This is a genomic window from Proteocatella sp. QWL-06 (assembly GCF_058684135.1).
This window is the reverse complement of record NZ_CM178755.1, coordinates 173014-230684: the sequence shown is the minus strand read 5'-3', so window position 1 is coordinate 230684 and position 57671 is coordinate 173014. Positions and strand designations below refer to the sequence as shown.

The window sequence follows — 57671 nt, the reverse complement described above, 5'->3', positions numbered from 1 at the left end:
GGTGCGGAGATTCTATTCCATCCTCTATCTCGAAGTACGGTATATAATATCTGAGCATCCTTGTCATGGCATCAAGCGTAAGCGTTCTTCCATTAGCATTTTTAAGTGCGGACTCTGTGAAGTCCCCCATGAGCACGGATTCGATATCTGTAAGCGGGTACTGAAGCACTATCGCAGAAGGAATAACGCCTCTTTTCTTTCTTCGAAGACACATCTCCATCACTCCGAGGGCAATGTTGCCGCCGGCACTGGTTCCTCCGATAGCTATGTCCGACCTGTCTATCCTGAGCGCCTCTGAGTTTTTGCAGAGATAATAGTAAACGCAGTAGCTGTCTCTTATCGCGGAAGGATAGATATGCTTTGGCGCCAGTCTGTAGGCAGCCGAAACTACAATTCTTCCTGTTTTTTCGGCAAGCTTTTTACATATGCCGTCATGCGTTCCTATGCTTCCCATTACAAATCCGCCTCCATGAAGAAACATGAGCGCGCTGTGTAGATTTCCGTCAGTTCTGGTGCGGCCAGGATAATATATCCTTGCCGGGATATTCCCTACAGGAGATTTTATCCTGAAATCAACTATTTCCATGCTGTCAGAGTTAATCCTGACAAACTTCTTAAGTCCGTCATATATGTTCTGTGTATATCTTATGAGCCTCAGATTTCTGTCATTTATTTCTGGTATTTCAGGTATTGTTTTAATCTTATAATTCTCTTTCATAAAAATCCTCTTAATTTTAGTTTTTAAATATCATATTTATTATGATATTCTTTTATATTCTGTCTCTGGAGATGCTTTGGCCCTGTCAGCAAGCGCAGTCTTCAAGAGCGACTCATCCTGCCCTCTTTTTGGTATTACTTCCGCTGTTCCATGATCAGAAATCAGATATATGTACTTCGGGCTCTCTACAAAAATACGGATATCTTTCCAGGTATATTTTGTCTTTTCCTTTTTTCCTTTGATTACTATTCCGGCATCGCTCACCACTGCGGTCATGCCTGTGTCATTAAGCTGAAGGTTTCCGCTGGCGATTGATTTTTTTACTCTTTTTTTCACGGAATATTTATAATACTTGTCGAATCCAAATGAGTAAATACCGGCAAGCAGGAGTCCAAAAACCACGCCCTGAAGGCTCCTCATGAATAACATTATCATAAGTGCTACAATGATTACAAACCCATATTTAATTATTCTCATCTGTTTTGCAAAATTAGGTGATATCTTGACATAGTCAAGATTAGACTGTATAAAATCTTCTTCAAGCAGTTCATACTTAAATTCTGTATTCATATTTGCCTCCCTTTTCCCGTATGGAATATTTGCATATTTGCATAATATATCAGAAAATCACTGCATCTGATGCTATGACGCAGTGATCCCCCTGATTATCTCACAGAAATCTCAAACTATTTTCTGTTAAGTCCCATTATTTCTCTTGCTTCCTGAGGCGTAGCTATATCACGGCCAAGTTCCTTAGCTATTCTTACTACCTTCTCAACAAGCTCTCCATTACTCTTTGCAAGAACTCCCTTTTCTACATAAAGGTTGTCTTCGAATCCAACTCTTACGTTTCCTCCCATAGCTATTGCTACGGCAGCAAGCGTGAATTCATTTCTTCCTATTCCTGTTGCAACCCATGTAGATCCCGGAGGAATAGATCCCACCATGAATACGAGGTCTCTTGCAGTTGCAGTCATAGCTCCGTTAACTCCAAGCACGAAGTTGAAGTGGAGTGGATAGTCTATAAGGCCTTTGTTGGCTACTGCGATTGCAGTGTCTATCATTCCCTTTTCAAATACTTCACACTCAGGCTTTACGTTGTACTCCTTCATGGTCGTTGCGAATTCCTTAACCATGTTTACAGTGTTTGTGAAGACATCGTCTCCTCCAAAGTTGCATGTTCCACAGTCAAGTGTAGCAATCTCCGGGCTCAGAAACACTGGCTGAAGTCTTTCTTTTGCAGTCATTCCAACAGCTCCACCTGTACTTGGAAGTATTATTATCTCTGGAAGCTCTTTTCTTATCGCTGCTATTGCTTCTTCATATCTGTCCTTGCTCTGAGTAGGCGTTCCATCATCTTCTCTTACGTGAAGGTGGATTACTGCCGCTCCTGCTTCAGATGCACTCTTAGCTTCTCTTACGATTTCTTCGATTGTGTATGGTACTGCCGGGTTTTGTTCCTTTGTAACTTCTGCTCCGCATATCGCTGCTGTTATTATTAACTTTTCCATTATATCCTCCATTTTTGTCTGAAGGCCTCATGATCAGTAGAATATGTGTTCAGAATCCTGAAGACTGTATTATCTTTAAAAATTCTCGAGGATTTTCTCTTCAATATATTCAATCAGATTTTTGCCTTCTATAGTTGTTTTTTCTTCGTCCATAAGATCAGGAGTCACCTTGAAGAAGTTTATAACGAGCTTATTGCCCTTTATTATGTATTCTTCCTTGTTCGCAGGGATGAATACCACTTCTATTTCTTCCTGTGCTATGTCCTTCTTGCTGTTTATGCTGTCGACAATCGTGTCGAGGCTCAGTTTTTTAAGAGGATTTACCATCATTCTCATGTAGTCCATGTCTTCCATCATCCACATGTTGTTATTCCAGAACTGTCTCTCCTTCTGTGTCCCTCCGTTGAGCATTTCCCTGTTGGAAATCGCGCTCAGGGATTTTCTCACTGACTCCGCGTCAAAATCGTCGTTGTACAGCAGTTTCATCTCATTGTACTCGCTGAGTGTAACCAGATAATTCTCGCCTACTTTTTCTTTTTCCTTGGTTGCCTGCCAGAAATAGAGCATAGACTCGATTACATTAAGGTTCTTATTTATAGTTTTAATCATTTTACATCCTCCCCAGAATGTGTTTATTAAATTGCACCTTTATTATAACACTAATTTCCGTATTTGATAACAGTATTAGTAAATTTGATATTTTAATTTATCCATTCTTTATTATCTGCTTTACATTGGCCTTGTATTTTTCCACGCCAGGCTGATCAAACGGGTCTATGTCTCTCAGGTAGCAGCACATAGCGCATGCTTTTTCAAAGAAATAAACCATGAATCCAAAGGTGTGCGCCGTAAGGTCCTTGATAGTTATCTGAATCGTAGGAGTCGAATTTTCTTCCCTGTGCGCCTGGATGACGCCTTCAGTTACTATTCTGTTGAGCTTTTCCATGGTCCATGAGCTGTCATATCCGAGTTCCTGAGGTATAGGAAGATATGCCCCTGTGTTTTCGACATTAAGCACCGTCTCTGCAAAAATCTGCTGTCCTTCCTGAAGATACTGACCCATTGAGTGAAGCTCAGTGGTCATCTCTACAGTAACCGGGAAGAGTCCCTGTCCCTGCTTTCCTTCGCTCTCTCCAAAAAGCTGCTTCATCCACTCCGTAAGGTTTTTCAGCTTAGTCTCATAAAACTCATAGCATTCGATATCCTTGCCCAGCTCTGCATTGAGCAGATATCTTGCTACTCCGTATCTGTATGCTTCATTTTCCTTGAGATCTGTATTTTTATAAAGCTCGTATGCATCCCGGCTTCCTTTTACAAGCTCTCTTATATCCACTCCTGCAACCGCCACGGGAAGAAGGCCCACAGGGGTTATCACTGAGTATCTTCCACCGACTGAATCAGGAACTTCAAACGTCCTGTAGCCGGCTTCCTGCGCCTCAGGTCTTAGGATTCCTTTTTCTTTGTCTGTGATTGCGATTATTCTCTTTGCATAGGATTCACCGTATTTTTCTCTAAGGAATTCTTTGAATATGGCAAACGCAACGCTTGTCTCTATAGTGGTTCCGGATTTTGAAATAACGCAGACTGTCACTTCTTCTCCTTCAAGCACTTTAAGCAGCTCAAGATAATATGCACTGCTCATGTTGTGACCTGCATAGTAGATTTTTGGGATGTCCGATTTCACCTGATTGTGAAAAGTGTTTCCAAGCATGTCTATGCAGGCTCTCGCTCCAAGGTATGAACCTCCTATGCCCAGGATAACGAATGCAGTGCATTCCTTTCTTACATCGGCTGCCACAGACTCTATCTCTGATATGAGCTCTTCGCTGAGCTCCATAGCATAATCCACCCACCCCGTATATGCTTCTTTTCCAGAGTGAAGCTTCGCATGGATATGATCTGCTCTTTCCTGAAACTTAAGTATGCTCTCTTCATTTATCTGGCTCTTGCTAAGATCCAGTGATATTTTCTTCTCCATTTCCATTCTCCTCTTCTAATAATGACTTATATTGAATTTAAATGTAATCGCCAAGCCTCGCTGCGCCTATTATCCCTGCATCGTTACCCTTTGAGGCCACTCTTATATCACAGAGCTTTACCTGCCTGCAGAATGCATTGTCCCTTGCATATTCGATGAGCTTTGGAAGGAAATAATCCGATGATCTTGATATCCCGCCACCTATTACGATCATCTGCGGGTCGAGTATGTTTATTATGTTTACGACTCCCGCACCGATATATTCGATAAAGGTTTCAGTCAGCTTCCTTGCGTCAGGATATCCTGCGATAGCGGCTTCAAATATCGACTTGCCGTCAATAGTCCCATCTCTTTTGATTATTTCCGCTATGCGGCCGTCAGGATTGTCTTCGGCAAGTTTAAAAGCATCTCTTATTAGAGCCGTAAATGAAGCATATGCCTCAATGCAGCCTTTCTTGCCGCATGTGCACTTCTCTCCTGCGAAAACCAGAGTGGTATGACCAAACTCCCCTCCCCCGTATGTAGCCCCGCTGTACATATGGCCTCCGAGTATCAGTCCAAACCCGACTCCTGTCCCTACTGTCATCATGGCCATCGAATCAATGCTCTTATCCTCAAGGCACAAAAATTCTCCAAGCGCGGCGCACGATGCATCATTTCCCACATACACATCTTTCCCGAGCCTGTTTTTCAAATACTTGCCAAGCTCTGCATTTTCCCATCCAAGGTTTCCCGAAAAAAACACTTTTCCGGTTTTTACATCTACCGCCCCCGGAGATCCTACCCCAAGGTATTCAACAGACTCCATAGTCAGGCCGCTACTCTTCACAAGCTCCTCAAAAAGCACTGCGATATCCTCAGCTACGGCTTCAAAGCCTCTTTCCGGAAGTGTCCTGATGCTCTTTGAGCATATTATTCTGTTTTCGGCGTCGACAATCCCGCCCTTTATGGTTGTTCCCCCCAGATCAATTCCTGCAAAATATTTCATAAACATCTCCTTTACGTGAAGATTTTTGTATTTCTGTTTTTGATTATTATAACACAAAGCCCTGCCAGATAGCTATACTATGCTGTCCGGCAGGGCCTCGAAAATTCAGTTTTTTATTTTTTTATGCCATCGCAGCTTTAAGCTGCCCTGTAACAAACTGCTTTGATGACATGAATACTTCTTCATTCTTTGTGAGGCAGTAATCATTCAGTATGCTGTATACGAGATGGATCAGCATAGTAAGGTTTTTTGCATCCTTTCCATGTTGCTCCGCATACTCCTCAATGTCAGCCTCAAGCTTTCTGCTCATCTCTTTTACAAGCGGAAGCACGCTCTTTGAGTATACCGGATGTGATATTACTTCCATAATGAATCTCTGCTCAGCGGATGTCTTTTTGGTATAGGTGAACAGCTTATCCATCATTTTTTCCGGGTCTGCAAGATTTTTTCTTATCAGATCAAAGCTTGCATTTCTGTTTTTTTCGTACTGTCTGTTTACGCAGGCTACGATTGCCTCGTTCTTATCAGAAAAATAATAGTAAAGAAGCGCCTCGTTCACTCCTGCCTTTGATGTCAGTTTTTTTGTTGATGATTTATCTAAGCCAAACTCCATGAATGCCTGCATGAACGCATCTAACATTTCTTCTCTTTTTATATCCGCTTTCATTCTGTTTACCTCTTTTCTTTAATAGTATTAAGTAATAATAAATTTTATTTGAATTTGTCCTGCAGGACAAACAAACAAACTGAGCTTTTGCGGCGGTCACTTTCAGGTTAGGACTTCTGCCTATCTGAAAACATAGCCTTGAGCCTTGAGAAAAAACCATTAATCCCACGATTTTCTCTGAACCCTGTGTCTTCACCCAAAATCTCCACTACTCCGGCCTTTGCTTCTTCGATGAATATATCCTGAGCATTTATGCGCTTTCCTGTGCCTGCTGTGACCCTTATATAATTTCCGTCATTTTTAAGCTCCCTGAGCTTCACATTGTCTGAAAGTATTACCTCTGCTGTGTGCTCTATCCTGCTTTTAAGCTCAGGATCAAGTACCGGACACGCTATCTCTACGCGCCTTGCAAGGTTCCTGGTCATAATATCTGCCGAAGATATATATATCTTTCTTTCATCTTTCTGACCAAACATGTATACCCTGTGGTGCTCAAGAAAACGTCCTACCAGGCTGAATACTCTTATATTCTCTGTATACCCCTCTATGCCCGGTAATATACAGCATATTCCTCTGATTATTAAATTAATTTCTACTCCTGCACATGATGCCTCGCTTAATTTGTCGATTATACTGCGCTCAGTAAGGGAATTGGCCTTCATAAGGATATAGCCGGAGCTTCCTGACTTAACCTTTTCTATCTCGCTGTCTATCGCATCTATTATGTTTCTTTTGAGCGAATCCGGAGCTACCCACAGCCTGTTGTATGAGCCGTACAGATTTGATATCATCATGTTTCTGAAAAACTCGTTTGCATCTTTTCCAGTTTCGCGGTCTGCTGTCATAAGGCTGAAGTCGGAATAAAGAGTGGCCGTCTTCTCATTGTAATTTCCTGTACCTATCTGCGTGACATAGTTTATAGTCCCGCCGTCATTTCTTGTTATCAGGCATATCTTGGAATGTACCTTGAAATCTTCCAGGCCATATATAACATTGCATCCTGATTCCTCAAGTCTTTCCGCCCAGGCAATATTGTTCTTCTCGTCAAATCTTGCCTTGAGCTCCATGAGCACATGGACCTCCTTGCCATTTTCCGCAGCCTCGCACAGCTGCTCTGCTATCCTTGACCTGAGAGCCAGCCTGTAGACAGTGATCTTTATGCTAAGCACATTTGGATCTGACGCGCTTTCTTTAAGGAGTGTTATAAAAGGCTCCATCTGCTCATAAGGATAATGCAGAAGCACATCTCGTTTTTTTATCTGATCCGTTATCCTCAAATTCCTGCTGAAGCATGAGGGATACTGAGATTCAAACCCTCTGTCGCAAAGCAGCAGCTTTTTTTCCGAAGACAGCTTTTCAGTCAGTTCGAATACGTGGCCCAGCTTTACAGGCATATCGCTCTGAAAAATCTGTTTTTCTGTTATATCAAGCTTTTTCGCCATGAAGCGGGCCTGCTCCGGCGATAGCTCTCCCATGACCTCAAGCCTGACAGGAAGCAGCCTTCCTCTTTTTTTCAGGAGCTTTTTCATGAAGTGCCGGTAATCTTCTCCATCATCTTCTTCAATTTCCTCGCTGATATTGAGGTCTGCATTTCTTGTAACTGAAATGACGGTCTTTTCTTCTGCCTTATACTGTCCGAACATGCTCTGCGAATATTCCCTTATTATCTCCTCGACTCTTATGAACCTTATCTCATCCAGCTTTATCGTAGTTTCCCGGTCCTCGAGATAGATTACAGGGGAAAGATTCAGCGGAACAGGGATTATTCCTATCTTCATGTTTTTTGAGCCAGATTCATTCCTCAGCGTGGCCAGAACATAAAGCTGCTTATTCGCAAGATGTGGAAATGGATGCTGGTTGTCAATTATCATGGGTGACAGCACAGGCTGTATCCTGTTCTTGAAATAATTTTCTACATGCTTCCTTTCATTCTTGTCAAGTTCATCAAATTTGAGGTCGTAGATTCCATATTCTCTAAGCTGGCTTGTTATTTCGCTGTATACAGAGTCTCTCTCTCTGATGAGCTTTCTCGTCTTTTCAAATATGAGCTCCAGCTGTTCTCCCGGGGTGAGGCCGGACTTGTCGTTTCTTATCTCCACCTTGATCTTGTTGAGATCGTTGAGCCTGCCTACCCTTATCATGTAGAACTCGTCTAGATTAGTCATGAATATAGATACGAATTTCAGCCTTTCAAGAAGAGGTACCGCTTTGTCATCTGCCTCTTCAAGGACTCTCTTGTTGAATTTAAGCCAGGAAAGCTCTCTGTCCTGAGTATAAATCTTGTTATGTGGCTTTCCTGCCGTCTCTTTTTCCATCAGATTCTCCCCTTTGTCTTACTTGCTGAGTACATTTTTGTAAAGATAGCCTTCCCTTGCTCCATAGCTGCTTACATATATCTGCTCTGCCTCAAAATGCTTTATAATGGCGCTCAGTATTATCATGCCCGGGAGTATCGTATGGACCCTTTCAGGAACTACCCTCAGTATCCTGTCTATAGTCTCTTTTTCTTCCCCTTCCAGAACTTTCATGACCTTCTTTACGTCGCTGGCGTCCACTTCTCTGTCAGCATTTTCCCTTCCGGTAATTTCGATGCCGAGCTTTCTTGCCGCTCTTAGAGTTCCCCCTACTCCACACATTTTCTGCTGTTTTTCGCTGCATTCAATGTTCAGTTTCTCAATTTCTTTCTTTACGTCTTTTGTGATAGCTCTTTTTTCCTCTTTGGAAGGAAGCAGTCTCTTTACATGTTTCTTGTACATATTGAGCGATCCCACGGGTATACTGTGAGCACATTCTATGTTTCCGTCTTTGAAAAGCACTATTTCCGTAGAACCTCCGCCAATGTCCACCAGCATTCCCCTGTCAATATTCACGACCTTGGTAGCTCCTATGAAATCAAGTACAGCTTCTTCTTCTCCGCTTATTATGTCTACTTCAAATCCAGTTTCTGATTTTATCCTGTCAAGCACTTCCCTGGCATTTCCTATGTTTCTGAGTGAGGCAGTCGCAAAAGGATAAATATTTTCTATTGCAAGGTTGCCAAGCACCTTTCTGTATATCTTCAGCGCATCACAAGCTTTTCTGATGCCTTTTTCACTGAGGTCGCCATCTTCCACATATCCGGCCAGCCCCGCCATAACCTTGTCCTTGAACTGAATATATACCTGTCCATCTTCTTCATCGTGCCTGTAGACAGTGAGCCTTATGCTGTTTGAGCCAATATCTATTATTGCATATTTCATGTTGCACCTCTTGTCTGTTTGACAAATAAGAAAATTAGTTTCCTACTTAATTTAATATTATACCCAATTATTTAATTTTTATATAGCATTTTAGAAATTTTTTTGAATATTTTCAATTTTGTCTTTTCTGCAAACAAAAAAGCATCTGATCGAATCAGATACTTTCTGTTATCTACCTTGCGGCATTTATTCTATTTATTGCCTTTTTAAGTCTGTATTCAGCTATCTTCAGTTCATTGAGATTGTCTCTGTGCATCTGCATCCTTTTCTCTGATTCAGCTCTTGCTCTTTCAGCTCTTTGAAGGTCAATCTTGTCGGACCACTCTGCCGCTGTTGAAATTATGGTTGTAACTCCTTTGTCATTCTGGAGTATCCCACCTGCAATGGCAGCTTTTCTGATCTTCCCTTTCTGTTTTACTCCTGCTACATGAATCTTAAGATTTGAAACAAAATCTATATGATCCTTCAGTATAGTGAGTTCTCCTTCTGTAGTTCTTACGATGAGAGCTTCGACTTCTTCATCCATGAAAAGCTGATCCGGGGTTACTATCTGTAAACGAAATGTGCTCATCAGTCTACTCCCCTTTCTTTGCCTTCTCCACTGCCTCTTCTATTCCTCCAACGAAAAGGAACGCTGACTCAGGAAGCGCATCGTGCTTTCCTTCCATGATTTCTCTGAATCCTCTTATCGTCTCCTTAAGCGGAACATACTTGCCCTGCATTCCCGTGAACTGTTCTGCAACTGTAAACGGCTGCGAAAGGAAGTTCTGAATCTTTCTCGCTCTTGATACCGTAGTCTTGTCTTCATCTGAAAGCTCGTCCATTCCAAGTATCGCTATTATATCCTGGAGCTCCTTGTATCTCTGAAGCGTTCTCTGAACATCTCTTGCTACATCATAATGCTCTTTTCCTACTATATCAGGAGAAAGTATTCTGGATGTAGAGTCAAGCGGGTCTACCGCAGGATATATACCAAGCGAAGCTATGTTTCTTGAAAGAACCGTAGTCGCATCAAGATGGGCAAATGTAGTAGCCGGAGCCGGGTCAGTAAGGTCGTCCGCAGGAACATATACCGCCTGTACAGACGTTATGGATCCCTTCTTTGTAGAAGTTATTCTTTCCTGAAGCGCACCCATCTCAGTTGCCAGCGTAGGCTGGTATCCAACTGCAGAAGGCATACGTCCCAGAAGCGCAGAAACCTCAGATCCCGCCTGAGTGAATCTGAATATATTATCTATGAACAGAAGCACGTCCTGTTCTTCCTTGTCTCTGAAGTATTCAGCCATTGTAAGGCCAGTAAGTCCTACTCTCATCCTCGCTCCAGGCGGTTCGTTCATCTGTCCGTAAACAAGCGCTGTCTTTTTAAGAACTCCTGACTCGGTCATCTCATTGTAAAGGTCATTACCTTCTCTTGTTCTTTCTCCAACTCCAGTAAATACGGATATTCCACCATGCTGCTTGGCAATGTTGTTGATAAGCTCCATTATTATTACGGTCTTTCCAACTCCGGCACCTCCGAACAGGCCTATTTTACCGCCCTTAAGATATGGCGCTATCAGGTCAACGACCTTTATGCCTGTCTCAAGGATTTCAGTTCCTGTCTCCTGCTCTTCGTACGGAGGAGCAGACCTGTGTATAGGCCAGGTTTCATCTGTATTTGGAACCTCCATGTTGTCAACTGGCTCTCCAAGTACATTGAATATTCTTCCAAGAGTCTTGTTTCCAACCGGTACAGATATTGGTCTGCCTGTATCCACTGCGTCAACGCCTCTGATGAGTCCGTCAGTAGAGCTCATAGCGATGCATCTTACCGTATCGTCCCCTATATGCTGCGAAACCTCAACTACCAGCTTGTTGCCTTCGTGGTTTATTTCTACAGCGTTCAAAAGGTTTGGCAGCTTTCCTGCAGGAAACTTTATGTCCAGTACCGCACCGATGATCTGCACTACCTTCCCTGTATTTTTTTCCATCGTTCGTCCTCCTCATCCTTATGACAGGATTATTTTTACTTTATTGCTTCTGCACCACCCACAATTTCTGTGATTTCCTGTGTGATGCTCGCCTGTCTTGCTCTGTTATAAAGCAGACTGAGCGAATCTATCATCTCGCCTGCATTGTCACTGGCTGATTCCATTGCAGTTCTTCTTGCACCCTGCTCTGAAGCAAAGGCATCTACTATCGTCGAGTATACAATTCCTTCCAAGTATCTTGGTATCATTCTGTCGAATACTTCTTCAGGAGATGGTTCAAACTCAAGTGAAGATATTATGTCCGCAGGGCTCTTCTGCATCTGCAGAGGCAGCAGTTTTATAGTTCTTGGCGTCTGTGTCAGGGCAGAAACGAATTCGGTATAGCATACGTATACTTCATCAACCTTTCCGTTTCTGTACATTTCATCCGCTACTGATGTGATGAGCGCGGCATCGATGAAATCGAGTGATTCCGCTACATTCACATAGTCTCCGACTACTTCATAATTTCTCTTTCCAAAATACTCCGATGCTTTTCTTCCGATCGGAATGATCTTAGGGTTTTTACCTTCCATCTCAGCTACAGCAGCCTTTATGATGTTTGCATTATAGCCTCCTGCAAGCCCTCTGTCACCTGCTATGACAATGAAGAGTGAGTTTTTTATCTCTCTTTCCTTTGTATACACAGATTTGAGCGACTTGGTATTGTCCAGAACCTTTTGAATCGTTTCCTGTAGAATGTTGAAATATGGTCTGGATTTCTCAACTTTTTCTTTTGCTCGTCTTAGCTTTGAAGATGAAACCAGCTCCATGGCTTTTGTTATCTGCATTGTACTTTCGACACTCTTGATTCTTCGCTTTATGTCCTTCATACCTGCTCCGGCCATGTGCTTACCTCCCTCTGAGTTTATCTTGTCTCGTTAAATTTCTTTACGCATTCAACGATGGCATCTTTAAGTTTTTCTTCATTCTCTTTTGTAAGGTCTTTAGTCTCTAGTATGCTCTTTGCTATTTCAGGCCTTACTTCGTCCATGTAGCTGTAGAGCTCCATTTCAAACTCGCGTATGTCTGATTTTGCTATATCCTTCAGATAATTGTTGTTTACCGCATACATTATCATAACCTGTTTTTCAACCGGTACCGGAGATGAGTTAGGCTGCTTTAGCACCTCAACTATTCGCTCTCCTTTTGCAAGCCTTGATTTCGTATCCTCATCAAGGTCTGATCCGAACTGCGCAAAAGACTGAAGCTCCTTGTACTGTGAGTATGCGAGCTTCAGAGTTCCTGCAACTTTCTTTATGGCTTTTATCTGAGCATTTCCTCCAACCCTTGAAACCGATATACCCGGGTTAACCGCCGGTCTTACTCCGGAGTTAAACAGGTCACTCTCAAGGAATATCTGTCCATCTGTTATTGAGATTACGTTCGTAGGAATATATGCAGAAACGTCTCCCGCCTGCGTCTCTATGATAGGAAGCGCTGTAAGTGAACCCGCTCCTTTGTCATCAGACAGCTTTGCCGCTCTTTCAAGCAGTCTTGAGTGAAGATAGAAAACGTCTCCCGGATAAGCCTCACGGCCCGGTGGTCTTCTCAGAAGCAGTGACATCGATCTGTATGCTACCGCGTGCTTTGAAAGGTCATCATATATGCACAGTACGTGTTTTCCCTGATGCATGAAATGCTCTCCCATAGCGCATCCTGCATATGGCGCAAGATACTGAAGCGGCGCAAGCTCAGAAGCAGTTGCCGCTACTACTATAGTGTAGTCCATGGCACCATTCTTCTCAAGCGTGTCAACAAGCTGTACAACCGTAGATCTCTTCTGTCCGATTGCAACATATATACAGATTACGTCTCCACCCTTCTGGTTAAGTATCGTATCTATAGCGATTGTGGTTTTTCCTGTCTGTTTGTCTCCTATTATTAGCTCTCTCTGTCCTCTTCCTATAGGTATCATAGAGTCTATGGACTTGATACCCGTCTGAAGCGGCTGATGCACTGATTTTCTTTCTATGATACCAGGAGCCTGTGTCTCAACCGGTCTGAATTCAGTGGTCTTTATGTCTCCTTTTCCGTCAATAGGCTGTCCCAGAGCATTCACTACTCTTCCGAGCATAGCTTCTCCAACTGGAACCTGAACAACAGTACCTGTTCTCTTTACAGTATCGCCTTCTTTTATTTCTTCGTCAGTTCCCAGAATAACCGCTCCAACAGTTTCGGCTTCAAGGTTGAGCGCCATCGCATACTCGCCGTTTGCAAATTGAAGAAGCTCACCCGCCATACATTTTTCAAGTCCGTGGATTCTTGCAATACCATCTCCTACGAGTATAACAGTGCCTACATCCGAAACTTGAAGCTTCTGACTGTAATTCTTTATCTGTTCTTTTATAATAGAACTTATTTCTTCAGGTCTAAGATTCATCTATTTTCACATCCCTTGCTACTAGTTTATTTGCTTATTGCCGCCTCCAGGTTTCTGAGACGATTAAGCACTGTTCCATCGATTTCCTTCTCACCAATCTTTATCAGCATTCCCCCAAGGAGGTCCTGATTTATTTCATTCTTGAATATAACTTTTTTGCCAGTTTCTTTTTCGAGCTTTTCGACAAGCTTCTGCTTCTGAATATCTGTCATAGGTATAACAGTAAAGGCCGTCGCTTCTACCATGTTGAAGTGCTCAAGCCTGAGCTTCTGATAAAACGAGCTCACTGCCTCTACCACACCTGTCCTTCCGTTCTCAATCAGAACCTTCAGGAAGTTTTCAGATATGCCTGACACTCTGCCTCCAAAAGCTTTTTCTACGAGATCTATCTTTTCCTGCTTTGAAACAAGCGGAGTGATAAAAAATTCATAGAAATTCTTTTCAGATTTCAGTATGCTGACAATAGCTTTGATTTCATCGCCTGTCTCATCAACACGCTCTTCTTCAACTGCAAGATCAAAAAGGGCTCTGGCGTAATTTTTAGATACTAGCTCGACCATCTCTCATCACCTATTTCGTTTATGACTTCATCTATAAGATTTCTGTTTGTATCTGCATCGATTGTCTTATTGATTATTTTACCAGCTGCCATTACGGCTATGCTCGCAACCTCGCCTTTTATCGATTTTGAAGCATTTGCTTTTTCAAGTTCAATGTCCTTGTGAGCCTTAACCTTCATTCTCTGTGCATCTTCTCTGGCTGCATTTACAATCTCCTCAGCCTTTCTCTCCGCATGTCTGGTTGAGTTTCTTACGATTTCTCTTCCTTCTTCATGCGCAAGTTCAAGCTTTCTGTTGTATTCCGCGCTGAGTCTTTCCGCTTCTCTGTTCTTCTCCTCTGCGGTATCTATCGATTCCTGAATGCTGTTTGTCCTCTCATCCATGAATGCCTTTACAGGTTTGAACAGAAAGTGTCTAAGTGCAATAAAAAGAATAATTGTATTCGTTATATTGAAGATAATCTGCCAAACATTTAACTCTATCAATCCTGCCATAAATACGCCTCCTTCCTTTTAATGGCTTTTCATCCAAATTCCGCCGTATTTATTATCCCAGTAATTTTACAAGTGGGTTTGCAAATAAAAGGATAAGCGCTATAACAAGTCCGTAGATACCTGTTGTCTCCGCTACTGCTGCTCCAAGAAGCATAGTCTTGATTATATCTCCCTGAGCCTCAGGCTGTCTTCCAACTGCCTCAGCTCCCTTACCTGCTGCATATCCCTGTCCTATACCAGGTCCTATACCTGCGATCATCGCAAGACCCGCTCCAATTGCTGAACATGCTAATACTAATGCTTTTCCTGTGATAGGTTCCATAATTATTTTCCTCCTGAATTTTGAATATTGTTATATTGTAAATTCCAATTTTTCATACAAAATATATTTTTAATCATAAACTACAAAAGATTCATTAACGGGTTTGCAAAAAGCAGCACAAGCGATATTACAAGAGCATATATTCCTGTAGTCTGCGCTACCGCCTGACCAACGAACATAGCTTTCATTATAGAGGACTGAAATTCCGGTCTTTTTCCGACCCCTTCAGCTCCCTTGCCTGCTGCATATCCCTGTCCTATACCAGGTCCTATGCCGGCTATCATGGAAAAACCTGCTCCTATGACTGACGCGGCCAGAACAAGCACGGCGCCGTCCTGTGAGACTACGGGATTTCCAAAGAGCAGTATCAGCGCTACAACAAGAGATAATATCCCTGATGTTTCGGCAACTGCAGCTCCAAGAAGCATTATCATGGTTGTTTGCTTTGCAGTTTTTGGATTTTTTCCTACTGCCTCAGCTCCTTTTCCAGCTGCAAATCCCTGTCCAACTCCCGGACCAATACCTGCAATCATTGCAAGCCCGGCCGCAATGGCAGATGCTCCAAGTATAAGCGCCTTCCTGTCAAAAGAAACCAGCCAGTATAAAAATCTGCTTATAAAATCCATTTCTTGCATCAAAACACCCCTTTCTTCATAAATTTTGTCTCATCCATCTTAATCCATAGCACCAGAAACAAATACCATTGTAAGCATCGCAAAGATAAATGTCTGAAGCAATCCGGAAAACATATCAAAGTATACATGCAGTACAGCAGGTATTCCCACCTGGAATATTGGAATATCTATGCCAAGCAAAGCTGTCGTAAGCGATGCAAGAGCAGAATATACCAAAGCCATTATTATGGACCCGCCGACTAAGTTTCCGAATAGACGAAATGACAAAGATATTGGGGTTGCAATCTCTCCAATAAGATTAATTGGCATAAGCAGAATAAACGGCTCCGTGAATCCCTTAAGATATGAGAAAAGTCCTTTTCTGCGTATTCCATTGAAGTGAATCAGGAAAAACGTTATAAGCGCCAGTGCAAGCGTCATATTAAGATCTGCTGTTGGCGGCCTGACTCCAAGAAGTCCAACGAGGTTCGCAAAGGCCAGATAAAGCATCAGAGTACCAATATAAGGTGCAAATCCGACTTTGTCTTTTCCCATAGTATCCTCAGTAAGCCCATACACAAGTCCAACAAGCAATTCTACGACATTCTGCATACCTTTGGGAATCCTGTCAAGGTTTCTGGTAAGAATAATTGACCCTATTATAAGCACCGCCATGATTATCCAAGTTGTAGTTATAGTTTCGGTTACAGGCACTCCGCCAATAAAAGGGATATTTTCACTTATCGTAAATTTAATTTTTGCTCCAAATCCTCCATCACCCATTAGTAATCCTCCTTTCCCAGTTAATTCATAAATTCTTTATATTAATACTCTGCTGTTAACGAGTAATAATAACTTACTTCAGCCCGTCAAGTATTCCGGAAATGACAATCGAAAGCTTTATGCTCGAAAGTCCGAGGATAGTTCCCACCACGTTTATGTAATCTGCCTTGATTGATATGAAGATCACAGCGGCATATATGACAAGCCTTATTATATATCTGGTACCTGCATATACCTGCGCCTTCTCAGGCGGAAGATTTACAGCTCTTATGACCGCAGATGACAGAAGCTCAAAGCAGAGTACCGCTATCAGCAGTCCAAACACTATTCCAGTTACAAATGCTGTCCATCCGTCATATAAAACCACTGACAGCGCTGCTACTGTTGCCATTAGAAATATGGCATTTCTGACTATTTTAAGTTTCGTTGCAAATAATTCATCCATAATATCTTTCCAATTCATTGTCTATTTTTTATCAAAAATGAGGTCATATCATAATTAACTAAATTTAATTTATATTTAAATAACAGCTATTTTTTACCATTGTTGCCACTTTCGAAGTAATTTCTTAGAATTTTGTAAATATTCAAAAAACCAGCTGAAATACCCAGTAAAATGGCAATTATCATTACCCAGTCACCAAGACCATACTTCTCGATGAGAGCGTTTGCCGCAAACATGCAAAGTCCGACAGGAGCGAGAATCATTATGCCCATCTGCGTTACTAATGCAAGATTCTTTCCAATATCAACAGTTTTTCTAGGATCTCGCTTCACAAATTTTCCCCCGGTCTCTTAATTACTGATCACGTTCGCATTTTGAATGAACGACCTAATCTATTATCATTTTTTATAAATTCTTAAATTTTTCGCTATGAAATAATATTACTATATACGATTTAAAAAGTCAATTTAAAATATCTCCATTTCAGAATATTCTAAACTATTTTTAACTAATAGTTACTTTATTGGTGATATTTTCAAATTATATACACTTTGCATATGGAATTTTATCACACATTTTGTTATTTTTTTATCTATCATTAAGAATAATATAATAAAATCCACATTTAGGCAATCCTTATGTTGACAATTCCTGATTTTTTGGTTAAAATCTATTATGCACGAACAAACACGCACCTATAGCTCAGGCGGATAGAGCGACAGTTTCCTAAACTGTGCGTCGGAGGTTCAAGTCCTCTTAGGTGCACCAATACCAGAAACACCATTTCCTTTTTTTTAGGATATGGTGTTTTTTTTGTGCTTGACATTTCATGAGAAAAATATATAATTGAATTATAGTTTCATGATGTAATAATGAGTTTCATATCATGAAACATTCGGATCCTATTCATATATATAGAAGGAGAACTCTCATATGAACCCAGTATTAGAAAAAATTCAGCAATTAGGAATAGTTCCAGTAGTAGTACTTAACGATGCCAGTGACGCGTCACCGCTTGCGAAGGCACTGTGTGACGGAGGCCTCCCTTGCGCAGAGGTTACATTCAGAACTGAGGCCGCGGAAGAAGCAATAAGGATAATGTCTCAGGAATTTCCAGAAATGCTTGTAGGCGCAGGAACTGTACTTACTACTGATCAGGTAGACCGCGCTGTTGCAGCGGGGGCAAAATTTATAGTCAGCCCAGGACTCAACCCTAAGATCGTCAGATACTGTACAGAAAGAAACATTCCAATCACTCCAGGGACATGCAATCCAAGCGATGTAGAGCTTGCCATAGAGCTTGGTCTCGAAGTTGTGAAATTCTTCCCTGCCGAAGCTTCGGGTGGACTTGATATGATAAAGGCAATGTCAGCACCTTATACAAATGTAAGATTCATGCCAACAGGCGGCATCAACCAGAAAAACCTTACTACATACCTCGATTTCCCAAAGATAATCGCATGTGGAGGAAGCTGGATGGTAAGTGGTGACCTGATAAAGGAAGGCAACTTTGACAAGATAAGAGAACTGACAGAAGATGCTGTTCATTCTATGCTTGGTTTTGAGCTTGCACACATCGGGATAAACTGCGAAGGCGAAAGCGAAGCTGATGAAGTTACAGGCGCTTTTGGAAAAATGTTTGGATTTGAAAAAAAGACAGGTAACAGCTCAATATTCGCCGGCAGTTTCATAGAAGCCATGAAAAGCCCATACCTTGGGAAAAACGGTCATATAGCAATAAAGACCAGATATATCGACAGAGCAGTATATTACCTTGAATCACAGGGTTTTGAGCTTGATATGGACACTGCGAAATACAAAAATGACAAATTGACTGCAGTCTACCTGAAAGCCCAGGTTGGAGGATTTGCTATCCACCTTGTTCAGAAATAACAGCAGAACTATATATGAATACACAATGAATTCTATTATTATATAAAATCGGAGGAAAAATAAATGTCTAAAAAGGTCATCACATTCGGAGAGATAATGCTCAGGCTTGCACCTGAGGGATACTACAGATTTGTTCAGGCAGACAGCTTTGGGGCAACATATGGCGGAGGAGAAGCCAATGTGGCAGTTTCTCTTTCAAACTACGGACTTGACGCACACTTTGTAACAAAGCTCCCAAAGCATGAGATTGGACAGGCAGCGGTCAATTCACTTAGAAAATACGGTGTAGGCACTGATTTTATTTCAAGAGGCGGAGACAGAGTTGGAATATATTTCCTTGAAAAAGGCGCATCACAGAGGCCTTCAAAAGTAATATACGACAGAGCGCATTCTTCAATATCGACTGCAGAAAAGAGCGATTTTGACTGGGCCGAGATATTCAGTGGCGCGCATTGGTTCCATTTCACAGGAATAACTCCTGCGCTGAATGACAGCGTTGCTCAGATATGCCTGGATGCGTGCAAGGCGGCAAAGGACCTTGGCGTTATGATCTCATGTGACCTTAACTACAGAAACAAACTCTGGTCAAAGGAAAAGGCCGGCCAGGTGATGGGAGAGCTTTGCAGATATGTAGATGTATGTATTGCCAATGAAGAAGATGCTGCAGATGTATTTGGAATACATGCGGCAGATACAGATGTGACAAAGGGCGACGTGAACCACGAAGGATACAAGGATGTCGCAAAGCAGCTCGCTGACCGTTTTGGATTCAGCAAGGTTGCAATAACTCTTCGTGAATCAATATCTGCAAACGACAACAACTGGTCAGCGATGCTGTTTGATGGATCAGAATATGTTTTCAGTAAGAAATATCCAGTTCATATAGTAGACAGAGTCGGAGGTGGAGACAGCTTCGGCGGAGGACTTATATATGCTTGCCTTAACGACTATTCATCAAGAGATGCAATCGAATTCGCAGTTGCGGCATCTTGCCTTAAGCACGCTGTAGAAGGTGACTTCAATCTGGTATCTGTGGATGAGGTCAGAAAACTGGCAGGCGGAGATGCTTCTGGCCGCGTTCAGAGATAATTCAATACAGTTTTAATAAGCGATAACCTTCCTATAATATAATTTTACCCCAGTCCCGGAAAAGATTCTTGGTAATCCTTCCCGGGACTGGGGTTTTTTTGCCTTAAAAACGGCTTTCTTCATATTATCTGAACCCAAACTCGCCTGATATATTCCTTTTGCTTTCAAGCACATATTCTGCGAGCATTTTGAGCTTTTCATCAGTCATCCTTCCGACTGGAGCCGATATGCTGAATGCATTTCTTGCCTTGCCTTCATGATCGAGTATGCTTGCAGCGATACATCTTACTCCCATTTCATTCTCTTCATTATCAAGAGCATATCCGAATTTCCTTATTTCTCTGATATTCTCGAGAAATTCATCCAGACTCAGGATAGTCTTTGGAGTCATGGCTCTTATGTCACTGCTGTTCCAGATTTCCTCTATTTCCTCATCCGATCGCTCTGCAAGCATAGCTTTTCCTACCCCTGAGCAATAAAGGGGTATCCTGCTACCTACTCTTGATACCATACGTATCGAATTAGAGCCAGATTCTACCTTATCTATATATATTGCCTCGTTTCCTTCCACTTCCACCAGATGCACCGTTTCTCCGCTTATTTCGCTCAGTTTCCTAAGATAGGGACGTGCTATCGAAACTATATCCAGTTTTTCTGTTATCCGATTTGATATCTCCATCCATTTCAGAGAAAGTCTGTATTTCCCCGTATCTTCTTCCTGCCTTACGTATCCCATCATCTGAAGCGAGCTCAGTATCCTGTGCACAGTGCTTTTGTGAAGTTCCAGGCGGTTGCTGAGCTCCACCAGTCCGGCAGGCTCACATAATGAAAGTTCCTCAACAGCCTGAAATATCCTTTCTGCGACCTGTATCGGATTTTTTGCTTTTTCTTCGTTTTCCACTTTACCCCCTGCGATTATCATATTAGATTTTATAATTATATTATCACACCACACAAATAAAACAAGCCTCCCCGCTAATAAAATCACAGGGAGGCATTTAATTCACTTGATTAAATTCTTAGTATAGTAGATCTACGATTCCTGTAGAGAATACAGGTACAAAAGTAAGCAGAAGAAGACATACCAGCAGCAGTATATAGAAAGGCACTGCTTCCTTTATAAAGTCCTTCATCTTGCACTTTGTTATACCGCATGTAACAAACATCAGAGTTCCCATCGGAGGAGAAATACATCCGATAGCCATGTTGAATATGAATACCATGGCAAACTGGATCTCATTTATTCCAAATGCCGCCGCAACCGGCGCCAGAAGAGGCACAAGTACTATCATGGCCGCATTTCCTTCTATGAACATTCCTACTATAATAAGGAACACATTCACTATCATGAGGAATACATATTTGTTATTTATATATGTTACCAGCACTTCCGTAAGCTCCTGAGGGATTCTTTCCTTAGTAAGTATCCATGCAAATGCAGATGCCGCACCGACAATAAGCATTATGGATGAAGTAGTGGCAACAGTTTCGATAAGCGAAGCCTTGAGATCTTCTATCTTCATTTCTCTGTAAACAGCTCCAAGAAGCAGGGCATATACTATGGCTACAGCTCCAGCCTCAGTAGGAGTGAATACTCCCAGTCTTATTCCGCCTATTATTATTACAGGCAGAAGCAGCGGAAGGATTGCCGGCATAAGCGACTTCTTCAGTTCTGCAGGCTTGAGTTTTTCTGTCCTTATAGGCTTATATCCTCTTTTTCTCGATATTATGCTGACAAGTATCATCATAGATATGCAAAGCAGAAGACCCGGTCCAATACCTGCTATGAAGAGCTTTCCTATTGATACATTGGCAATTGAGCCATATATTATCATCGCGATTCCGGGAGGTATAAGCGGAGTAATCATAGCTGAGGTAGCAGTTACAACAGTTGAAAATTCCTTTGAGAATCCCTTCTTTTCCATCTCAGGAACAAGCATTTTTGCTTCCATTGCTGCATCCGCCAGGTTTGATCCTGAGAGTCCTCCCATAAGGGTAGACAGAAGAACGTTAACCTGAGCAAGTCCTCCGTTCATTCTTCCTGTAATAACCTCACAGAAATCCATTATCCTCTTGGTAACACCCGAATAGTTCATCAGTATCCCTGCACAAACGAAGAATGGCACGGCCAGCAGCGGAATGCTCTCTGTTCCCGAAATCACTCTCTGTGCAAAAATCTGAGTGGATATGTTCGGATTGAGAATAAAATAAGTCACAGATCCGCCAAGCACCGATATGAACACCGGCACCTTCATGAAAAGCAGCGCTAGCATTACAATAGCTGCCAGAGTTATTATACTAGAATTCATTATACTGCTTCTCCCTTCGCGTCTGTCTCAGAATTTATCGTCTTTATTTCTTCAATATTAGTTATTACTATGTTTATCATCATAAGCACTACTCCAACCGGTACCGCCATATATATCATTGAATACGGGATATCAAGTATGTTGGTAGATCTTCCTGATGTGAGGAAGCTGCTTATCAGCGTAGTGCTCTGGATTCCGAAGAACGCAAGAATTCCAAGGCTTATGAAAAGGTCTATTATAGTAACGATTTTTGCCGCAGCTGCCGGAAGCATGTCTACTACCATTTCAATCATTACATGATTGCCATATCTGAATGCTGCTCCTGATGCCAGAAACACTATCCATACGAGACACATCAGCTGAACTTCTTCCTGCCATATCAGAGGCTGGCCGAGGAAATACCTCAGTATTACACCGAAAAAAGTTATAAATATTAAAACTGTCAGAGCTAAGCTGGCGATTATCACGTCCAGATTCTTCAGCAGATCCAACGCTTTATTTCTAGTATTCATAGATTCTCCTTAAGACTAATTATTTCATTGCTGCTTTTACTGTGTCATAAAGACCTGGAGTCCAGATGTCAGTAAAATCAGAAAGCTGATAGAATTTCTCTGCTTCAGCCTTGAATCCTGCAAGCTGCTCAGCTGTAGGCTCTACAACAGTAACTCCTTCTTCCTTGAAAAGGTTAAGAGTGTCTTCCATAGCCTGCTCCTGGAGCTCATTGTTGAATATTCCCGCCTCTTCAGCAGTAGAAACGAATATCTCCTGCTGCTCTGGTGTAAGCGAGTTGAAGAAATCAGCTCCACATACTAACGTTGTGAAGTTCTTTACGTGACCGTCAAGTATAAGGTTTTTGGCAACTTCCTGGAATTTTCCGTTATAAAGAACTGGAAGCGGATTCTCAAGTCCGTCTATAGTTCCCTGCTGAAGCGCTGTATAAACATCTCCAAGAGGCATAGGTGTAGGCGTAGCTCCAAGTACCTCGAATCCTTTTATCTGTATCTTGTTGTTTGGAACACGGATTTTCATTCCGGAAAGATCTTCTACTGAATTAACCGGTTTCTTAGTCATAGTATGTCTTTCTCCGTACATCCAGTTTGAAGCCACTATCTTAAGGCCCTGCTCTTCAAGCTTTGCACTTTGCTCCTTGTACCAGTCGCTCTCTATGAGCTTCCAGCAGTCATCCCATGAATCAAAAAGGAATGGCGCGAATACTATACCAAAATCAGGCACTCCACGATCTGCATAAAATGCTCCGTCAGCAAGAGTCACAACAGGCTCTCCGGCTATCATCTGATCGATAAGGTCATTCTTTGCTCCAAGCTGGCTTGAAGGGAAAAGCTCTATCTCAAGAGTTCCGTTGCTCTGCTCAGCAACAAGCTCCTGCCATTTCTGAACTCCAAGGTCAAAAGGCTCTCCCGGGTTATTTTCGTATCCAACCTGTATTACTGTTGGTTTTGCTTCAGCTGCTTCACCAGACTCGCTGTTTGAACCGCATCCTGCAAGTGATGAAACTAAAAGTGTAGACATAAGCACTAATGATAATAATTTTTTCATTATATGTACTCTCCTTTTCATTTTCATAAATTTAGTTTAGATTATTAAATCTGAGAAAGGGATATAATAAGATATACCCATATATCATTAAAATTCAAGCATTACCTTCAGCATAGACGCCGAATTTGCAGCAAAATCTTCAAACGCCTTTGCCGCGTCTTCCATCTTGTAGCAGTCAGTTATTATTTTCTGAAGATCAAACTGTCCTGCTCCTACTATGTCAATAAGCTCTTCAAAATCTCTTGTAAGCGCATTTCTTGATCCAAGAACATTAAGCTCTTTCTTCTGTATCATAGTGAAGTTGAAATCAAGGCTTTGCTTGCTCACTCCTATGATAACTACCCTTCCGCCAAACGCCACGCTGTCAATACAGTTCTGGAAAGTCGAAGGCAGACCTACAGCTTCTATTGTAACATCAAATCCGTTTCCGCCGCTGATTTCATTCACTTTGCTGTCAAAGCCTTCCGGGCTGTCATTAAGTATTATTCCGTCGATTCCAAGAGTCATGGCAAATTCAAGCTTCTTCAAGCTTATGTCGCTCATATAAACCTTTGCGCCCTTAACCTTTGCAGACATCGCGGCAAGTATGCCGATTGTTCCTGCTCCAAGAATAAGCACAGTGTCTCCAGGCTTTATATCCGCTCTGCTTACTCCATGATAGCTTATGCAGAAAGGCTCGATAAGTGCAAGCGTCTTTGCGTCCAGGCCTTTTCCGTCAATTATCCTCTCTACCGGCATAGTGATGTACTTTGAGAACGCTCCGTCTCTTTGTACCCCCATTGTCTCATTGGTAGTACAGCAATTCACAAGACCTCTCTCACATGAATAGCATTTTCCACAGTTGAAGTACGGATTGCATGTAACTGTCATTCCTTTTTTAAGGTCCCTGTCATTTTCTCCGATTTCTACTATTTCTGCTGAAAACTCATGTCCAGGTATCCTTGGGTAGGACACGTAAGCATTTCCGCCTTTGTATGAAGTAAGGTCGCTGCCGCATATCCCTCCATATAAGATTTTCAGAAGTGCTTCTCCTTCTTTAGGAACCGGCATCTCGATATCTCTAACTTCGACCTTTCCTGGTTCTATTATAAATATAGACTCCATTTATCCTCCTCTCTATAGAACATTCTGTTGTATTTGTGTTGTATTTCTGTTGTATACAATAATATGATAAATAAAATATCCCAATCTGTCAATACAATATTTTTGCTTTTTTCATATCTTTCTATTTTTCAAGAAAACGTTATATACAGATATATTTTTTGATTTTCTATCTTGATTAGCGGATATTTTTGTAATATACTGTTTGTATACATCACCTGCCACTATTTACATCGGCGTGATGTTCCAATTAACAAAGGGGAATCCATCATGAAAAAAGAAAGCCTAAAATCACAGGCATACAGTTATATCAAAGCCAAGATACTCAACTGTGAATACGCTCCAAATACATTTCTGAACGAAGATATGCTTGGAGAAGAGATCAATGCGAGCCGCACTCCAATAAGAGACGCCCTGAGCAGACTTGAGCAGGAGGGCCTGATAAAGATACTTCCAAAAAAAGGCGTAGTAGTGTCAGGACTGACCATAAATGAAATAAACAAGATCTACGAAACCAGATCGCTGCTTGAAACATATGCGATACTGAATTACGGATCAAAGATATCATACGAGGATTATATGTATTTCTTCAAGCACTTCAGCTCTGCTGCAGAAGACGCATCCGGAGATAAGCCATTTGACATTGATGATGCTTTTCACCGAAAATTCATAATGGCCACAGAGAATCACTATTTCATAGAGACATACAATCACACCTACAACCAGAACTACCGCCTCAGAATAATGAGCGGCATAATGAAGGAGTCAAGGATACGCGAGAGTCACGCTGAGCACATAAGAATCGTAGAGCACTGCCTCAAGAATGATTTCGAAGCAGCTGCAAAGGCTATGGAGCAGCATCTTGCCTCATCAAAGAACGCGGCATTTGAAGTGATACTGAAAGACCCTAACTGGACTATCTAAGTCAATGAACCTCAATATAACAATTTTTCCCGGTTGGTCATCCTGGATATGATCAACCTGTTTTCGGGATTTTTATTGTATACAACGCAGTATACTTGTTGTATAATCTTTTCATCAAACATAATCAAGGAGGAATTTATGCAAGCTATTAACAACGTAGTAGAGAACAGAAATGGAAACTATAAAGAGAAGATCCTTCAATTTGGAGAGGGAAATTTCCTCAGAGCTTTTACTGACTGGATGATAGATAAGGCAAACAGCGACGGAATATACGAGGGAAGCATCGTGGTATGCCAGCCTGTAAAAGAAGGAATGGCCGATATGCTGAACTCTCAGGACTGTACATATACTCTTGCCATGAGAGGTATTGAAAATTCAGCTCCTGTAGAAAGGATTGAGACTGTAACGTCAATATCCAGATGCATCAACCCATACAGCGACTATGCGGCCCTCATGGAGCTGGCAGAGAGCCCTGACCTGGAGGTCGTGATTTCAAACACCACAGAGGCCGGCATAGCATACAGAGAAGGCGACGCCCTTACAGACGCCCCACCCGCTTCATTCCCTGCAAAGATCGCTGCATTTCTTTATTCAAGGTACAAGGCATTTGACGGCGCAATGGACAAGGGTCTTCTTTTCCTTCCGGTTGAGCTAATAGACAATAACGGAAGCGAGCTGAAAAAAATAGTGCTCAGATATGCACAGGAGTGGAACCTTGGAGCAGAATTCACAGCCTGGATAGAAGAAGCCAACAAATTCACAAGCACCCTTGTCGACAGAATAGTTACAGGATACCCTAGATCTGAGATCGGATATTTTGAGGAAAAGCTCGGGTACCGTGACAATGCGATCGTAACAAGCGAAATCTTCAATCTGTGGGTAATCGAAGGCAAGAAGGAATGGGCCGAGATACTTCCAGTTCACAGGACAGACGCAAATGTAATATGGACCGAGGATGTAACCCCTTACAAAAAGAGAAAGGTGCGCATACTTAACGGAGCCCATACTGCAACAGTTCTTGCCGCATACCTTTCAGGCCATAACTATGTTCTCGATTTCATGCATGACGATATATTCAAAAGCTACCTGGACAAGCTGATATTTGACGAGATAATCCCTACTCTGGACCTTCCGAAAGAAGAGCTCGAAGAATTCGCAAAGGCCGTAAGCGACCGATTTGCAAATCCATATATAAAACACAGCCTGCTTGATATATCGCTGAACTCATGCTCAAAATTCACAGCAAGATGCCTGCCATCACTTCTTTCATTCAAAGAAACAAACGGCACGGTTCCTTCATGCCTGAGCTTTGCCCTGGCTGCATTCATTGCATTCTACAAAGGTGAATTCAGAGATGGAAAATACATCGGCAAAAGATCAGAAGGTACAGAATATGAAATAAGAGACAGCGCCCCTGTCCTTGAATTCTTCAATGACTGCTGGAACAACAGAGAGGACCGCATCGTTAAGGAAGTGCTTTCAAACAGAGATTTCTGGAATGGCACAGACCTTACCGAAACAGACGGACTTGAAAAAGCCGTATCAGATCACCTCGGGCAGATTCATTCAAAAGGAATCAGGAACGCAATTTCAGATCTTGTATAGGATATCCGGAGAAATAGATAATATGAAAAACAGAGAAACCATAATGAAGATTTCGAATTTCGATAATGTCGCGGTTGCACTTGAGCCCATAGAAAAAGGCCGAATTATATCTCTCGGCCCAGAAGAGATAGAGTCTCTTGATGACATAGCCTTCGGACACAAGATAGCGCTCGCAGATATAAAGGAAAACGAAGACATAATAAAATACGGCTCCCCTATCGGCCACGCGACAAGAGACATAAAAAAGGGCGAGCATGTGCACACTCACAACCTTAAGACAAATCTTTCAGGAATAATAAATTATTCATACGATCCTGACCTTGAGCTTATCTCAAGATTTGAGCAGGAAAAACAGGAAGCCTATTTTGACGGCTATCTCAGACCAGACGGAAACGCCGGAACGAGAAATGAGATCTGGATAATCCCAACTGTAGGCTGCGTAAACAATACCGCAAAAATCCTGGCTGAAAAAGCAGGCGCCATGTATAAGGATGATATAGACGGAGTTTTTGCCTACACCCATAACATGGGCTGCAGCCAGCTTGGCGACGACCACAGGACCACACAGAAAATCCTGAGCGGACTTGTAAAGCATCCAAACGCAGGAGGAGTCCTTGTACTCAGCCTCGGATGCGAAAACAACAACCTCGAGGACTTCAGAAAAGTTCTGGGTGACGTAGATGAAAGCAGAGTCAAATTCCTGGTTACACAGGATGTGGAAGATGAATACGAAGCTGCAATGAATCTCATAAAAGAGCTCGCAGAAAAAATGTCCTCAGAAAAGAGACAGAAAATATCTGCCGAAAAGCTTGTCCTGGGCTTCAAATGCGGAGGATCCGACGCATTCTCCGGAATTACCGCAAACGCCCTTTGCGGACGAGTAAACGACATGCTCGTTAAGCACGGGGGAAGCACCCTGCTCACAGAGGTCCCTGAGATGTTCGGAGCAGAGACTATCCTCATGAAAAGAGCCGTAAGTCCTGAGGTATTTGAAAAAACAGTCAGCCTCATCAACAACTACAAGAATTATTTTACCAAATACAATCAGACAATATATGAAAATCCATCTCCTGGAAATAAGCAGGGCGGCATATCCTCTCTTGAGGAAAAATCGCTGGGATGCACTCAAAAAGGCGGACTTGCGCCTGTTACAGGAGTTCTTGACTACGGAGAAAGCGTTCAGGCAAAAGGGCTCAACCTGCTGACAGGCTCAGGAAACGATCAGGTTTCATGCACAAATCTCGTTGCCAGCGGAGCACAGATGATCCTATTCACCACCGGACGAGGAAATCCATTCGGAAGCCCCGTTCCAACAGTAAAGATATCTTCAAATACAGACCTGTATGATAAAAAGAGAAACTGGATTGATTTTAATGCAGGCCAGCTGCTTGAAGGAAAATCATTTGAAGAGCTTACTCCCGAGTTCTTCAGCTACATCCTTGACGTAGCCTCAGGAAAAATAAAGACCAAAAACGAAAGCTACGGCTACAGAGAAATTTCCATCTTCAGAGATGGCGTAATACTGTAGAAAAAAGCCACAGCCCTTGATTTTGCAAGGTTCTGTGGCTTTTTTATGAAAAATCTTCAGAAAGCTTATGAAAAATCTTCAGAAAGCTGTTGACATATCACGCATATGCCACTATAATATAAATATATTCAATTGTGTGCAATTTAATTTTAAACAATATTTTCAGGAGAATAAAGCTATGGAAAAATATGAATGCCTGAAACTTGAAAATCAGCTGTGTTTTTCTCTTTATGCTCTTTCGAGAGAAATAATAAGGCTTTACAAGCCTTTTCTGGACAAGTATAATCTCACCTATACGCAGTACCTCACCATGATAGTACTGTGGGAAGCTGAGAAAATGAACATAAAGGAAATCGGAGGCCGTCTTCATCTCGATTCAGGCACTCTAACCCCAGTCATCAAAAAACTCGAAGCAATGGATCTTATATCCAAAAAAAGAGACTCCAGTGATGACAGAGTGGTTATCGTTGAGCTGACCGAAAAAGGCAGATCCCTCAGAGATGAAATAAGAGATATACCAGAACTCATGTCATGCGAGATAGGAATAACCCCTCAGGAAAAAGACGAGCTCAAAGAGCCTGTGGAACGGCTGCTGAACAAGCTGATAAAATAATATCTATATTAAATTAATACCAGGCAGGAGATAAATATGAACAACAGATACGACATTGCAATAGTAGGAAGCGGAGTAGCAGGTCTTTCCGCTGCGCTTAACGCAAAAATAAGAAACAAAAGCTTCATAATATTCGGAAGCCGCGAAATGAGCACAAAGCTCGTAAAGGCCCCATCTGTGAACAACTATCTCGGATTCCCCGGCAAAAGCGGCGAGGAGCTCAGAGACGAGTTCGCGAATCACCTCGAATCAATGGGAATAGAGATAACAGAAGAAAAAATAAACAATATCTATCCAATGGGAGACTATTATGCACTGATGGCAAACGACCGCATGTACGAGGCCACTTCGCTGATACTTGCAACCGGAGTCAATTTTGGAAAGCCGTTTGCAGGCGAGATGGATTTTCTCGGAAGAGGAGTCGGATACTGCGCTACATGCGACGCTCCGCTTTACAGAGACAAGACAGTAACTATAATATCCTACAACAAGCATGACGAAGCTGAAGCAAACTACGTCTCAGACCTTGCCTCAAAGGTATACTATGTGCCTATGTACAAGGATCCGGTAGAGCTTAAGCCTTCCATAGAAATCATAAAAGATATCCCGCTCGAGATCAAGGGAGAAAATAAAGTAAATCGACTGGTAATGAAAAACAACGAGATCGAGACAGACGGACTCTTCATCCTGAGAGACAGCATCTCTCCAGGACAGCTTGTGCCAGGCCTTAATATAGCCGACAATCATGTCGAGGTTGACAGGCTTATGCGCACCAACCTTCCAGGATGCTTTGCAGCTGGAGACGTAGTCGGGGCTCCATATCAGTATATCAAGGCCGCTGGAGAAGGAAACGTGGCTTCACTGTCTGCAGTCTCTTATCTTGACAGCTTGAACAGAAAATCATAATACTCGAATAAACTCTCAGATTTACAGAAATAATGGCATCAATTAAAAATTCATATAAAAACAAAGGAGAATAACAATGATAAAAGTACTAGGATCATCAGAATTTGATACAGAGGTAAAAGATGGAGTAGTAATAGTGGATTTCTATGCAGACTGGTGTGGACCATGCAAGATGCTTGCTCCTGTTTTCCAGGAACTCGCTAAGGATATGGATGGAACTGCAAAGTTCGTCAAGGTAGACGTAGATAACACACAGGACATAGCTGCAAGATTCCAGGTTTCATCAATCCCTACAGTAGCAATACTAAAGGACGGAAAAGAAGTAGACAGAATAATAGGATTCATGCCAAAGCAGGCAATCGAAGCAAAAATAAAGCAGTACGTTTAATATAAGCTTAACACTGATATGTATTAATAGAGGCAGGCCGCGAACAATCAATTCGCAGCCTGCCTTTTATTTATCGTTATTATTATGCGGTAGCCTGGAATATGAACCAGCCATCCTCTGCCATGAAGCGAAATACTCCACCATGCTTCTCCACTATGCTGACCATGCTTTTGGTCCCATACCCATGACCTTGCTCCCCTGTCACAGGAAGGCCCTTATGGAATATCGGCTCTTGCTGATATCTGTTTCTGATGTCGATGCACAGCTTGTTGTTCTTTGAATACACTCTCAGCCTGATAGAGCTTTCCCTTCTGTCATCCATCTTTTCCGAGGCAATTATTGCATTTTCAAGAGCATTTGAAAGCAGCGAGCAAAGTTCTGTATCGCTGAAGGGAAAAGCTTCCGGCAGCCTCGCTTCTGCCTCAAACTGAATCTCCGCCTGTTTTGCTTTCGCGAAAAATGCAGACAGAATGAGGTTCACGGTTTCGTTTTCGCAGAATCGCGTTGGCGTTATGGCGTCCATGTCTGACTGAGCGGTGTGCAGATACTCCTTTATCTCCTCTATGCGTTCACTCGATGCCAGTCCCTGAAGAAGAGCCAGATGATGGCGCATGTCATGGCGGTACGCCGCGGCATTCTGCTGATTATGGCGAAGAGCTACAAATTCCTTCTGTGCCTGAGTGAGCTGCATGTCCAGCATGTCCCGTTCCCTCTGTATGCCTGCCTGTTTCTGCGTTTCGGCATAATAAAGGAGTACAAACACAAAGTAGAAGGTAGCCGCTGCAGACGGCATGAAATGCATAGCTGCGCGTGTTCCACTGTATAAAAAACTGGTATATACCGTAGCTGTATAGTCAAACAGGTAGTAAAGCGCAGGCATGGCCCCAAACAGCAGGCAGGATTTGACAGAGCGCTCCATAAGATGCCTCACAGATCCGAGTGCGTACCTGTCCAGCAAAAAATAAGTCAGAAATGCAGACAAAATATATAAGGCGTGATCCACGGCTACGCTTGCGTAAATCTCTCCTGCTACAGCTCCAATCCAGCGGGGAGGCTGACAGCACAGAAATGACACAAACATGCTGGTGAACGAAATCAGCCATGTACGCTTAAGGTAAAGTGCTATAAAAACAGCAACCGGCAAATGAGAAATCAGCGGGTAAATCTTCAGCGTGACTGCCATCCCCCAGGTCTTCAGGCAGAATAGCTGAAGGACGAATAATGCCAGGACGAAGCCTCCAAAAGCCAGATTGTTTTTTCTTGTTCCCGTCATTCCGGCAAATCTTACCGCAAGCGCCGAGCCAAATAACAGGGCAATCAGGTAACGCGAGAATGCAATTGCAGTTTCCATCATTTACTATTCCCCTTCCATTTGATAATTGAGGTACTGCAGCTTTATCTCCCTTGCCCTCCCCTGTGCTACAGGCACAGTCGAAAGCGTCTGCAGGGTAACCCTGTTATTTTCTATAGTATCCACATATCTCATATTTACAAGATAAGAGCGGTGAGGCTTGATAAAGCAACCGTACTTCATAAGATTGTCACAGGCAGATGCAAAAGACTCCGTGCATTCTATTACCTTTGCTGAGTTCAGGTGATACCTCACATTTCTGCCAATGACCTCTGCAAATACCAGATTTGTTATAAGTATCTTCTGTATTCCCTCACTGCTCTTTACTATAATGAAATCCTCATCTTCTTCTCTCTTTATGTGCTCCAGCACTTCGTCAAAAGTAAAGAAAAACTTTTCCTTCGTCACGGGCTTTAGCACATAATTTATAGCCCTGACCGAATAGCTTTGCAGCGCAAACTCGGGCGACGATGTAAAAAAAAGAATCGGCGCAATTTTGTCAACGGCGCGTATCTCTCTGGCTACATCTATCCCAGTAAATCCCGGCATGACAATGTCCAGGCAGTATATATCAAACCTCTTTCCTTTTTCAATGTCCGAAATAAGTTCAAATCCATTTGAAAAGACTCTGTATTCGCAGTTGAGATTTTTTGATGTCCTGTAAAGATCTATGAGCTGTACCATGTTCGACAGCTCGTCAATATTATCATCACAGAGCGCGATCTGCAGCATAATAAGTCCTCCATTTCATTATTTTTCCAATACAAGTTTACCACAAAAACCATGTTTCATGCAGAAAAAAGCATGATTCATGCGGCAGACGTTTTTTTAACTTAAATTCTGATAGATTATAATTGATTGACTTAGTTAATGCTTGAACACTCCCGCCGCCTGCACTAAAATTTAGAGGCGGGGGATTCCTGGAAACACCGCCCTTGTGGGCAGTTTCTTATCAGGCTAGCCCCGCAGTACCTGCGGTTAGAAGCCTTATGGCTTCGTTTCGTAAGTTTATGCTTGCGTTAATATCCCTGTCATGAACAGCATTGCAGGATGGACAGGTCCATGTCCTTACGGACAGATTCTTAACGGCTTTATTCTGGTAATTACAGGCAGAGCAAAGCTGGCTTGATGCAAAGGTCCTGGATACGGTTATTAATTTCTTTCCGTACCAGACAGCCTTGTACTCAAGCAGTTCCTTAAACTGCGACCAGGATACCTCAGATATTGCTTTTGAAAGTCTTTTGTTTTTAAGCATATCTGATACCTGCAAATCCTCCATACCGATGATATCGTGGTTTTTGACTATATCGGTAGACAGTTTATGCAGGTAATCAGCTCTTTTGTTTGCTATAGACTCATGGACTCTTGCCACCTTGAGTTTCTGTTTGTACCAGTTGTTTGAGAACTTCACTCTTCTTGAGAGGATTCGCTGTTCTTTGGCGAGCTTAGCTTCAAGGCTTCTGAAAAATCTGGGGTTAGTGTGTCCACTGCCGTCAGAGATAACAGCAAAGTCCTTGAGTCCTACGTCTACGCCACAGGCAATTCCGGTTTTTGGAAGCTCAGATACTTCAGTTTCCGCAAGAATAGACACAAAGAATTTACCCGAAGGTTTCCTTGAGACAGTAGCACTGATTATACGGCCGTCCACTTCTCTTGATTTTGCGAAGCGAACGAGTCCGAGCTTTGGAAGTTTTAAGAAACTGTCTTCTACGGCAATATTATTGTTGGTGAACTTGGAAGTGTAGGACTGGACCGGATTCTTTCTTGACTTGAATCTTGGGTAGTCATTCTGCCTGCTGAAGAATCTCTTGAAGGAATCATCAAGAAACCTCAGGGACGACTGAAGTGCAGTGCTATCCACCTCACTCAGCCAGGTGAGTTCTTTTTTAAGTTGAGTGAGCATGGCTGAACAGTTGCTGTAGCTCAGGGTCCTCTTTTCGGACTCATATGCACTGCTGCGCTCAGCAAGGAAGTGATTGAAGACAAAGCGGCTGCATCCGATGGTTTTCACTATCAGCAGCGCCTGATTACTGTCAGGATATATCCTGAATTTGTATGCCTTATGTACCAGCAATATGCTCACCTCCCATAGTTTAATTATACCCGCAAAAACACTATTAAATCAATGCTTTTCGAGTCTGAGATTCATCCCACCGCCTTAACTCTCGGTTTACCGAGAAAGGTGGTTTAGAGGTGGGGGTATTCTCTCACAAATTTTAATAAAAATTATATAAAGGAGGAAAATAATTATGAAGAAGCGATTTACGAGAACTCTGCTCACGCTGTGCATTTTGCTTTCCATTATGACGGTGTCCGCATTTGCAGCAGAACAGCCATCTGACGGCTGGTACTATCTCCGCTGTATGTACAATTACCTCAATCTGACCACAAGTGGGGCCGCAGAGCTTCGCAGCCTCTCCGAAAATCAGGCATTTTATATGGAAAGCAAGGGCGATGGAAAGGTGTCTCTAAAAATGAAAGACGGTCGGTATCTGGGGCTGGAAGGAGACAGAAAAAACGGCACCAGGCTAAAGGCCGTAAACAGCTCTTATGTATGGACGATCCGTCATGAAAATAAGGAAGGTATCTTCAGCCTTAGACCTCCGGAAGCCTACAAAATGGTTGTCAATGCATCCGGAGAAAAGAACGCTGACGGAACTGCAGTTATAATATGGTCACATCCAGCACAAGATGCCCCAAATAACGCCGAGTTCCGCTTTATTCCGGCAACTACTGCCGCAGACCCCACCGGGGAGAGCTGGACTATTTATAATGAAAAAGGGCTCGTCGGCTTCAAGGACGCTGCCGGCAAAGTAGTGATCCCGGCAAAATATGATGCCGCCAAAGATTTTTCCCAGGGAATAGCCAGGGTTTATGACAAAAACAAAGATGCGTGCGCCTTTATAAACACCGCAGGCAAACTCATCACTCCGTTCAAATATTACAACGCAAACAGTGGATGGAGCGTTCATGACGGGCTTGTCCGAGTGGGGATACATGGCGAAGAAGTAACCAAAGCCATTATGAACGGGGACAGCGTAGATTACATCGGAGATAAAGTCATGATGAAGAGTGGAAAAGCGCTTAAATACGCCCCAAGATGTGGATTTATAGACACTACGGGAAAAGAAGTGATCCCAATTCAGTACTACGACGCTCAGTCCTTTCAGGGCGGGCTTGCAGCAGTGTTCCAGTATCAGGGCAAGCTCAAAGACGTTGATTATACCAAAGTCGGCTGGATCGACACTGCCGGAAAGCTTGTAATACCATACAAGTCGGACGATGCATCTTACTATGACGGCAGCGTTCACAGCTTCAAAGACGGCCTGGTGTGCTATTTCGTTGAAACCGACAAAGATCCGTATACTCTTCCAGCTGTAGGAATAATGAACAAAACCGGAAAGGTCATAGTAGCTGCGAACAAGGACGAATGGTTCCATTCTGACTCTTTCGGTCTGCACTGGCGTGATGGCATCATCGCCGTATCCCCTAACAGGGAAGTAAATACCAAAGGAGTACCGACAAAAGGCGGCGGACACGTCTGGTCTTTCTCGTCAATATATGACTACTCAGGAAAACTGATCAAAAAACTCGACGGCTATGTAGACGCCATGCCGATCGGCGGCGGCTATACGCTTGCCCTGCACCAGCTGCCTGACAACCCAAAGGTAGACGTATTAGATATTCAGATGAACTCCGCTTACTGGAGCGTATTCGACCGCACCGGAAAAATGGTTATCGAAAAGGTCGAAAAAAATAATTTCTATCTTTTAAACAATCCTGCAGGGTATGATAACGGATACATCTACTTTGGCGACAACCGATACAAAGTCAGCTAAGCAACAGGGGGATTTTACTATTATGCCAACTTTTGCCTTATCAATAGCCATCATTGCACTCATCTATCTATGGACGATTTCTATGCAGCGCTCCCTTGCAGCACTTGACGAAAATGCAGGCAGTGCCATGAGCCAGATAGGTGTCCAGCTCTCAGGCCGCTTTGACGCCCTGATGATGCTTCTGTATCTGACCAGAGATCATGCCAGCTGCGAGTGCGACATGCTCATTGAAACAGTCAGCTCCCGCAGAAGAATGATCACGGCAAAATCCACACCGGATGATGTCTTGAAGCAGGAAGAAATCATTACCGAAGCCCTGAACAGGATTGAGCAGTTGACGGCTAAATACCCCGAGCTGAAATCAGACCCTGATTATATCGAGATGACTGGCGCAGTAGAGGCATTTGAAAACATGATCCGCACCAGCTGCCTTGTCTATAATGACAGCGTTAAAAAGCTTAACCACAGAATCCATATATTCCCTTTCATGATTATTGCAGGAATATATGGCCTCAGAAAAAAGGATTATCTGAAATAACTATAAAAAATAAAAAAACTAAACAATTCAGAAAGGAACACACAATTATGAACAAAAGATTACTGAGCATATTTCTTTCGCTTTGCATGGTGCTTACCCTGCTGCCATTCTCGGCAATAGCAGAATAAAATGATACTTATGATTATTCAGGCGGAGAAATCACCGCATTTGAAACGCCTGAGACTGCAGAACAGACAGTCCCGATGGGTACAGCTGTGACTACCGGTTCTGCAATGGTTGCAGAAATAACAGAACCCGAGGCTGAAGACGAAATAATGCTTATGGTTATGGACGGAGTAGCCAGAATTGATTCTGATTCATACTATACGCTCCAGTCAGCAATTGATGCAGTTCAGGAAGGGCAGACAATTCAGTTACTGAGCAACATCAATCTCGCATCCACGGTCACAATAGCTGAAGATAATAATAAGAGCTTTAGCATTGACCTGAATGGTAAAACACTTGACGGTGGCAATGCCATCACTATTCAGCACAACGGCGGTAAGCTAACCATCAAAGATAGCGCAAGCGAAGGCAAGATAACCAGCAACGTTGCCGATGGCACGATACATCTATTCGGCGGCAGTCTTGTAGCTTTGAGCGGAACCATAGAGAATACATGTACTTCAAATTTCAACGCTGCAATTTCTAATGTGAGTGCCGGCAGCGTGTCTGTTGAAGGCGGTACAGTGAAAGCACTCAGTAGCGTAAGCTTTGCAATTGCAAACCATGGAACAGGTTCTGTTATCGTTTCGAGTGGCACGTTAATTTCTGGATTCCGTGCAATTGTAAACCCCAATAGCGGCAAAGTAGCTATTTCAGGCGGTGAAATAAAAAGTACTGACTATGGTGAAGCTATTGCGAATCCTTCAACTGGGGAAGTATCTATATCCGGAGGAAAAGTAGATAGCAGATTGGGTACTGCAATTTCCAACTCTCCAACAGGCAAAATCACAATCCAAGGTGGTTCAGCTGTTATAAGTGGTGGCCAAATGGCGATAAACATTGCCCCTGATTTGAGCAGCTACGAGAATGTCCACGTTACAGCAAGCACAAATTATGATGGGAGCTCGCCAACAACTTATAATCTAGAAAATATATCCAGCTACAAATACCTCAAATTTGAAACAGGCACTACGCCCCCATCTATCACTTTGGTAAATAGAACAAATGCTGAGGGCACCTATACCAAGGGAGATGCTCTGAGCTTTTTGGTAAATTTTAGCGACAGTGTTACCGTCAACACTGTCAGCGGAACACCGTATCTCAGACTGAGAATCGGTACGAACATAGTAAATGCGTATTATGCAGGAGGCAGCGGAACACCTTCTCTTATGTTTATATATACCGTTCAAGCCGGTGATTTAGATAATGATGGAATTGAGTGTCTGTCTCCGCTTACACTAAATGGCAGTACCATAAGAGGCGCCGAAGAAATCAATGCCGTACTGACTTTTTTACCACCTGATACCGCAGGCATTAAAGTAGATACTTCTCCGCCTGCTATAACTGGGACCGTGACGATCAGTGGTACACCAAAATATGGTGAAACACTTACCGCTGCGTACAGCGGCGGCAACAACACAGGAGAACTCTCTTATCAGTGGAAGCGAAACGGAAACGATATTCCCCAAGCCACTAATAATGTTTATACGATTGCACAAGCTGATATTGGCCATACTCTCACCTGTGAAGTAACAAGCAGTGTTGAAACAGGAACCGTTTTAAGCGCTGCAACTGCTTCCATCCCAAAAGCAGATGGACCTTCTTCTCCTACAGGACTTGCCGGAGTTTCCCCAACCGGATCTGACAGCCAAAATGGGAAGATAACCGGTACAAATACCTTGATGGAATATTCTCTTCACACAGACTTTAGCAATCCTGTTAACTGTGAAGATAGCGAAACCACCATGTTTGACGGAGGAACAACCTGGTATGTACGCTTCAAGGCCACTGATACCCATGAGGCCGGCGCATACGCTACTGTTCATATCCCAGAATATGCACCTTCTCTGCTTACAGGTACTGCAAGTATAGACAATACCACTCCAAGAATCGGTGACACACTGACGGCTTCGCTGGTTGGAGGAAGCAACTCAGGCACACTGACTTATGTATGGAAGGCTGGCGGAGAACAGATCGGAACAGGAACAAGCTATGCAGTGACTGCAGCAGACCTTGGAAAAACTATAACACTTGAAATCACTTCAAGCGTTGAGACCGGAAAAATAACAAGCTCTGCTACCTCTGCGGTGCTCAAAAAATCAGCTCCGTCTGCACCTGGAGCTCCTTCACTTTCCTCAAAGACTCATAACTCAATTACACTCTCTGCAAATGGGGCTTATGAGTTCTCTAAAGACGGAATCACATGGCAGGAAGGCAATATATTCAGCGGCCTCGCTGCAAACAAAGCATACACCTTCTATCAGAGAGTTGCTGAAACTTCTGAAAGAGAAGCATCTGAGGAAGGAAGCGGATTGACGGTAACTACAAATTCAATCACTGGCGGCGGTGGCAGCAGCGGTGGCGGAGGCGGCGGAGGCTCGACAACTCCAAAGCCAGTAGCACCGGCACCTGTACCTCAACCACCAGCGGCACCAGTTACTCCTATATTTATTGAATACCCTACAATATCAAATATGATGATACCAACTATTACCCCGGGAGTATTAGGAGCTCTAAATGGATTTGTAGTTCCTGAGTCATTAGTCAAGGGGATAGATCTGCCAGAAGCCCTAAAGACAATATCCGTTGAAGGTAGAATTCCCAACTTTGCAGATACAGGAAATCACTGGGCAGGGGATACTATAAATAAAGCAGTAGAGAGAGGTCTGTTGAATGGAGTTTCAGAAAGAGAATTTGCACCAAAATCCAATCTGACACTGGAACAGACACTGGTTGGTTTTAACAATGTATTCCTTAAAAACAACATGATACAGATGAAGGTAAAGAGAGAATACCTGGAAAACAGACTAAACGAGTACCTCAAAAATGAAAGCTGGTCAACACTGGCTGTAGTTCAAACATTAGGAAATACAGATTTAGAAACGATTGAAAAAATAGCACAAAAACCTCAGGTATTAAAACAAACAATAACCAGAGGAGAGCTGGCTGATTATCTCCTTAAATTAACTGGAGACATCCTGGACGCAAAAGATATGACTCCAGAAGAATTCTGTAAGACATATGGATTTATGGTAGGAGATGCAGATGGCAACTTCTCTGCAGAAAGAGTACTGAAAAGAGCAGAACTGGCGGCAATCCTGTTAAGAGTAGATAATGAGCTGATGAGCTCTGATGACAGAGAAGCAGGTCCGGATCAACAAAATAGAAATTAGCAGTTGAACGCAAAAATCGCACAGAGAAAGTATCTGTGCGATTTTTGCTGTATTTAATTTTTACCTGAAATTTATATTAATATGCCGCAAAGTTTTTTCCAAACTCTCTGCAGGTATCCAGACCTTCGCTGTCCGGAGTTTCATTTATTATAAGTCCTTCACTGAATACGTCAGCACCTTTTCCTTCGGTTCTTTCCTGCCAGTCTCTCATCCACTCTCCATCGCCCCATCCGTATGATCCAAAAAGCGCGACCTTCTTGCCCGAAAGCTTCTGCTCTACGGCTTCAAAAAACGGTTCAAACTCAGACTCTTCAAGTACTTCCGATCCCATTGAAGGACAACCGAATGCAAGCTTTTCGTATTCTGCAGCCTTGTCCGGGGTTATGTCAGATACTTCCATCAAATCTGCCTCTGAGCCTGCCGCTCTTATCCCTTCAGCCACGGCCTCTGCCATTGCTTTCGTATTTCCACTTCCACTCCAGTAAATAACGCCAATGCTGCTCATATATATACCTCCCGAATAACAAATAAAATTACGATGCCAGTCCAAGTGCGCTTTCAAGGCTTATTCCCTGTGAGAGCTTTCTGCACAGAGAGTCTCTGCACTCTGTATATCTTCTGAACATGTGGCTGGCTTTTTTCTCATCACCATAAACTTTCCAGTATCCATTAAGCTTGAAGGATTTGCCCTTGTTCTTTATGAATCCGGTGACATCTTCAACCGGATAGCCCTGCTCAGTAAGGATGCCCGCACATGCTCTGCATCTCAGGCACGTCTCCAGTGCTTCCTCCTGATATACCATGATCAGCACATGTTTTTCAGATTCATATACAGTCTCAAAACGAATATCCTGTGAGGACAGCCTGAATTCAATCTCTTTCAGCCGCGGACTGATTTTTTCAAACTCCTCGTTTTTAAACGATATAAGATTTGCAGGCTTGATTCCTGCCATGGCTGGACCACAGTGAAATGCCAGTCTTTCTTCAAAATTACCGAACATGATTTACCTCCATTGCAAAATGTTTCTGCTTATCAGTCAATCCACCCATAAATGCAGTCAGTTAGTATCGGCTAACTAACGCACATTTTTTAGGAGCCTCAGCTCCTTCATAGTTAGTCTCGACTAATTGATTTCATTATACACCCCTTGATCATGTCCGTCAATATGCTTTTTTATTTAAATTTTATCAATCATAGTTAAAGAAATTTTTATCAATACCCTATTGACAATGAATTTTCACAATGATAAAATAAGTCATATTCGGTTAGCTTTTGCTAACTTTTTCTTAGCCACAAAGTTAGCCGACGCTAATTTATTGTTTCAGCACTAATTCAACTTATTATAAATAATCAGGAGGTCCAGCATGCCCCTTACAATGGCTCGCATAGGCGAAAACAGCTTCATAAAGCAGATAAACGGAAAAGACACCACAAAGAAATTTCTCGAAAGCCTTGGTTTTGTGGCGGGTGAATGCGTCACCATAATTTCAGAACTGAGCGGAAACATAATAGTATCCGTGAAAAACACCAGAGTAGCGGTAGACAGATCTATGGCACAGAGAATAATAGTCGAGAGGAGATAGCAGTGAACAGCTTAAATAATGTAGAATGCGGGAGAACGGTCAACGTAAAAAAACTCCATGGAGAAGGCGCTCTCAGAAGAAGGATAATGGACATGGGCATAACGAAGGGTACTGAGATACTCATAAGAAAGGTAGCTCCTCTTGGAGATCCGGTAGAGGTAAATGTAAGAGGCTACGAGCTCACGATAAGAAAAGCTGATGCTCAGCTTATAGAAATAGAATAGCAGGAGGAATACAATGAATATGAAAATAGCACTGGCAGGTAATCCAAACTCAGGAAAAACCACTATGTTCAATGCCCTCACAGGAAGCTCTCAGCATGTTGGGAACTGGCCTGGAGTTACAGTAGAGAAGAAATCAGGTTTTTATAAAGATGACAAGACGATCGAGATAATAGACCTTCCCGGAATATACTCTCTTTCTCCATATACGCTTGAAGAGGTAGTTACGAGAGATTATCTTCTAAGTGACACTCCGGATGCAATAATAAACATAATAGACAGCACCAACATTGAAAGAAACCTATATCTCACCACTCAGCTGATAGAGATGGGAATTCCCGTGGTTGTCGCTCTGAACATGACCGATATACTTAGAAAAAGCGGTGATACTATCGATAAAGAAAAGCTCAGCAGGATGCTCGGATGTCCGGTAGTTGAGACTGCTGCAATAAAGGGTGAAGGCTGCAGAGAGCTGATTGAGACCGCTAAGAAAAGAAGCGTTTCAGGAAGCTCTGTAAAGATGTTCTCTCAGCCTGTGGAAGAAATCATATCAAAAATAGCATCCATCATAGATTCATATGCATCAAAGTCAGCATCTTCAGAAGCTCTCCATAACGATGATTCAGTCCTTTTCAACCCTGCAATCCCGACAAGGTGGTATGCGCTCAAGGTCTTTGAGAAGGACGAAAAGATAATCAGCGCTCTTCCATATTCAGAAAGAGTTGCTGAAGAAACAGACAGGATAATAGCGCTTCTTGAAAAAGATATGGACGATGATACAGAAAGCATAATGACTTCGGAAAGATATAATTTCACCGGAAACATAACTAAGAAATGCGTAAAAAGGGTTTCATCAGGGAAGCTGAGCGTTTCAGACAGGATAGACAAAGTAGTTACAAACAGGCTGCTTGCACTTCCAATATTTGCATTCGTGATGTTCCTTGTATATTTCATATCGGTCTCAACGGTTGGCGGATGGGCCACTGACTGGGTCAACGATGTGCTGTTTGGAGAAATCATCCCGCCTGCGACAGAAGGTTTTCTTGAATCTGTAAACAGCGCTCCGTGGCTGTCATCTCTGATACTTGATGGAATAATCGGCGGGGTCGGGGCAGTCCTCGGATTCCTTCCTCAGATGCTCGTACTGTTCTTTGTGCTCGGGCTCCTTGAGGAATGCGGCTATATGGCAAGGATAGCGTTCATCATGGACAGGATATTCCGTAAATTCGGCCTCTCAGGAAAATCATTCATACCTATGCTTGTAGGCACCGGATGCAGCGTACCTGGAATAATGGCTTCTCGTACTATAGAAAATCAGAATGACAGAAGAATGACCATAATCACGACTTCATTCATACCATGCTCTGCAAAGCTGCCTATAATAGCGCTTATCGCCGGAGCACTCTTTCCTGGATCTGTACTGATAGCTCCATCTGCATATTTTGCAGGCATAGCTTCAATAATAGTTTCGGGAATAATACTCAAAAAGACACGCGGATTCGCCGGAGACCCTTCTCCGTTTGTAATGGAGCTTCCTGCATATCACATGCCTTCGATGAAGAACGTGATGCTTCATGTGCTTGACCGTGGAAAGTCATTTGTAAAAAAAGCGGGAACTATCATATTCCTTGCGAGTGGAACTATATGGTTCCTGAGCTCATTTGATTTCACTCTCAGCATGACTGATACTTCAGATTCTATACTTGCGTTCCTTGGAGGCCTTATTGCCCCGGTATTCGCTCCTATAGGATTTGGAAACTGGGAGTCGGCGGTTGCGACTATAACAGGTCTTATTGCAAAGGAAAACGTAGTAGGAACCTTCGGTGTTCTGCTCGGATTCGAAGAGGTTGCAGAAAATGGCGCAGAAATATGGACGGCCATGGGATCATCCTTCACTCAGATATCAGCTTACTCATTCCTTCTGTTCAACCTTCTGTGCGCCCCTTGCTTCGCGGCGATCGGTGCCATAAGAAGAGAGATGGCAAGCGCCAGATGGACATGGTTTGCAATAATATACCAGACTGGATTCGCATATACTGTATCATTCATTTTCTACCAGTTCGCGCTGTTCTTCACAGGAGGCGGGATTACTGTAATGACGATAATATCTCTGGCAGTTTTTGCTGCTGTTATATACATGATCTTAAGAAAGCCTTCTGCTCCTGATACTGGCAGAAAGCTGAGATCTTCATTGGCTCCTCTGGGAAACGCAGAGGTTTAAGGAGGCTTTAGATGGCAACTTTCATAATCGCTTCACTTGTATTCGGGCTTTTCGGTCTTGCACTGTACAAGCTATACAAAGATAAGAAAAACGGCAAAGGATGCGCCGGATGCAGCGGAGGCTGCAGCAGCTGTCCAAGTGCCGCAAAAATGCACAGCAAATAGCATGTCCATGATAAATAAGCAAAAAGGAACAGGAACTGAGTCTATAAAAAAACCAGTTCCTGTTCCTTTTTTATTTCTGATGCAGATCTCCATGCATCATTTTTTTATACCGTTCTTATGCAGTAATCCGAAGGTGAAGGCGCCAGCCTGAATCCGTTTGCAGTAAGGCTGTTCTTTATTTCCTCTATATGCTCAAAATTCCTGGTTTCCATCGTTATCTTGAGAAGGCACGCATTTATCGCCATGTTCGGCTCTGCCTTGTCATGATGAACAGCTATCACGTTTCCGCCCTTTTGAGAAATAGTCTTTGCAACTCCCTCGAGCTGTCCTGGCTTGTCTATAAGCTCCAGAGTAAGATCCGACAGCCTTCCGCTTGTGACAAGTCCTCTGGTTATGACTCTTGAAAGTATATTTACGTCTATGTTTCCCCCTGAAACTATGCAGACCGTATTTTTTCCCTGCGTCTTTATCTTGTCAAACATGACCGCCGCCACTGAAACTGCTCCGGCTCCTTCTGAAACGAGCTTCTGCTTTTCCATGAGCATCAGTATAGCTGCTGCTATCTCATCATCTGTGACTGTAACTATCTCATCCACATAGCCGCAGCATATATCAAAGGTAAGCTCTCCCGGCTTTTTGACGGCAATCCCGTCTGCAAAGGTCGAAGCACTGCCAAGCGTTATCTGCTTCTGAGATTCTATCGATTTGTACATGCATGGAGCTCCCTCCGCCTGTACTCCGTATATCTTGCATTGAGGCTTGAGCGTCTTTATTGCATACGCCACTCCGGAGATGAGCCCGCCTCCTCCGATCGGAACTACTACCGCATCTACGCTGTCCAGCTGCTCCAGGATCTCGAGCCCTATGGTGCCCTGACCCGCGATTACATCCACGTCATCAAACGGATGTATGAAGGTCATGTTCCTCTCTTCTTTTATCTCGCATGCCCTGTTGTATGCATCGTCATATACTCCGTTCACAAGCTCCACCTGAGCTCCGTATTTTCTGGTAGCTTCTATCTTTGAGATAGGGGCCAGATCCGGTATGCATATGAGCGATTTTATATTTTCGGTAGCAGCCGCGAGTGCAACTCCCTGAGCATGATTTCCTGCAGAGCAGGCTATAACTCCGTTTGCCTTTTCCTCTTCTGTAAGCTGCGATATCTTGTAATAAGAACCTCTTACCTTGAAGGATCCCGTCACCTGAAGATTCTCCGTCTTCAGGTAGATATTGCTGCCTTCCTTTATATTAGGAGCATGAATAAGATCAGTCTTCCTCACTACATTTTTTAATACAAAAGCTGCATGATATATTTTATCAAGTGTAAGCATATTCATTTTCTCCTTTTCTATATTATCTATTCCTTTATTTCTACTTTTTTTGCAATCAGGAGGTTAAGAACCGAAAGCGCCGCCGTAAAATAGAATACGTACTGCGGACCTACGCTGCTCCAGATGTAACCGCTGAGCATGGCGCAGCTTATAGCCACCACATGGTCCATACTTATCCCAAGTGAAATAGTCTGAGTAAGCTCATTTTTATCAACTGCTATATTTCGCAGATACATGGTCCTTACCATTCCAAGGTTCATGCTCATCCTGTCAAATATGAACATTGTGCCCCCAAGTATCATGCCGACCTTAAGTGATACCGCTCCAGCTATTATGGCGCTGCACAGCATGCCATAAAGGGCATATACGAGTATGAACGAAAGCGCATCCGCATATAGTATCTTTCTTATGCCCAGACTGTCAATGCATCTTCCTATAAAAGGAAGAAATATCATACCGAGAAGCGAAGTCATTATAACAAGAAGCGACATATGGTCTGCTCCTGCTCCAAGAAGATCGACGAGCACCCACGGCCCGAAAACTATCATTATCTGCTTCTGCACCCCATTAAGTATGGCAAGTGCATAGTAGTATCTGTACTCTTTTCTCAGTTTTATCTTTCCAGGGAGCGAATCCCTGTGCGGAACCTTTACATACCTGCAGAGATATATCATAGCTCCGGCTCCCAGCACCGAAGTCACCGCTACAAGCAAAAACGGGATTACAGGATTTCTGAAGCTGAAAAGCTCATACCTGAATCCTGCAAAAGTAACAACTGAAGCCACCATTGCACTCGCAACCTTTATGCCGCTAAGAGTTCCCAGTGTCTTTCCTTCTCTTCCCTTTTCAGAAAGAGACACTGCTATCCCGTCATGAAGCGGCATATATATGTGCTGCCCCAGTGAGAAAATAAAAAGAAATACAAGCATCAGCCCAAAGCCCGGGGTGAAAAGTCCCAGTATCATCATCCCTATGGCCATAAGCAGCTGTGAAATCACAGCTATCCTTATATCTCCCATGAATCCCAGAGCACTTATAACGAAGGCTCCCAGCACCCCCGGCAGTTCTCTTGGAAACTCAATAAATCCTCTCTGAAATGCGGTCACATCATATGCTTCTTTAAAGTAATTCGCCAGGATTCCGTCAATTCCTCCTGCAAAACCTGCAAATGCTACTGCGATGGCAAATATCTTCAGTTCCTTTTTCATATGTCTTTTTCTCCCGTTTAATGTTTCATATTATATCGTACCAAAAAAATTAATTCAAGAATTTTTGATTAATTTTGAATATTTTGTTTAAGAAAAACATTTTCCCTGCCTGATTGTATTTCACAGTCTTACAATATCACAAACTGATCATTTATGTAAATCAAAAGAGCACTATCTCTTTAAAAGAAATAGCGCCCTTTATTTATAATTATAAATTAATTGAAACACTTTGGTTTTTTTCGATTATTCGATTCAGAGTGTCATTCGCTTCATGAAAACAGGTGCCTGATATCTCGGCCTCAATTTCATCGTGGTTAAAGTTGAGAAGACTGTCTGTATAGATTTTTGCCTTCTTTATAATACCATCCTCCACCTGAGCAAGCATTCGGAAATTGCCATACTCTGCAGCGACTTCGATCTCAGCATCATAGATCGGACTCTCTCCGTAAATCCAGTCATGATCACTGTATCTACCTGTCATAGCGGGAATAAAATTCTCCCTGCTGTATTCAATATATTCCTGCAATTCTCCGTATTCACTTTCAAAGCTGTCCTTCAGCGCCTCTATCATATTCTCAGCAGTAATATTTGAACAGATTTCCCTAAGGTTTACCACTCTGCTTTTTACAGAAGTGATGCCTTTTGCCTCAAGCTTAAGCCTAGAAGGCTTAAGCAGGTTCCCAAGCACGGACTTGTCCACATCTATCATGATCGTCCCATGATGGAAGCAGTTTCCATCTTCACTGTAAAATGCGTGCCCCGAGAACTTCCTGCCATCACAGAGAAGATCATTTCTTCCAGAGAATTGTGCACTTATTCCAAAGCGCTCTACTGCTGCCCTTATTACTTCAATCTGCCTCTTGATATCGCTGCTTTTCTCTTTTGAAATAAATGTGAAGTTTAGATTCCCCATGTCGTGGTATACCGCTCCACCACCGGATATCCTCCTTGCGAGCCTGACCCCTTCTGCCTTCATCCTGTCGATGTCACATTCAATAAAAGGATTCTGATTCCTTCCTATTACAACTGTCCTGTAGTTCTGCCAGAGATAGAATATGATCTCATCGTCATCCACATTTCTTAGCAGTTCTTCTTCCAGAGCCAGATTATAATATGGGTCGCTCTCTTTTGAGATGATGCATCTATTCATGATAATGGAAGGCTCCTTTTCCAAGCCCGAGTACGGCCTCATGTATCGACTCTCCGGTTGTAGGATGGGCAAATACAGTATGGATTATCTCCTCCTCGCTTATGCGGCTGTTGATCATCATCGTGAGTGTGCTTATGAGCGCGGATGCTTCGGGGCCAATGATTGCGCCTCCGATTATTCCACCTGTATCAAGGTCCTTTATAAGCTTCACAAAGCCTTCTGACTCTCCCATGGTGAGAGCCTTGCCGTTAGCTCCAAAAGGAAATTTGCTTACGCTTATGTTGAGGCCTTCTCTGAGCGCCGCATCCTCCGTAAGTCCTACATTCGCTATTTCCGGAGATGTGAATATGACATTCGGTACTGCCGTATAATCCATATGTGCATCTTTTCCAAGTATGTTATCCACCGCGACCATTCCTTCATGAGAAGCTACGTGAGCAAGCTGCATCCTCGAGTTCACATCTCCAATCGCATATATGTGCTTTACAGATGTTCTCATGCCGCTGTCAACCGCTATTCCCCTGCCATTTTCATTTGCGGCTGCACCTGTATTTTCAATCTCGAGCCCCTGAACATCAGGCTCTCTTCCTGTCGCTACAAGCACCTTATCACTTGTTATGAATCTTTCAGTTCCATCCTTTTCAAAAAATACCACTGCCTTTCCATTCTCTTCTCTTCCTATTCTTGTAACTTTCGAGCCAGTGTGTATACCTATTCCTCTTTGCTTTGCTATTTTGCAGATTTCCTCAGATACATCGCTGTCTACCATTGTAAGAACCCTGTCAAAATACTCAACCACGTTTACTTTCATTCCGAGATTGGAATATATGAATGCGAACTCCATGCCGATTACTCCGCCGCCGATTATTGTTACGCAGTCCATATTGTCCCTGCAGTCAAGTGCCTTCGTGCTGTTCATAACGAATTCATTGTCTATTCCAGGGATTTTTAGAGTGGAGGAAGTTGACCCTGTCGCTATTATTATATTTTCAGCTTCTACAGTGTATTCATCTCTTCCTGACTTTACTGATACTGTCCTTTCATCGACAAATGATGCGCTGCCTTTAATGACTCTTATTTCATTCTTATTCATCAGGTATTCTATGCCTGATACTAGCGTGTCTTTTATGGAATTCTTTCTATCTATAATCCTGTTCATGTCAGCTCTGGCTTCTTTTACCTCAAGCCCGAATTCATCAGCATTTTTTATATGCTCAAAGAGTTCTGCCGACTTCACGATCGCTTTGGTAGGTATGCATCCCTCATTCAGGCAGGTCCCTCCCATTGCCTTTCTTTCAGCAAGAACGACTTTTCTGCCATTTTTTGCCGCATGTATAGCTGCAACATAGCCGCCAGGTCCCCCACCTATTATAAGTATGTCTGTATTTATGTCTTCCTTTTTGCCGTTTATCATTCCTGCAAAGTAATCCAGCTTTGGAGTAGCCGCTCCTCCAGATTCAGACTTTACGCAGATCAGCGTCTGACCAATCTCAACCGTCTGGCCTTCTGAAATCAGTATTTCCTCTACAGTTCCGCTTATTTCAGATTTTACAGGGCTGTTCCCTTTCTTGGTTTCAAGCTGAAGAATGACCTGGCCAGTTTCTATAGTGTCCCCGACTGAGACATTCAGCTTGCCCACAATCGCAGTTTTATCCTTGCCCATTATGCTCTTTAATTTTATTTCCATATGTTTCTCCTCAAATTTTTGCCCCGTACTTTTTTAAAGTACAGGGCCGTAGTTGTTATAAGTAAGCGGATATGAATTATCTGCTATTTGAAATCCTTTTCAAACTCGTCAATCGCATCTTTCAGAAGAGTCACAGTATATGCCATAGTAGGTCCGCCGCCAAATGCAACAGATACCATAGCTGCTTCAATTATCTCTTCTCTTGTAGCGCCCGCCTCAAGAGCCTTGTATACATGGAATACAATGCAGTATTCACATCTGTTGTATGCGCCTATTCCTACACTTATAAGTTCTTTTGTCTTTACGTCTACTGCTCCTGGTGCATAGTTTGTTCCTAGAAGATTCATGAAAGCACTTACGCTTTCCCCATTCGTCTCTGCCATTACTCCAAGTCCGCCTGTAAAGTCATTCAGCATTGCTCTTACATCTTTTTTCATATTCTTCCTCCGATTTTTATATTTGTTATAGCAATGTTTGCTATAACAATATTTGCTATAGCAAGTATGCTTCTGAAAAAATGATACCACTAATTCATGGTATCGTCAACAGCTTTTACAAATTCTCAACCATTTTATCCAGAACTTTTTTGAAGATTTCAAGTTCATCTGCTGAAAGCCCTCTTGTTACATCATTTTGAAACTCTTGTGCCAGAGGTATGAGGCTTATTCTGAGCTTCTCACCTTTTTCTGTAAGATATACCCTTGCAGTCCTTCTGTCATTGGGATCTTTTGTTCTCACAGTCAGCTCTTCCTTTTCCATCCTGTCCAGCAGTCTTGCTATTGAGGATTCGTTTACATCCATCTTATTCGCGAGCTCTCTCTGAGATATCCCGTCATTTTCGCCTATATAATAAATTGCTATCCAGTTGACTCTTGTAACTCCATAGGATTCAAGCCTTCTGTTGAATTCTTCTGACAGTCTTTTTGATGCAATGTTGGTTATAAAACCAATGCAGTCGTTCAAGCTAAACAAAATATCCCTCCTTTACTGTCAATTTTTTACTGTTCCTATATCAATAGTACAACAAAATTTTCGCCCTTTCAATATAAATTATCGTTATAGTTCTTATAAGGTTTGATTATGCATCAGTAGATAACAAAAAAGAGAGAACGAATGAAGCGTTCACTTACAGATTAAAAAAATAAATAACTTAAAGCGGAAGCAGCAAGATACCAGTCACTATCAGGCATAACTGCTTGTAGTGGCTGGTATTTTATTAGCATGAACTCTAAATAGATAACTTAAGAAGAGCATCATATCTGCAAATTTCTATGAAATCCTTCTTGTATTCAAAATTTAATTTATCGAGTTTCTCAGATAGGCATTTCTTTGCATATGATGGATTATCTGAAGTATTTTTTGCTTCCAGTAGAATGATTTGCTCATTTTCCCTCATAGGATGTATTACCATTCCATCAAACTCACATAGTTTTTTACCTGGTAAATTTTTTTGGTAAATCAATACACTTCCAGGTATTGTTATACTCGTATCGTTTATGTTATCCTGCAATAAGCAGTTCATCATAAACTCCACTTCATGACGCTCATCAACGTTCCCATGTCCTTCATCTAAAATTGACTTAATCTCAGAAATGCGGCGCTTTTTACCACGAGTACATAGAACACAAACTTCGGAATCGACTGTTGCCTTAATAGCAATAGGATTTTCACCAAAGAAATAATAAAGAAAGAACTTGCTTGTAAGTAGATACCTTGTGTCTGCATTTGATGCACATGATACTTGTCGTAGGTAACTTATAGTGGTCCTAAGGATTTTAAAAGCGGCCTTTGTTTTACTTTGACAATTCTTTTTTATTGAAATAAGAATCGTACGTTCTCCAGAATGTCGATCATAATAGCCTACCCTTGAATTATTGATACGGTCTAAATCCGTCAACAATCGCTGTGATAGATTTCTGTCTTCAGAACAAAAAGTCAATTTCAGTATTGCATCGGATGAGTAGTCGCGTGACTGTCGATGTTGCTTGTTAAATAAACTCTCGGAATCTAGCCAAAAGTTAGTAAAATAGCTTTTTGATTGTATATTATCGTATTTATTATCTAAGGTCGAAGCAATTTTTCGAGATATTCTATAATAACAAATGGCATTTGAATTTTCGTTATAGACTGTATCATCAAGCATTTTACCAATAGAACTAATCAATCGGTTTGCAGGCAATTGATCATTATACTCTGATAAAAGCTCATTAAATAATACAAGTATAGCCTTTTGATTACATAAATCAATAGTGAAAGGCGTGTTTGCAATTTGAAGGTCATAAGCCATATAGGAAACATTTCTAACTGTTCGGAAAATATTAAACACAAAATGGAGCTTACTCTTCTCATCAATTCTATTCTCGTTAAGGTAAGCATACAAAAGTTCTTGAGCCAAAATAACTGATTGTTTATCTTGGTCGCAATTTTCAAGAACAAGCAAGGAATTTAATATATGTAGCCGTTGATAGTTTTGTGCATCAAGCAGACTTTCTGCAGTAGCTTGAAAACACGCATTCTCAGAACTATTTATAAATGACTCTCGAAAATCAGGATTGTCGTTCGAAAGTAATACAACTGCCCTTGACGCTGTAAATGTGTTATAAAAATGGCCTAGATTATATGCAATTGTAAGGATTTGAAGCATATCCCCAACCGATGGATTATCTTTTTTTGTTTTATAACTCAAATCATGCCTAAATTCTTTTGCTTTAACTGGATTATTATATGTCAATTTCAATTTTGTCTGAAGATCTTTCTTAACCAGTTGATGAAAATATAACTGAAGCATAGTATAGTCAAATCTTGATTTCATTAGCTTTTTAGGTACCTTAATTACTCCTAAGTGAGGAATATCCTTAAGGCGCTGCACGATACCAATGGTTGACAGTTCATCATATAGCTCACTTGCATAATGGTATAAATCAACCTTGACTTTTAAATTATTTTTTCTTGATTTCTGCTTTGGTAACAGATCGTGTTCAATAATGGCCATTTCAGGATAATCCTTTCATTCATAATTCAAAATATTTTTTAGGAATCATAGAGAGATATATCAAAAGTCACCATATCTAAACTAACCCAAAATACTTTTCAAAGAATTTCATAAGTTTTTCTATTACATTCTGTTTCTTAGCAGCTCTGTTGCCGCCCCCAAAACGTGAAACCGGAGGCAGGATCTTGTCGATGTCTGTGCCAGTTGTCTTTAGAATCCCATCGCGGAAAGAATTGTCGATGAACTTCTTAGTTTCTTCCTGCTTTAGCTTTTCCTCGCTTATAAGGGATTCCAGATCTGTATCCTTCTGTTCATGAACAAACCTGCGCCAGTCCTCATCCACCTTAGTGGAGGCGTTGACCGTGTTTATGAAATGCTCGATAAGCTCCTTCTTGCTGCGGAGCTGAATGCTGGAATTTATTGCTTTGTCAATCGAAACCAGAATGCTCTTGTCTTCGCAGTTGGAAGCATGGTATTTGGCTACGAGCATGAGAATATAATCAATGTTGATTTCAATCTGCCTTATGAGCTCGATTTCAAATACGATGTCGTCATTGATCTTTTCCTTGTCTGCAGTCTTTTCTTTAGTAAACTCCTGATATAGGTCAATGTAAACACTCTGATAGTCCTGATAATCCCTGTACGTCAAAATCTCATTTCCAGAAAAGTTGTCAAAAGCGGTCAGAATATTTTTAAGCCTAAGAATAGCGCCAAACAACCTTATAAAATCCTTCTGATTCTGTTCCCCTATGATTGCCTGTCCAAGCGGGAAACGCTCAGTCAGTTCATCAATGAGCTCACTGTAGCCTGGCTGATGCCTGCCATTTTCATCAAATCCATTATAGTAAGCCTCATAGTTCTTCAGGAGCACTATGCTGCCGGCATCCTTATCCCCGAACAGAGCAATAGCTTCATCCGTCTCCTTCTGCAAGTCACGGAAGCAGACTATGTTTCCATAGGTTTTTACAGAGTTCAGAATCCTGTTGGTTCTTGAAAATGCTTGAATCAGGCCATGCTGCTTGAGGTTCTTGTCTACCCACAGAGTATTGAGCGTCGTAGCATCAAACCCGGTCAGGAACATATTGACTACAACAAGCAGATCCACCTCACGTCTTTTCATGCGCATAGACAGATCCTTGTAGTAGTTCTGAAACTTCTCCGAGGAAGTATCATAATTGACATTAAAGTCAGCATTGTAATCTGCAATAGCGGATTCCAGGAAATCCCTCGAAGACTTATCCAGGCTGTCAGTATCAAATCCTTCATCCGGGAAAACATCCTCAGTATCGGCCTCATTAGCGCTGTAGCTGAAGATAGTAGCCACATTGAGCTTGCGACCCTGCTCCGTGAGTTGCTTTTTGAGCTCAGTGTAATACATTCTCGCGACAGGGATCGAACTGACTGCAAGAATGGAGTTGAAACCTGATACCCGCTGTCCTTGAAGCGAATAGGAACTACTTCGCCTGGTCTTCTGGTCAAAATGTTCGAGAATATAGCTCACAACCTCACGAATGCGGTTCGGGTCCGCCATTGCCTTTTCTGTATCGATTGCTGAGACATTTTTATCCTTCACACCATCTTTCATCTTCACTGTGTTGATGTAATCTATCCGAAATGGCAGCACGTTTCCATCATTGATAGCATCTACGATAGTATAGGTATGCAGCTTGTCTCCAAATGCCTGTGGAGTGGTCCGGAGCAGCGGATTACCGCCGCTTCCGGAATTGACCGCAAAGATAGGCGTGCCAGTAAATCCGAATATGTGATAATGCTTGAAAGATTTTACTATTTTACTGTGCATGTCTCCAAATTGAGAGCGGTGACACTCATCAAAAATTATGACTACGTGCTTTTTGAAAATCTCATGCCCTTTGTTCTTTGAAACAAACACATCCAGCTTTTGAATGGTAGTTATGATGATATGAGATGAGCTGTCCTCCAGCTGTTTTTGAAGTATTCTTGTTGAGGAATTGCTGTTTGCAGCCCCCTTCTGGAAACGGTCGTACTCCTTCATCGTCTGATAGTCCAAGTCTTTACGGTCAACTACAAAAAGTACCTTGTCTATGTACGGCAGCGCCGAAGCAATCTGAGCAGTCTTGAAGGATGTCAATGTCTTGCCGCTCCCCGTAGTGTGCCAGATATATCCCCCGGCATCAAGTGTTCCACTCTTCTTATAATTGCTCGATATCTCAATCCGAGATAATATCGCCTCTGTTGCCGCAATCTGGTATGGTCGCATTACCAAAAGCAAATCTTCCGAAGTGAATACGCAGTACTTTGTCAGAACGTTGAGTAGAGTGTGCTTTGCCATGAAAGTCCTTGTAAAGTCAACAAGATCCGCAATGCCTTTATTGGTCCCATCTGCCCAGTAAGATGTGAATTCAAAGCTGTTGCTTGTCTTTTTGCTCTTCTTGCGCTCACCCTCAGCATTTTCTTTCACATGGCTGAAGCGAGTGGTATTTGAATAATACTTGGTATGAGTACCATTTGAAATTATGAATATCTGAACATACTCAAAAAGACCGCTGGCCGCCCAGAAGCTGTCTCGCTGATATCGGTTGATCTGGTTGAAGGCTTCGCGGATAGCGACCCCACGGCGTTTTAGCTCAGTGTGCACAAGTGGCAGACCATTAACGAGGATGGTCACATCATAGCGGGTATCATGTGTGCCTTCCGACTCCTCATACTGATTTATGACCTGAAGCCTGTTGTTATGGATGTTCTTCTTATCAATAAGGTAGATGTTCTTGGTAGAGCCATCATCCCTTTTCAGAATCTGAACATGGTCGGTCTGTATCTTTCGGGTCTTTTCAACGATTCCCTCGTTGCTGCTGGAAATACATTCTGCAAAGAAACGACTCCACTCCCCATCAGAGAAGATGTAGTTGTTAAGCTGCTCAAGCTGAGTTCTCAGGTTAGAAATCAGTGCGGCTTCATCATGAATCTTCAGAAATTCATACCCTTGCGTCTGTAGCAGCCTTATAAATTCACGCTCCAGATCAGCCTCGCTCTGATACGAGCTCTGCCTTCCATACTCTGCTACATATTCAGCAACAACAGTGGCTTCGTTGGATGAAACCACTATGTTGTATAAACTCATTTGCTCACCTCCTTGAAGGTCAATAATTTATCTCGGTAATACTCATATTGTTTTCGCCTTGCTTCGATTTCAGCAGGCAGACCTATAGTGAGGTCATTGCACAGAGCATCAAAGCGGTCGAGTATGTTAACGATGCGTTCTTGTTCTGAAAGGGATGGAACAGGAATTTTCGCCTTATTGATATTATCGTTATATAACCTTGCTATAGTCCCACCATTTGAGACAGCCCAAGGCTTCATAGAATAGCAATAATTCAAATATTTATTTAAAACCTTACTTTCATCATTATCAATCCAAACAATATTTGAATCTTGATAGTACGCCGGTTCTCCATCGTATATTACGGTTCTTCCAATCGTGCCTGCTGCTGATATTAGAACATCACCTTTCGTTGGAAAAGAGTATGCTTTTCTATATTCGTCATACTTTTCTTGTGAAATATAAGCATCCGGCTCTCTTCCAAATGTTCCAATTTTGAAAAATGGAACCTCACCATCAGGACTTGTTTCTGATTTCATAATTCTCTTACACATTGAAACTCGTCCAACTTCGCTTAATGTCATCCATTTATATTGAACATCTTGTTTTCCATCAAAGTTTAAGAGTAGTTTTTTATAATACTCATATTGCTTTTTTCTTGCTGTAAGCTCTGCTGTAAGCTCTGCTGTAAGCTCTGCTGTAAGCTCTGTGAAATTGTCCAAAATCCGGACAATTTCACGCTGCACAGGCAGCGGTGGAAGAGGGATTAGAAAATCTTCTGTTACCTTCAGCGATATCTGTGGCAATGATCCCATACCAGAAGCTGCGTCTCTGAATTGCTGAATGTTTCTTTTTAGAACATAATACAAATATTTCACTGATGTCTTATCTTCAGCGGTGTATGCCCACATTTCATTTTTGAATGTAAAAGGTTCTTCATAATATACAGCATCAATAACTCCACGAGATTGAACTAAAACAGCAGGCACCCTCGTTATATTTGCCTTTGGAATATCTTTTTCGAAAGCACTGATTACAGTTTTTCCACCTGCAAAAATCCTAATGTCCCCATCTATTTTATCAATTTCTTTCATTTTTCCAGCTGTAATAGGTGTGCCTTGGAGCCTTTTATACGAATCTTTTATTTTTTTATACTCCACCCCATCCGGGCAAAGCTCCGCAATCAGTTCTTCAAGTCTACTCATCTGCTTTGCCTCCTATGCCCATAAGTTTTTTCACTTCACGGTCGAAATCCGATGTTATTTTCTGGGTTTTGTTGAATTCATAATACTCGGAACCAGCCTTATCCAGTGCCCTTTGCTTTGAAACCCTGCCTTTGTCAGGCAGTATTTCATACTTTCTAAAAGTTAAGAATTCGTTGATGCTTGCAGAAAACTGTTCCATGGTAAAGCTATTTTCACGTTCGATAAGGTCTTCAATATAATCAAAGTATCCCGTAACAGTTCTCTCCAGTCTTCGGATTTCCGTTTCACTCAAATAGTTTTTTGCGATGGAAACATCCGACTTCAAAATGCGTCCATCCGGTGCGTTCTTCCACGTCGTAAGCCCCATATTTTCCTTTTGGTGGTCGGCCTTAGAATATACGATTTCTGCTGCAGTTTGCCCCGTAATGGCATAATGGAATTTGTTCTGCACCATTGCATAAAACTCGTGGGTAACTTCTGAATCTCGATCGTAATCAATACTGCATTCAGCAAATATATCTGTAATCTGCTGCCACATTCGGCGTTCGCTGGAACGAATCGATCTTACACGTTCTAATAATTCCTTAAAGTAATCTTTTCCAAATGCGGTTTTGCCTTGTTTTAGGCGTTCATCATCCATGGCAAAGCCTTTGGTCATATATTCCTTCAGCACTCCTGTAGCCCAGATACGAAATTGGGTTGCTTTTTTTGAATTTACACGATATCCCACCGAGATAATAGCATCAAGGTTATAGAATTTTTGTTTTCTTCGGACTTTCCTTGAACCTTCCTGTTGAACTGCCGAGATTTCCTCGGTAGTTGCATCTTCGTCCAACTCTCTTTCTGCATAAATATTCTTAAGATGTAAGGAGATATTATCACTTGTACAATCAAACAGCTCTGACATAGCTTTCTGTGTCAACCATACCGTTTCATCCTTGACGATTGCATTTACGGATGAATCTTCATCAGCAGAGCGATAGATTAAAAATTGAAACTCTCTGTTCATTACTCCACCTCTATTTCCGCAATGATTTTAGCTATCTCATCTCTCAAAATTTGCTCCCTGGCAACAATATCTTCAATCTCAGCATTGAGCACTGTAATGTCAATGACTTCTCGTGTGTCCTTCTGCTCAA

The 57671-nt window shown here is 42.3% G+C and carries 56 protein-coding genes and 1 tRNA gene (2 of these 57 only partly in view); 16 read left to right on the top strand and 41 right to left on the bottom strand.

Features of this window, described 5'->3' with window-relative positions; translation table 11 throughout:
* From AC4PGZ_RS01090 to AC4PGZ_RS00995, 20 genes are all read right to left on the bottom strand, one after another.
* Window positions 1-718: the 5' portion of an alpha/beta hydrolase gene (locus AC4PGZ_RS01090; RefSeq protein ID WP_492159253.1), read on the bottom strand. 245 nt of this gene lie to the left of the window's left edge; the window shows 718 of its 963 coding nt (coding positions 1-718); the start codon lies at window positions 716-718; its stop codon lies beyond the left edge, outside the window.
* A gap of 39 nt (window positions 719-757) precedes the next feature.
* On the bottom strand, window positions 758-1288 hold the full coding sequence (locus AC4PGZ_RS01085; protein ID WP_492159252.1) for a YcxB family protein: 531 nt from the start codon (window positions 1286-1288) through the stop codon (window positions 758-760).
* Window positions 1289-1404: 116 nt separating this feature from the next.
* Window positions 1405-2229, bottom strand: a complete 825-nt coding sequence (gene kce, locus AC4PGZ_RS01080; RefSeq protein WP_492159251.1) for a 3-keto-5-aminohexanoate cleavage enzyme — start codon at window positions 2227-2229, stop codon at window positions 1405-1407.
* 75 nt (window positions 2230-2304) lie between these two features.
* On the bottom strand, window positions 2305-2838 hold the full coding sequence (locus AC4PGZ_RS01075; RefSeq protein ID WP_492159250.1) for a TDE2712 family protein: 534 nt from the start codon (window positions 2836-2838) through the stop codon (window positions 2305-2307).
* 97 nt (window positions 2839-2935) lie between these two features.
* On the bottom strand, window positions 2936-4207 hold the full coding sequence (locus tag AC4PGZ_RS01070) for a glucose-6-phosphate isomerase (protein WP_492159249.1): 1272 nt from the start codon (window positions 4205-4207) through the stop codon (window positions 2936-2938).
* Window positions 4208-4244: 37 nt separating this feature from the next.
* On the bottom strand, window positions 4245-5195 hold the full coding sequence (locus AC4PGZ_RS01065; protein WP_492159248.1) for an ROK family protein: 951 nt from the start codon (window positions 5193-5195) through the stop codon (window positions 4245-4247).
* A gap of 121 nt (window positions 5196-5316) precedes the next feature.
* Entirely contained in the window at window positions 5317-5862 is a 546-nt protein-coding gene (locus AC4PGZ_RS01060; RefSeq protein ID WP_492159247.1) for a TetR/AcrR family transcriptional regulator, read from the bottom strand.
* Window positions 5863-5969: 107 nt separating this feature from the next.
* Window positions 5970-8177: a polyphosphate kinase 1 gene (ppk1, locus tag AC4PGZ_RS01055; protein ID WP_492159246.1), complete on the bottom strand. Its 2208-nt coding sequence runs from the start codon at window positions 8175-8177 to the stop codon at window positions 5970-5972.
* Between the two features lie 18 nt (window positions 8178-8195).
* Complete coding sequence (locus AC4PGZ_RS01050; RefSeq protein WP_492159245.1) at window positions 8196-9101, bottom strand: Ppx/GppA phosphatase family protein; 906 nt, start codon at window positions 9099-9101, stop codon at window positions 8196-8198.
* Window positions 9102-9273: 172 nt separating this feature from the next.
* Window positions 9274-9672: an ATP synthase F1 subunit epsilon gene (atpC, locus tag AC4PGZ_RS01045; protein WP_492159244.1), complete on the bottom strand. Its 399-nt coding sequence runs from the start codon at window positions 9670-9672 to the stop codon at window positions 9274-9276.
* Window positions 9673-9676: 4 nt separating this feature from the next.
* Window positions 9677-11071, bottom strand: a complete 1395-nt coding sequence (gene atpD, locus AC4PGZ_RS01040) for a F0F1 ATP synthase subunit beta (RefSeq protein ID WP_492159243.1) — start codon at window positions 11069-11071, stop codon at window positions 9677-9679.
* A 35-nt stretch (window positions 11072-11106) separates the two neighbouring features.
* Complete coding sequence (gene atpG, locus AC4PGZ_RS01035; RefSeq protein WP_492159242.1) at window positions 11107-11958, bottom strand: ATP synthase F1 subunit gamma; 852 nt, start codon at window positions 11956-11958, stop codon at window positions 11107-11109.
* A 20-nt stretch (window positions 11959-11978) separates the two neighbouring features.
* On the bottom strand, window positions 11979-13493 hold the full coding sequence (gene atpA, locus AC4PGZ_RS01030) for a F0F1 ATP synthase subunit alpha (protein WP_492159241.1): 1515 nt from the start codon (window positions 13491-13493) through the stop codon (window positions 11979-11981).
* Window positions 13494-13519: 26 nt separating this feature from the next.
* Window positions 13520-14053 (bottom strand): ATP synthase F1 subunit delta, encoded by a 534-nt coding sequence (atpH, locus tag AC4PGZ_RS01025; RefSeq protein ID WP_492159240.1) that lies wholly within the window; start codon window positions 14051-14053, stop codon window positions 13520-13522.
* Complete coding sequence (gene atpF / locus AC4PGZ_RS01020; protein ID WP_492159239.1) at window positions 14041-14547, bottom strand: F0F1 ATP synthase subunit B; 507 nt, start codon at window positions 14545-14547, stop codon at window positions 14041-14043. The genes atpH and atpF overlap by 13 nt, the downstream gene beginning before the upstream one ends.
* Before the next feature lie 52 nt (window positions 14548-14599).
* Window positions 14600-14869 (bottom strand): ATP synthase F0 subunit C, encoded by a 270-nt coding sequence (gene atpE / locus AC4PGZ_RS01015; protein WP_492159238.1) that lies wholly within the window; start codon window positions 14867-14869, stop codon window positions 14600-14602.
* An 80-nt stretch (window positions 14870-14949) separates the two neighbouring features.
* The gene (gene atpE, locus AC4PGZ_RS01010) at window positions 14950-15504 is read right to left on the bottom strand and encodes an ATP synthase F0 subunit C (RefSeq protein WP_492159237.1); all 555 of its coding nucleotides are present in this window, start codon (window positions 15502-15504) and stop codon (window positions 14950-14952) included.
* A 39-nt stretch (window positions 15505-15543) separates the two neighbouring features.
* Window positions 15544-16266 carry a F0F1 ATP synthase subunit A gene (locus AC4PGZ_RS01005; protein ID WP_492159236.1) on the bottom strand — a complete coding sequence of 241 codons (723 nt, stop codon included), beginning with the start codon at window positions 16264-16266 and terminating at the stop codon, window positions 15544-15546.
* A gap of 73 nt (window positions 16267-16339) precedes the next feature.
* The gene (locus AC4PGZ_RS01000; protein WP_492159235.1) at window positions 16340-16711 is read right to left on the bottom strand and encodes an ATP synthase subunit I; all 372 of its coding nucleotides are present in this window, start codon (window positions 16709-16711) and stop codon (window positions 16340-16342) included.
* Window positions 16712-16797: 86 nt separating this feature from the next.
* On the bottom strand, window positions 16798-17043 hold the full coding sequence (locus tag AC4PGZ_RS00995) for an AtpZ/AtpI family protein (RefSeq protein WP_492159234.1): 246 nt from the start codon (window positions 17041-17043) through the stop codon (window positions 16798-16800).
* A 359-nt stretch (window positions 17044-17402) separates the two neighbouring features.
* On the opposite strand from AC4PGZ_RS00995, the gene AC4PGZ_RS00990 reads away from it, so the two are divergent.
* The 3 genes from AC4PGZ_RS00990 to AC4PGZ_RS00980 all read left to right on the top strand — a co-directional run bounded on the left by AC4PGZ_RS00990 (window position 17403) and on the right by AC4PGZ_RS00980 (window position 19693).
* A tRNA-Arg gene (locus AC4PGZ_RS00990) sits at window positions 17403-17479 on the top strand.
* 165 nt (window positions 17480-17644) lie between these two features.
* Entirely contained in the window at window positions 17645-18604 is a 960-nt protein-coding gene (locus tag AC4PGZ_RS00985) for a bifunctional 4-hydroxy-2-oxoglutarate aldolase/2-dehydro-3-deoxy-phosphogluconate aldolase (protein WP_492159233.1), read from the top strand.
* Window positions 18605-18667: 63 nt separating this feature from the next.
* The gene (locus AC4PGZ_RS00980) at window positions 18668-19693 is read left to right on the top strand and encodes a PfkB family carbohydrate kinase (RefSeq protein WP_492159232.1); all 1026 of its coding nucleotides are present in this window, start codon (window positions 18668-18670) and stop codon (window positions 19691-19693) included.
* 124 nt (window positions 19694-19817) lie between these two features.
* Here the strand turns inward: AC4PGZ_RS00980 and AC4PGZ_RS00975 are convergent, their stop codons facing one another.
* The 5 genes from AC4PGZ_RS00975 to AC4PGZ_RS00955 form a co-directional block, all read right to left on the bottom strand.
* A complete protein-coding gene (locus AC4PGZ_RS00975; protein ID WP_492159231.1) occupies window positions 19818-20594 on the bottom strand; it encodes an IclR family transcriptional regulator in 777 nt (258 codons plus the stop codon).
* A 118-nt stretch (window positions 20595-20712) separates the two neighbouring features.
* Window positions 20713-22002, bottom strand: a complete 1290-nt coding sequence (locus AC4PGZ_RS00970; protein ID WP_492159230.1) for a TRAP transporter large permease — start codon at window positions 22000-22002, stop codon at window positions 20713-20715.
* Window positions 22002-22514, bottom strand: coding sequence for a TRAP transporter small permease (locus tag AC4PGZ_RS00965; protein WP_492159229.1), 513 nt, complete (start codon window positions 22512-22514; stop codon window positions 22002-22004). The genes AC4PGZ_RS00970 and AC4PGZ_RS00965 overlap by 1 nt, the downstream gene beginning before the upstream one ends.
* 19 nt (window positions 22515-22533) lie before the next feature.
* Complete coding sequence (locus AC4PGZ_RS00960) at window positions 22534-23559, bottom strand: C4-dicarboxylate TRAP transporter substrate-binding protein (protein WP_492159228.1); 1026 nt, start codon at window positions 23557-23559, stop codon at window positions 22534-22536.
* A gap of 87 nt (window positions 23560-23646) precedes the next feature.
* A complete protein-coding gene (locus tag AC4PGZ_RS00955) occupies window positions 23647-24663 on the bottom strand; it encodes a zinc-binding alcohol dehydrogenase family protein (RefSeq protein WP_492159227.1) in 1017 nt (338 codons plus the stop codon).
* Window positions 24664-24930: 267 nt separating this feature from the next.
* Between AC4PGZ_RS00955 and AC4PGZ_RS00950 the strand changes: the two genes are divergently transcribed.
* From AC4PGZ_RS00950 to trxA, 6 genes are all read left to right on the top strand, one after another.
* Window positions 24931-25584, top strand: a complete 654-nt coding sequence (locus AC4PGZ_RS00950) for a GntR family transcriptional regulator (RefSeq protein WP_492159226.1) — start codon at window positions 24931-24933, stop codon at window positions 25582-25584.
* Between the two features lie 138 nt (window positions 25585-25722).
* Window positions 25723-27189, top strand: coding sequence for a tagaturonate reductase (locus AC4PGZ_RS00945; RefSeq protein ID WP_492159225.1), 1467 nt, complete (start codon window positions 25723-25725; stop codon window positions 27187-27189).
* A gap of 22 nt (window positions 27190-27211) precedes the next feature.
* Complete coding sequence (locus AC4PGZ_RS00940) at window positions 27212-28717, top strand: UxaA family hydrolase (protein WP_492159224.1); 1506 nt, start codon at window positions 27212-27214, stop codon at window positions 28715-28717.
* Window positions 28718-28895: 178 nt separating this feature from the next.
* Window positions 28896-29330: a MarR family winged helix-turn-helix transcriptional regulator gene (locus AC4PGZ_RS00935; protein WP_492159223.1), complete on the top strand. Its 435-nt coding sequence runs from the start codon at window positions 28896-28898 to the stop codon at window positions 29328-29330.
* Between the two features lie 36 nt (window positions 29331-29366).
* Complete coding sequence (locus tag AC4PGZ_RS00930) at window positions 29367-30236, top strand: NAD(P)/FAD-dependent oxidoreductase (protein ID WP_492159222.1); 870 nt, start codon at window positions 29367-29369, stop codon at window positions 30234-30236.
* Between the two features lie 76 nt (window positions 30237-30312).
* Complete coding sequence (gene trxA / locus AC4PGZ_RS00925) at window positions 30313-30624, top strand: thioredoxin (protein ID WP_492159221.1); 312 nt, start codon at window positions 30313-30315, stop codon at window positions 30622-30624.
* Window positions 30625-30706: 82 nt separating this feature from the next.
* Here the strand turns inward: trxA and AC4PGZ_RS00920 are convergent, their stop codons facing one another.
* The 3 genes from AC4PGZ_RS00920 to tnpB form a co-directional block, all read right to left on the bottom strand.
* The gene (locus AC4PGZ_RS00920) at window positions 30707-31978 is read right to left on the bottom strand and encodes a sensor histidine kinase (protein ID WP_492159220.1); all 1272 of its coding nucleotides are present in this window, start codon (window positions 31976-31978) and stop codon (window positions 30707-30709) included.
* 3 nt (window positions 31979-31981) lie between these two features.
* Window positions 31982-32707, bottom strand: coding sequence for a LytR/AlgR family response regulator transcription factor (locus tag AC4PGZ_RS00915; RefSeq protein WP_492159219.1), 726 nt, complete (start codon window positions 32705-32707; stop codon window positions 31982-31984).
* Between the two features lie 220 nt (window positions 32708-32927).
* Window positions 32928-34049: an IS200/IS605 family element RNA-guided endonuclease TnpB gene (gene tnpB, locus AC4PGZ_RS00910; RefSeq protein ID WP_492159218.1), complete on the bottom strand. Its 1122-nt coding sequence runs from the start codon at window positions 34047-34049 to the stop codon at window positions 32928-32930.
* Between the two features lie 175 nt (window positions 34050-34224).
* Here tnpB and AC4PGZ_RS00905 point away from each other — a divergent pair, with 175 nt between their 5' ends.
* The 3 genes from AC4PGZ_RS00905 to AC4PGZ_RS00895 all read left to right on the top strand — a co-directional run bounded on the left by AC4PGZ_RS00905 (window position 34225) and on the right by AC4PGZ_RS00895 (window position 39690).
* The gene (locus AC4PGZ_RS00905; RefSeq protein WP_492159217.1) at window positions 34225-35814 is read left to right on the top strand and encodes a WG repeat-containing protein; all 1590 of its coding nucleotides are present in this window, start codon (window positions 34225-34227) and stop codon (window positions 35812-35814) included.
* A 22-nt stretch (window positions 35815-35836) separates the two neighbouring features.
* Window positions 35837-36352, top strand: a complete 516-nt coding sequence (locus AC4PGZ_RS00900; RefSeq protein WP_492159216.1) for a LemA family protein — start codon at window positions 35837-35839, stop codon at window positions 36350-36352.
* Between the two features lie 203 nt (window positions 36353-36555).
* Window positions 36556-39690: an S-layer homology domain-containing protein gene (locus tag AC4PGZ_RS00895; RefSeq protein ID WP_492159215.1), complete on the top strand. Its 3135-nt coding sequence runs from the start codon at window positions 36556-36558 to the stop codon at window positions 39688-39690.
* A 76-nt stretch (window positions 39691-39766) separates the two neighbouring features.
* Here the strand turns inward: AC4PGZ_RS00895 and AC4PGZ_RS00890 are convergent, their stop codons facing one another.
* Both AC4PGZ_RS00890 and AC4PGZ_RS00885 read right to left on the bottom strand, forming a co-directional pair.
* Window positions 39767-40195: a flavodoxin gene (locus tag AC4PGZ_RS00890; protein WP_492159214.1), complete on the bottom strand. Its 429-nt coding sequence runs from the start codon at window positions 40193-40195 to the stop codon at window positions 39767-39769.
* 28 nt (window positions 40196-40223) lie between these two features.
* Complete coding sequence (locus tag AC4PGZ_RS00885; protein ID WP_492159213.1) at window positions 40224-40691, bottom strand: DUF3793 family protein; 468 nt, start codon at window positions 40689-40691, stop codon at window positions 40224-40226.
* A 364-nt stretch (window positions 40692-41055) separates the two neighbouring features.
* Here AC4PGZ_RS00885 and AC4PGZ_RS00880 point away from each other — a divergent pair, with 364 nt between their 5' ends.
* Genes AC4PGZ_RS00880 through AC4PGZ_RS00865 form a run of 4 tightly spaced genes read left to right on the top strand, consistent with a single transcriptional unit; the run spans window position 41056 to window position 43880 of the window.
* On the top strand, window positions 41056-41274 hold the full coding sequence (locus AC4PGZ_RS00880) for a FeoA family protein (protein WP_492159212.1): 219 nt from the start codon (window positions 41056-41058) through the stop codon (window positions 41272-41274).
* Window positions 41275-41276: 2 nt separating this feature from the next.
* Window positions 41277-41498 carry a FeoA family protein gene (locus AC4PGZ_RS00875; protein WP_492159211.1) on the top strand — a complete coding sequence of 74 codons (222 nt, stop codon included), beginning with the start codon at window positions 41277-41279 and terminating at the stop codon, window positions 41496-41498.
* A gap of 13 nt (window positions 41499-41511) precedes the next feature.
* A complete protein-coding gene (feoB, locus tag AC4PGZ_RS00870) occupies window positions 41512-43716 on the top strand; it encodes a ferrous iron transport protein B (RefSeq protein WP_492159210.1) in 2205 nt (734 codons plus the stop codon).
* 11 nt (window positions 43717-43727) lie between these two features.
* On the top strand, window positions 43728-43880 hold the full coding sequence (locus tag AC4PGZ_RS00865; protein WP_492159209.1) for a FeoB-associated Cys-rich membrane protein: 153 nt from the start codon (window positions 43728-43730) through the stop codon (window positions 43878-43880).
* A 104-nt stretch (window positions 43881-43984) separates the two neighbouring features.
* Here the strand turns inward: AC4PGZ_RS00865 and ilvA are convergent, their stop codons facing one another.
* From ilvA to AC4PGZ_RS00810, 11 genes are all read right to left on the bottom strand, one after another.
* The gene (ilvA, locus tag AC4PGZ_RS00860; protein ID WP_492159208.1) at window positions 43985-45211 is read right to left on the bottom strand and encodes a threonine ammonia-lyase; all 1227 of its coding nucleotides are present in this window, start codon (window positions 45209-45211) and stop codon (window positions 43985-43987) included.
* Between the two features lie 26 nt (window positions 45212-45237).
* A complete protein-coding gene (locus tag AC4PGZ_RS00855) occupies window positions 45238-46419 on the bottom strand; it encodes an MFS transporter (protein ID WP_492159207.1) in 1182 nt (393 codons plus the stop codon).
* 208 nt (window positions 46420-46627) lie between these two features.
* Entirely contained in the window at window positions 46628-47569 is a 942-nt protein-coding gene (gene lplA / locus AC4PGZ_RS00850) for a lipoate--protein ligase (RefSeq protein ID WP_492159206.1), read from the bottom strand.
* Window positions 47562-49256, bottom strand: coding sequence for a dihydrolipoyl dehydrogenase (gene lpdA, locus AC4PGZ_RS00845; RefSeq protein ID WP_492159205.1), 1695 nt, complete (start codon window positions 49254-49256; stop codon window positions 47562-47564). Before lpdA ends, lplA begins: the two co-directional genes overlap by 8 nt.
* An 83-nt stretch (window positions 49257-49339) precedes the next feature.
* Window positions 49340-49693, bottom strand: a complete 354-nt coding sequence (locus tag AC4PGZ_RS00840) for a carboxymuconolactone decarboxylase family protein (RefSeq protein ID WP_492159204.1) — start codon at window positions 49691-49693, stop codon at window positions 49340-49342.
* Window positions 49694-49808: 115 nt separating this feature from the next.
* A complete protein-coding gene (locus tag AC4PGZ_RS00835) occupies window positions 49809-50228 on the bottom strand; it encodes a MarR family winged helix-turn-helix transcriptional regulator (RefSeq protein WP_492159203.1) in 420 nt (139 codons plus the stop codon).
* Window positions 50229-50484: 256 nt separating this feature from the next.
* Entirely contained in the window at window positions 50485-52248 is a 1764-nt protein-coding gene (locus tag AC4PGZ_RS00830; RefSeq protein WP_492159202.1) for a hypothetical protein, read from the bottom strand.
* Between the two features lie 76 nt (window positions 52249-52324).
* Window positions 52325-55348 (bottom strand): type I restriction endonuclease subunit R, encoded by a 3024-nt coding sequence (locus AC4PGZ_RS00825; RefSeq protein ID WP_492159201.1) that lies wholly within the window; start codon window positions 55346-55348, stop codon window positions 52325-52327.
* Entirely contained in the window at window positions 55345-56532 is a 1188-nt protein-coding gene (locus tag AC4PGZ_RS00820) for a restriction endonuclease subunit S (RefSeq protein WP_492159200.1), read from the bottom strand. The genes AC4PGZ_RS00825 and AC4PGZ_RS00820 overlap by 4 nt, the downstream gene beginning before the upstream one ends.
* Window positions 56525-57541, bottom strand: a complete 1017-nt coding sequence (locus AC4PGZ_RS00815; protein WP_492159199.1) for a virulence RhuM family protein — start codon at window positions 57539-57541, stop codon at window positions 56525-56527. Before AC4PGZ_RS00815 ends, AC4PGZ_RS00820 begins: the two co-directional genes overlap by 8 nt.
* On the bottom strand, window positions 57541-57671 hold the final stretch of the coding sequence (locus AC4PGZ_RS00810; RefSeq protein WP_492159198.1) for a type I restriction-modification system subunit M. It continues 1435 nt past the right edge of the window; 131 of the gene's 1566 nt are visible here — the last part of the coding sequence; its start codon lies off the right edge, out of view — the gene reads right to left on this strand; the stop codon is at window positions 57541-57543. Before AC4PGZ_RS00810 ends, AC4PGZ_RS00815 begins: the two co-directional genes overlap by 1 nt.

Bases quoted from the DNA above. Each gene is read 5' to 3' on its own strand.
- AC4PGZ_RS01085 (WP_492159252.1), bottom strand. From the start codon at position 1,288: ATGAATACAGAATTTAAGTATGAACTGCTTGAAGAAGATTTTATACAG.
- kce (WP_492159251.1), bottom strand. From the start codon at position 2,229: ATGGAAAAGTTAATAATAACAGCAGCGATATGCGGAGCAGAAGTTACA.
- AC4PGZ_RS01075 (WP_492159250.1), bottom strand. From the start codon at position 2,838: ATGATTAAAACTATAAATAAGAACCTTAATGTAATCGAGTCTATGCTC.
- AC4PGZ_RS01070 (WP_492159249.1), bottom strand. From the start codon at position 4,207: ATGGAGAAGAAAATATCACTGGATCTTAGCAAGAGCCAGATAAATGAA.
- AC4PGZ_RS01065 (WP_492159248.1), bottom strand. From the start codon at position 5,195: ATGAAATATTTTGCAGGAATTGATCTGGGGGGAACAACCATAAAGGGC.
- AC4PGZ_RS01060 (WP_492159247.1), bottom strand. From the start codon at position 5,862: ATGAAAGCGGATATAAAAAGAGAAGAAATGTTAGATGCGTTCATGCAG.
- ppk1 (WP_492159246.1), bottom strand. From the start codon at position 8,177: ATGGAAAAAGAGACGGCAGGAAAGCCACATAACAAGATTTATACTCAG.
- AC4PGZ_RS01050 (WP_492159245.1), bottom strand. From the start codon at position 9,101: ATGAAATATGCAATAATAGATATTGGCTCAAACAGCATAAGGCTCACT.
- atpC (WP_492159244.1), bottom strand. From the start codon at position 9,672: ATGAGCACATTTCGTTTACAGATAGTAACCCCGGATCAGCTTTTCATG.
- atpD (WP_492159243.1), bottom strand. From the start codon at position 11,071: ATGGAAAAAAATACAGGGAAGGTAGTGCAGATCATCGGTGCGGTACTG.
- atpG (WP_492159242.1), bottom strand. From the start codon at position 11,958: ATGGCCGGAGCAGGTATGAAGGACATAAAGCGAAGAATCAAGAGTGTC.
- atpA (WP_492159241.1), bottom strand. From the start codon at position 13,493: ATGAATCTTAGACCTGAAGAAATAAGTTCTATTATAAAAGAACAGATA.
- atpH (WP_492159240.1), bottom strand. From the start codon at position 14,053: ATGGTCGAGCTAGTATCTAAAAATTACGCCAGAGCCCTTTTTGATCTT.
- atpF (WP_492159239.1), bottom strand. From the start codon at position 14,547: ATGGCAGGATTGATAGAGTTAAATGTTTGGCAGATTATCTTCAATATA.
- atpE (WP_492159238.1), bottom strand. From the start codon at position 14,869: ATGGAACCTATCACAGGAAAAGCATTAGTATTAGCATGTTCAGCAATT.
- atpE (WP_492159237.1), bottom strand. From the start codon at position 15,504: ATGCAAGAAATGGATTTTATAAGCAGATTTTTATACTGGCTGGTTTCT.
- AC4PGZ_RS01005 (WP_492159236.1), bottom strand. From the start codon at position 16,266: ATGGGTGATGGAGGATTTGGAGCAAAAATTAAATTTACGATAAGTGAA.
- AC4PGZ_RS01000 (WP_492159235.1), bottom strand. From the start codon at position 16,711: ATGGATGAATTATTTGCAACGAAACTTAAAATAGTCAGAAATGCCATA.
- AC4PGZ_RS00985 (WP_492159233.1), top strand. From the start codon at position 17,645: ATGAACCCAGTATTAGAAAAAATTCAGCAATTAGGAATAGTTCCAGTA.
- AC4PGZ_RS00980 (WP_492159232.1), top strand. From the start codon at position 18,668: ATGTCTAAAAAGGTCATCACATTCGGAGAGATAATGCTCAGGCTTGCA.
- AC4PGZ_RS00970 (WP_492159230.1), bottom strand. From the start codon at position 22,002: ATGAATTCTAGTATAATAACTCTGGCAGCTATTGTAATGCTAGCGCTG.
- AC4PGZ_RS00965 (WP_492159229.1), bottom strand. From the start codon at position 22,514: ATGAATACTAGAAATAAAGCGTTGGATCTGCTGAAGAATCTGGACGTG.
- AC4PGZ_RS00960 (WP_492159228.1), bottom strand. From the start codon at position 23,559: ATGAAAAAATTATTATCATTAGTGCTTATGTCTACACTTTTAGTTTCA.
- AC4PGZ_RS00955 (WP_492159227.1), bottom strand. From the start codon at position 24,663: ATGGAGTCTATATTTATAATAGAACCAGGAAAGGTCGAAGTTAGAGAT.
- AC4PGZ_RS00950 (WP_492159226.1), top strand. From the start codon at position 24,931: ATGAAAAAAGAAAGCCTAAAATCACAGGCATACAGTTATATCAAAGCC.
- AC4PGZ_RS00945 (WP_492159225.1), top strand. From the start codon at position 25,723: ATGCAAGCTATTAACAACGTAGTAGAGAACAGAAATGGAAACTATAAA.
- AC4PGZ_RS00940 (WP_492159224.1), top strand. From the start codon at position 27,212: ATGAAAAACAGAGAAACCATAATGAAGATTTCGAATTTCGATAATGTC.
- AC4PGZ_RS00935 (WP_492159223.1), top strand. From the start codon at position 28,896: ATGGAAAAATATGAATGCCTGAAACTTGAAAATCAGCTGTGTTTTTCT.
- AC4PGZ_RS00930 (WP_492159222.1), top strand. From the start codon at position 29,367: ATGAACAACAGATACGACATTGCAATAGTAGGAAGCGGAGTAGCAGGT.
- trxA (WP_492159221.1), top strand. From the start codon at position 30,313: ATGATAAAAGTACTAGGATCATCAGAATTTGATACAGAGGTAAAAGAT.
- AC4PGZ_RS00920 (WP_492159220.1), bottom strand. From the start codon at position 31,978: ATGATGGAAACTGCAATTGCATTCTCGCGTTACCTGATTGCCCTGTTA.
- AC4PGZ_RS00915 (WP_492159219.1), bottom strand. From the start codon at position 32,707: ATGCTGCAGATCGCGCTCTGTGATGATAATATTGACGAGCTGTCGAAC.
- AC4PGZ_RS00905 (WP_492159217.1), top strand. From the start codon at position 34,225: ATGAAGAAGCGATTTACGAGAACTCTGCTCACGCTGTGCATTTTGCTT.
- AC4PGZ_RS00900 (WP_492159216.1), top strand. From the start codon at position 35,837: ATGCCAACTTTTGCCTTATCAATAGCCATCATTGCACTCATCTATCTA.
- AC4PGZ_RS00895 (WP_492159215.1), top strand. From the start codon at position 36,556: ATGGGTACAGCTGTGACTACCGGTTCTGCAATGGTTGCAGAAATAACA.
- AC4PGZ_RS00890 (WP_492159214.1), bottom strand. From the start codon at position 40,195: ATGAGCAGCATTGGCGTTATTTACTGGAGTGGAAGTGGAAATACGAAA.
- AC4PGZ_RS00885 (WP_492159213.1), bottom strand. From the start codon at position 40,691: ATGTTCGGTAATTTTGAAGAAAGACTGGCATTTCACTGTGGTCCAGCC.
- AC4PGZ_RS00880 (WP_492159212.1), top strand. From the start codon at position 41,056: ATGCCCCTTACAATGGCTCGCATAGGCGAAAACAGCTTCATAAAGCAG.
- feoB (WP_492159210.1), top strand. From the start codon at position 41,512: ATGAATATGAAAATAGCACTGGCAGGTAATCCAAACTCAGGAAAAACC.
- AC4PGZ_RS00865 (WP_492159209.1), top strand. From the start codon at position 43,728: ATGGCAACTTTCATAATCGCTTCACTTGTATTCGGGCTTTTCGGTCTT.
- ilvA (WP_492159208.1), bottom strand. From the start codon at position 45,211: ATGCTTACACTTGATAAAATATATCATGCAGCTTTTGTATTAAAAAAT.
- AC4PGZ_RS00855 (WP_492159207.1), bottom strand. From the start codon at position 46,419: ATGAAAAAGGAACTGAAGATATTTGCCATCGCAGTAGCATTTGCAGGT.
- lplA (WP_492159206.1), bottom strand. From the start codon at position 47,569: ATGAATAGATGCATCATCTCAAAAGAGAGCGACCCATATTATAATCTG.
- lpdA (WP_492159205.1), bottom strand. From the start codon at position 49,256: ATGGAAATAAAATTAAAGAGCATAATGGGCAAGGATAAAACTGCGATT.
- AC4PGZ_RS00840 (WP_492159204.1), bottom strand. From the start codon at position 49,693: ATGAAAAAAGATGTAAGAGCAATGCTGAATGACTTTACAGGCGGACTT.
- AC4PGZ_RS00830 (WP_492159202.1), bottom strand. From the start codon at position 52,248: ATGGCCATTATTGAACACGATCTGTTACCAAAGCAGAAATCAAGAAAA.
- AC4PGZ_RS00825 (WP_492159201.1), bottom strand. From the start codon at position 55,348: ATGAGTTTATACAACATAGTGGTTTCATCCAACGAAGCCACTGTTGTT.
- AC4PGZ_RS00820 (WP_492159200.1), bottom strand. From the start codon at position 56,532: ATGAGTAGACTTGAAGAACTGATTGCGGAGCTTTGCCCGGATGGGGTG.
- AC4PGZ_RS00815 (WP_492159199.1), bottom strand. From the start codon at position 57,541: ATGAACAGAGAGTTTCAATTTTTAATCTATCGCTCTGCTGATGAAGAT.